Annotated in this window: 58 protein-coding genes (1 of these 58 running past the window's edge); 47 read left to right on the top strand and 11 right to left on the bottom strand. The window is 40.4% G+C overall.

What is annotated here, in order from left to right:
* From K6V43_RS03555 to K6V43_RS03470, 18 genes are all read left to right on the top strand, one after another.
* Positions 1-1,072, top strand: the 3' portion of a protein-coding gene (locus tag K6V43_RS03555) for an ABC transporter substrate-binding protein (protein ID WP_222381690.1). The gene continues 500 nt to the left of window position 1, outside the view; 1,072 of the gene's 1,572 nt are visible here — the last part of the coding sequence; the start codon falls outside the window, past its left edge; its stop codon occupies positions 1,070-1,072.
* A gap of 105 nt (positions 1,073-1,177) precedes the next feature.
* On the top strand, positions 1,178-2,140 hold the full coding sequence (locus K6V43_RS03550; protein ID WP_171989373.1) for an ABC transporter permease: 963 nt from the start codon (positions 1,178-1,180) through the stop codon (positions 2,138-2,140).
* Positions 2,137-2,967, top strand: a complete 831-nt coding sequence (locus K6V43_RS03545; protein WP_024403595.1) for an ABC transporter permease — start codon at positions 2,137-2,139, stop codon at positions 2,965-2,967. Before K6V43_RS03550 ends, K6V43_RS03545 begins: the two co-directional genes overlap by 4 nt.
* Positions 2,967-3,827, top strand: a complete 861-nt coding sequence (locus K6V43_RS03540) for an ABC transporter ATP-binding protein (RefSeq protein ID WP_222381687.1) — start codon at positions 2,967-2,969, stop codon at positions 3,825-3,827. Before K6V43_RS03545 ends, K6V43_RS03540 begins: the two co-directional genes overlap by 1 nt.
* Entirely contained in the window at positions 3,820-4,701 is an 882-nt protein-coding gene (locus tag K6V43_RS03535; protein ID WP_222381684.1) for an ATP-binding cassette domain-containing protein, read from the top strand. Before K6V43_RS03540 ends, K6V43_RS03535 begins: the two co-directional genes overlap by 8 nt.
* Positions 4,702-4,785: 84 nt before the next feature.
* Entirely contained in the window at positions 4,786-5,475 is a 690-nt protein-coding gene (locus tag K6V43_RS03530) for a gamma-glutamyl-gamma-aminobutyrate hydrolase family protein (RefSeq protein ID WP_024396562.1), read from the top strand.
* 160 nt (positions 5,476-5,635) lie between these two features.
* Positions 5,636-6,514 carry a MetQ/NlpA family ABC transporter substrate-binding protein gene (locus tag K6V43_RS03525; RefSeq protein ID WP_222381682.1) on the top strand — a complete coding sequence of 293 codons (879 nt, stop codon included), beginning with the start codon at positions 5,636-5,638 and terminating at the stop codon, positions 6,512-6,514.
* Between the two features lie 80 nt (positions 6,515-6,594).
* Positions 6,595-7,971: a M20/M25/M40 family metallo-hydrolase gene (locus K6V43_RS03520; protein WP_222381680.1), complete on the top strand. Its 1,377-nt coding sequence runs from the start codon at positions 6,595-6,597 to the stop codon at positions 7,969-7,971.
* On the top strand, positions 7,964-9,031 hold the full coding sequence (locus K6V43_RS03515) for a methionine ABC transporter ATP-binding protein (protein ID WP_222381678.1): 1,068 nt from the start codon (positions 7,964-7,966) through the stop codon (positions 9,029-9,031). Before K6V43_RS03520 ends, K6V43_RS03515 begins: the two co-directional genes overlap by 8 nt.
* Complete coding sequence (locus tag K6V43_RS03510) at positions 9,028-9,720, top strand: methionine ABC transporter permease (protein WP_222381676.1); 693 nt, start codon at positions 9,028-9,030, stop codon at positions 9,718-9,720. Before K6V43_RS03515 ends, K6V43_RS03510 begins: the two co-directional genes overlap by 4 nt.
* Positions 9,721-9,740: 20 nt before the next feature.
* Positions 9,741-10,829 carry an iron-containing alcohol dehydrogenase family protein gene (locus K6V43_RS03505; protein WP_222381674.1) on the top strand — a complete coding sequence of 363 codons (1,089 nt, stop codon included), beginning with the start codon at positions 9,741-9,743 and terminating at the stop codon, positions 10,827-10,829.
* Positions 10,822-11,763 (top strand): L-lactate dehydrogenase, encoded by a 942-nt coding sequence (locus K6V43_RS03500; protein WP_222381672.1) that lies wholly within the window; start codon positions 10,822-10,824, stop codon positions 11,761-11,763. The genes K6V43_RS03505 and K6V43_RS03500 overlap by 8 nt, the downstream gene beginning before the upstream one ends.
* A 367-nt stretch (positions 11,764-12,130) precedes the next feature.
* Entirely contained in the window at positions 12,131-12,526 is a 396-nt protein-coding gene (locus K6V43_RS03495; protein WP_222381671.1) for a DUF1398 domain-containing protein, read from the top strand.
* Between the two features lie 418 nt (positions 12,527-12,944).
* Positions 12,945-13,862 (top strand): glycine--tRNA ligase subunit alpha, encoded by a 918-nt coding sequence (gene glyQ, locus K6V43_RS03490; RefSeq protein WP_002939388.1) that lies wholly within the window; start codon positions 12,945-12,947, stop codon positions 13,860-13,862.
* On the top strand, positions 13,862-15,898 hold the full coding sequence (gene glyS, locus K6V43_RS03485; protein ID WP_222381669.1) for a glycine--tRNA ligase subunit beta: 2,037 nt from the start codon (positions 13,862-13,864) through the stop codon (positions 15,896-15,898). Before glyQ ends, glyS begins: the two co-directional genes overlap by 1 nt.
* 9 nt (positions 15,899-15,907) lie before the next feature.
* Positions 15,908-16,165, top strand: a complete 258-nt coding sequence (locus K6V43_RS03480) for a DUF896 family protein (RefSeq protein WP_024396477.1) — start codon at positions 15,908-15,910, stop codon at positions 16,163-16,165.
* A 79-nt stretch (positions 16,166-16,244) separates the two neighbouring features.
* Positions 16,245-17,321 carry a site-2 protease family protein gene (locus K6V43_RS03475; protein ID WP_222381667.1) on the top strand — a complete coding sequence of 359 codons (1,077 nt, stop codon included), beginning with the start codon at positions 16,245-16,247 and terminating at the stop codon, positions 17,319-17,321.
* A 76-nt stretch (positions 17,322-17,397) separates the two neighbouring features.
* On the top strand, positions 17,398-17,769 hold the full coding sequence (locus tag K6V43_RS03470; RefSeq protein ID WP_172129761.1) for a hypothetical protein: 372 nt from the start codon (positions 17,398-17,400) through the stop codon (positions 17,767-17,769).
* A 22-nt stretch (positions 17,770-17,791) separates the two neighbouring features.
* On the opposite strand, the gene K6V43_RS03465 is transcribed toward K6V43_RS03470, so the two are convergent.
* The 4 genes from K6V43_RS03465 to K6V43_RS03450 form a co-directional block, all read right to left on the bottom strand.
* On the bottom strand, positions 17,792-19,129 hold the full coding sequence (locus K6V43_RS03465) for an MATE family efflux transporter (RefSeq protein ID WP_222381665.1): 1,338 nt from the start codon (positions 19,127-19,129) through the stop codon (positions 17,792-17,794).
* A gap of 73 nt (positions 19,130-19,202) precedes the next feature.
* On the bottom strand, positions 19,203-19,868 hold the full coding sequence (locus tag K6V43_RS03460) for a potassium channel family protein (protein ID WP_222381663.1): 666 nt from the start codon (positions 19,866-19,868) through the stop codon (positions 19,203-19,205).
* A gap of 12 nt (positions 19,869-19,880) precedes the next feature.
* Positions 19,881-21,230, bottom strand: coding sequence for a potassium transporter TrkG (locus K6V43_RS03455; RefSeq protein ID WP_172006670.1), 1,350 nt, complete (start codon positions 21,228-21,230; stop codon positions 19,881-19,883).
* Between the two features lie 333 nt (positions 21,231-21,563).
* A complete protein-coding gene (locus K6V43_RS03450; protein WP_222381661.1) occupies positions 21,564-22,103 on the bottom strand; it encodes a Gx transporter family protein in 540 nt (179 codons plus the stop codon).
* A gap of 182 nt (positions 22,104-22,285) precedes the next feature.
* On the opposite strand from K6V43_RS03450, the gene K6V43_RS03445 reads away from it, so the two are divergent.
* From K6V43_RS03445 to menA, 5 genes are all read left to right on the top strand, one after another.
* Positions 22,286-24,178: an NAD(P)/FAD-dependent oxidoreductase gene (locus K6V43_RS03445; RefSeq protein WP_222381659.1), complete on the top strand. Its 1,893-nt coding sequence runs from the start codon at positions 22,286-22,288 to the stop codon at positions 24,176-24,178.
* Between the two features lie 19 nt (positions 24,179-24,197).
* Entirely contained in the window at positions 24,198-25,187 is a 990-nt protein-coding gene (locus K6V43_RS03440; RefSeq protein ID WP_222381657.1) for a polyprenyl synthetase family protein, read from the top strand.
* A 94-nt stretch (positions 25,188-25,281) separates the two neighbouring features.
* The gene (locus tag K6V43_RS03435) at positions 25,282-25,782 is read left to right on the top strand and encodes an FMN-binding protein (protein ID WP_171989390.1); all 501 of its coding nucleotides are present in this window, start codon (positions 25,282-25,284) and stop codon (positions 25,780-25,782) included.
* Between the two features lie 73 nt (positions 25,783-25,855).
* Positions 25,856-26,905 (top strand): FAD:protein FMN transferase, encoded by a 1,050-nt coding sequence (locus tag K6V43_RS03430; RefSeq protein ID WP_105126944.1) that lies wholly within the window; start codon positions 25,856-25,858, stop codon positions 26,903-26,905.
* Positions 26,898-27,860 (top strand): 1,4-dihydroxy-2-naphthoate polyprenyltransferase, encoded by a 963-nt coding sequence (menA, locus tag K6V43_RS03425; RefSeq protein ID WP_222381704.1) that lies wholly within the window; start codon positions 26,898-26,900, stop codon positions 27,858-27,860. The genes K6V43_RS03430 and menA overlap by 8 nt, the downstream gene beginning before the upstream one ends.
* Before the next feature lie 29 nt (positions 27,861-27,889).
* Here the strand turns inward: menA and K6V43_RS03420 are convergent, their stop codons facing one another.
* Genes K6V43_RS03420 through K6V43_RS03395 form a run of 6 tightly spaced genes read right to left on the bottom strand, consistent with a single transcriptional unit; the run spans position 27,890 to position 30,562 of the window.
* The gene (locus K6V43_RS03420) at positions 27,890-28,318 is read right to left on the bottom strand and encodes a NusG domain II-containing protein (protein ID WP_024391119.1); all 429 of its coding nucleotides are present in this window, start codon (positions 28,316-28,318) and stop codon (positions 27,890-27,892) included.
* Positions 28,319-28,370: 52 nt separating this feature from the next.
* A complete protein-coding gene (locus tag K6V43_RS03415) occupies positions 28,371-28,718 on the bottom strand; it encodes a hypothetical protein (protein ID WP_222381655.1) in 348 nt (115 codons plus the stop codon).
* The gene (locus K6V43_RS03410; protein WP_172017459.1) at positions 28,708-29,052 is read right to left on the bottom strand and encodes an MFS transporter; all 345 of its coding nucleotides are present in this window, start codon (positions 29,050-29,052) and stop codon (positions 28,708-28,710) included. Before K6V43_RS03410 ends, K6V43_RS03415 begins: the two co-directional genes overlap by 11 nt.
* Before the next feature lie 12 nt (positions 29,053-29,064).
* Entirely contained in the window at positions 29,065-30,147 is a 1,083-nt protein-coding gene (locus tag K6V43_RS03405) for a DUF3278 domain-containing protein (RefSeq protein WP_222381654.1), read from the bottom strand.
* Positions 30,148-30,157: 10 nt separating this feature from the next.
* On the bottom strand, positions 30,158-30,358 hold the full coding sequence (locus K6V43_RS03400) for a hypothetical protein (protein WP_002937997.1): 201 nt from the start codon (positions 30,356-30,358) through the stop codon (positions 30,158-30,160).
* A 15-nt stretch (positions 30,359-30,373) separates the two neighbouring features.
* On the bottom strand, positions 30,374-30,562 hold the full coding sequence (locus tag K6V43_RS03395) for a helix-turn-helix transcriptional regulator (protein ID WP_002942681.1): 189 nt from the start codon (positions 30,560-30,562) through the stop codon (positions 30,374-30,376).
* Positions 30,563-30,832: 270 nt separating this feature from the next.
* Here K6V43_RS03395 and rsmH point away from each other — a divergent pair, with 270 nt between their 5' ends.
* The 24 genes from rsmH (at position 30,833) to greA (ending at position 56,486) form a co-directional block, all read left to right on the top strand.
* Positions 30,833-31,783 carry a 16S rRNA (cytosine(1402)-N(4))-methyltransferase RsmH gene (gene rsmH / locus K6V43_RS03390; RefSeq protein WP_222381652.1) on the top strand — a complete coding sequence of 317 codons (951 nt, stop codon included), beginning with the start codon at positions 30,833-30,835 and terminating at the stop codon, positions 31,781-31,783.
* A 10-nt stretch (positions 31,784-31,793) separates the two neighbouring features.
* Positions 31,794-32,117, top strand: coding sequence for a cell division protein FtsL (gene ftsL, locus K6V43_RS03385; protein ID WP_024396432.1), 324 nt, complete (start codon positions 31,794-31,796; stop codon positions 32,115-32,117).
* On the top strand, positions 32,117-34,366 hold the full coding sequence (gene pbp2x / locus K6V43_RS03380; protein ID WP_024403568.1) for a penicillin-binding protein PBP2X: 2,250 nt from the start codon (positions 32,117-32,119) through the stop codon (positions 34,364-34,366). The genes ftsL and pbp2x overlap by 1 nt, the downstream gene beginning before the upstream one ends.
* Position 34,367: 1 nt before the next feature.
* A complete protein-coding gene (gene mraY / locus K6V43_RS03375) occupies positions 34,368-35,366 on the top strand; it encodes a phospho-N-acetylmuramoyl-pentapeptide-transferase (protein ID WP_024403567.1) in 999 nt (332 codons plus the stop codon).
* Positions 35,367-35,791: 425 nt separating this feature from the next.
* Positions 35,792-37,135 carry a DEAD/DEAH box helicase gene (locus K6V43_RS03370; RefSeq protein WP_024403566.1) on the top strand — a complete coding sequence of 448 codons (1,344 nt, stop codon included), beginning with the start codon at positions 35,792-35,794 and terminating at the stop codon, positions 37,133-37,135.
* Between the two features lie 18 nt (positions 37,136-37,153).
* Positions 37,154-37,378, top strand: coding sequence for a DUF4059 family protein (locus K6V43_RS03365; protein ID WP_024391129.1), 225 nt, complete (start codon positions 37,154-37,156; stop codon positions 37,376-37,378).
* A 12-nt stretch (positions 37,379-37,390) separates the two neighbouring features.
* Positions 37,391-38,308: a thioredoxin-disulfide reductase gene (trxB, locus tag K6V43_RS03360; protein ID WP_024403565.1), complete on the top strand. Its 918-nt coding sequence runs from the start codon at positions 37,391-37,393 to the stop codon at positions 38,306-38,308.
* A gap of 9 nt (positions 38,309-38,317) precedes the next feature.
* The gene (locus K6V43_RS03355; protein WP_024391131.1) at positions 38,318-38,857 is read left to right on the top strand and encodes a YceD family protein; all 540 of its coding nucleotides are present in this window, start codon (positions 38,318-38,320) and stop codon (positions 38,855-38,857) included.
* Positions 38,858-38,952: 95 nt separating this feature from the next.
* Positions 38,953-40,380 carry an NADP-dependent phosphogluconate dehydrogenase gene (gene gnd, locus K6V43_RS03350; RefSeq protein WP_024391132.1) on the top strand — a complete coding sequence of 476 codons (1,428 nt, stop codon included), beginning with the start codon at positions 38,953-38,955 and terminating at the stop codon, positions 40,378-40,380.
* 81 nt (positions 40,381-40,461) lie between these two features.
* Positions 40,462-41,151: a response regulator transcription factor gene (locus K6V43_RS03345; protein ID WP_024391133.1), complete on the top strand. Its 690-nt coding sequence runs from the start codon at positions 40,462-40,464 to the stop codon at positions 41,149-41,151.
* A gap of 80 nt (positions 41,152-41,231) precedes the next feature.
* Positions 41,232-42,359 carry an AI-2E family transporter gene (locus K6V43_RS03340; RefSeq protein ID WP_024403563.1) on the top strand — a complete coding sequence of 376 codons (1,128 nt, stop codon included), beginning with the start codon at positions 41,232-41,234 and terminating at the stop codon, positions 42,357-42,359.
* A 73-nt stretch (positions 42,360-42,432) separates the two neighbouring features.
* Positions 42,433-42,924 carry a transcriptional regulator NrdR gene (gene nrdR, locus K6V43_RS03335; RefSeq protein WP_024391135.1) on the top strand — a complete coding sequence of 164 codons (492 nt, stop codon included), beginning with the start codon at positions 42,433-42,435 and terminating at the stop codon, positions 42,922-42,924.
* The gene (locus tag K6V43_RS03330) at positions 42,911-44,062 is read left to right on the top strand and encodes a replication initiation and membrane attachment family protein (RefSeq protein ID WP_222381650.1); all 1,152 of its coding nucleotides are present in this window, start codon (positions 42,911-42,913) and stop codon (positions 44,060-44,062) included. The genes nrdR and K6V43_RS03330 overlap by 14 nt, the downstream gene beginning before the upstream one ends.
* Entirely contained in the window at positions 44,062-44,961 is a 900-nt protein-coding gene (gene dnaI, locus K6V43_RS03325) for a primosomal protein DnaI (protein WP_024404204.1), read from the top strand. The genes K6V43_RS03330 and dnaI overlap by 1 nt, the downstream gene beginning before the upstream one ends.
* Entirely contained in the window at positions 44,958-45,671 is a 714-nt protein-coding gene (locus tag K6V43_RS03320) for an NADPH-dependent oxidoreductase (RefSeq protein ID WP_172007312.1), read from the top strand. The genes dnaI and K6V43_RS03320 overlap by 4 nt, the downstream gene beginning before the upstream one ends.
* Positions 45,672-45,966: 295 nt before the next feature.
* Complete coding sequence (gene der, locus K6V43_RS03315) at positions 45,967-47,277, top strand: ribosome biogenesis GTPase Der (RefSeq protein ID WP_024391139.1); 1,311 nt, start codon at positions 45,967-45,969, stop codon at positions 47,275-47,277.
* 68 nt (positions 47,278-47,345) lie between these two features.
* Entirely contained in the window at positions 47,346-47,675 is a 330-nt protein-coding gene (locus K6V43_RS03310; RefSeq protein WP_029751045.1) for a hypothetical protein, read from the top strand.
* A gap of 9 nt (positions 47,676-47,684) precedes the next feature.
* On the top strand, positions 47,685-47,993 hold the full coding sequence (locus K6V43_RS03305) for a hypothetical protein (protein WP_024404202.1): 309 nt from the start codon (positions 47,685-47,687) through the stop codon (positions 47,991-47,993).
* A gap of 115 nt (positions 47,994-48,108) precedes the next feature.
* Positions 48,109-51,201 carry a pilus expression-regulating Snf2 family helicase gene (locus K6V43_RS03300; protein WP_222381648.1) on the top strand — a complete coding sequence of 1,031 codons (3,093 nt, stop codon included), beginning with the start codon at positions 48,109-48,111 and terminating at the stop codon, positions 51,199-51,201.
* A gap of 68 nt (positions 51,202-51,269) precedes the next feature.
* Entirely contained in the window at positions 51,270-51,950 is a 681-nt protein-coding gene (gene zapJ / locus K6V43_RS03295; protein ID WP_024404200.1) for a divisome accessory protein ZapJ, read from the top strand.
* Positions 51,943-53,274, top strand: a complete 1,332-nt coding sequence (gene murC, locus K6V43_RS03290; protein WP_222381646.1) for a UDP-N-acetylmuramate--L-alanine ligase — start codon at positions 51,943-51,945, stop codon at positions 53,272-53,274. Before zapJ ends, murC begins: the two co-directional genes overlap by 8 nt.
* A gap of 54 nt (positions 53,275-53,328) precedes the next feature.
* On the top strand, positions 53,329-53,814 hold the full coding sequence (locus K6V43_RS03285; RefSeq protein WP_222381643.1) for a GNAT family N-acetyltransferase: 486 nt from the start codon (positions 53,329-53,331) through the stop codon (positions 53,812-53,814).
* 205 nt (positions 53,815-54,019) lie between these two features.
* Positions 54,020-55,924, top strand: coding sequence for an endolytic transglycosylase MltG (gene mltG / locus K6V43_RS03280; protein ID WP_222381641.1), 1,905 nt, complete (start codon positions 54,020-54,022; stop codon positions 55,922-55,924).
* Positions 55,925-56,003: 79 nt separating this feature from the next.
* Complete coding sequence (greA, locus tag K6V43_RS03275; protein ID WP_222381638.1) at positions 56,004-56,486, top strand: transcription elongation factor GreA; 483 nt, start codon at positions 56,004-56,006, stop codon at positions 56,484-56,486.
* 81 nt (positions 56,487-56,567) lie between these two features.
* On the opposite strand, the gene yidC is transcribed toward greA, so the two are convergent.
* Positions 56,568-57,485 carry a membrane protein insertase YidC gene (gene yidC, locus K6V43_RS03270; protein WP_222381635.1) on the bottom strand — a complete coding sequence of 306 codons (918 nt, stop codon included), beginning with the start codon at positions 57,483-57,485 and terminating at the stop codon, positions 56,568-56,570.
* Positions 57,486-57,671 lie beyond the last annotated feature (186 nt).

Here is a 57,671-nt window from a genome sequence, read left to right as displayed (position 1 = left end):
TTTGGACAATATTGTGACGGAAACCTACATCATTCCTCAACATGTGTTCAAGGATGAAGCCGACTTTTCTGCTAGTCAGTTAACAGCGACACCTGTCGGAACCGGTCCATACAAGTTTGTGGAGTACAAACATGGTGAATACATCAAATTAGCAGCGAATGAGTACTATTACAAGGGTAAGGCTAAAATTGATAATCTCGTTCTTCGTATCATTGAAAGTGCAGACACCACTAAAGTAGCACTCCAAACTGGTGAAGTAGATGCGGCCTTTGTGCTTCCATCAGATATTAAAGATTTGAGCACCGATACCATTACAACATATGCTTATAGTGAAAACCGTGTTGGTTATCTTGGTCTCAATACATCAACTGAAGAATTGAAAGATGTGAGAGTTCGCCAAGCCTTACTTTATGCGTTGAATAAAGAGGAGTTTAACCAAGCGGCCTATCTTGATAAGAAATATTATGAAACGCCTTATTCATTCTTACCTGTTGCCAATCCATATGTGACAGAAGATGTTGAGAAATATGAACAAAATATTGAGAAAGCAAAACAACTCTTAGCAGAAGCAGGTGTTAGCAATCTGACTGTGAATCTTGGTTACTCATCATCTGATGCAGCCCAAACCTTGCAAGCTACTTTGATTCAACAACAATTAGCAGCAATTGGTGTTACTGTTGAATTGGCAGGTGGAGACTCTACAGCACTCTTTACAGAGTTGAAAAAAGAAGGTTCTACAGCATATGACCTCTTCTTGGGTGGCTACATCATGGGAAATGACCCTGATCAGTATGCTCGTTTGTTCAAAACTGGTGGTGCTTCAAATTACTTTAAATTGGCGTCAAGCGAGGTTGACAGTCTATTTGAACAAGGTGCTGTTGAATTGGATCAAACAAAACGTGAGCAAATTTATGATAATTTGCAAGCAACATTGGCTGATCAAGCTGCCATCTATCCTATCGTAGATAACAAAAAAGTTTTGGCGGTTAACAATCGTGTAAAAAATGTTGAAGAAGCTGGATTGATTCCAATTTATACATTTGAAGATCCGTCTAAATTAACAATTGAATAAGTATAATATGGGATGGGAGAGGGATTATCCTTTGCTCCCCAAGAGGAGAAGGAGTGGCAAATTGCCGAAAACTTCTCCCCTCTTTTTCTCGTTTTTGGAGGATGTATGTTTCGTTATATTTTAAAAAGAATCTTACAGGCAATTCCCCTCTTGCTGTTGATTTCTTTCATTGTGTTTTCATTGATTCAGTTAGCTCCCTTTGATGTCATTGATTCAATGACAACACCAAATATGAGTCAAGAACAAATTGATTTGTTGAAGGTAAAATATGGTTTGGATCAGCCATTTTTAGTTCAATATTTTGTATGGTTGAAGGGAATTTTATCGGGAAATTTGGGTTTTTCCCTCATGACTCAACACTCGATTGGGGCAGATTTGGCCGAAAAAATTCCCAACACGATTTCCTTGGTTTTACCGGCGTATTTGACGGCTCTTGTCTTAGCCATTACACTTGGGCTTGTTTCTGCTTCCCAACGTGGCAAATGGGCTGATAAAGTCATTGATGCCTTTGCATCTGTGGGCATTGCGGTACCAACTTTCTGGTTTGCTATGATTTTAATCTATTTCTTTGGTTATAAGTGGCGGGTGTTTCCGTTTATCGGAATGTACACTTTGGGAAAGGAAGGAGATGTTCTTGATTTTCTAGCTCATTTTGCCTTACCTTATCTTACATTGACCATGGCATTTTTACCTGAGTTGATTCGGTTTATTCGAGCGTCAGCGATTGTAGAGGTTGAAAAAGATTATGTAACTGTTCAAGAAGCTTTCAAAGCCAAACGGTTTGAAATTTTTGGGAAACATGTGGCCCGCAATGTTTTAATCCCTGTCGTGACTCAAGTTGGGATGGCCTTACCAATGTTGGTAACTGGTGCTATTATCACAGAGACTATTTTTGCTTGGCCTGGTGTAGGTCCTTATTTGACTGCGGCTACTAAGAGTTTGGACTATCCAGTGATTATGGCTGTCATGCTTTTGTCTGCGACCTTAGTTATTCTAGGGAATCTCTTATCAGATATTCTCTATGCTGTCGTCGATCCACGTATTTGGAAAGGAGGAGAGGGACAATGATTCTTAAACAATTCAAGGAGACTTTGAAGAGTTCGCCACTCTATCTTTTCTCTCTTCTTTTTATTCTTTTCTTGATTATTTTATCTCTTATTGCGCCCTTGATTCCTATTGATCCAAATGTAACGGATGTCAGTCAAATGAACCAAGGGCCTAGTGGTGAGCATTGGTTTGGAACCGATCAAGTAGGGCGTGATTATTTTATTCGTGTTATTTATGGGGGACGGATTTCTCTTTTAGTTGGCTTGTTGGCAATGGCTGCATCAGTGACCATTGGAAGCTTGGTTGGCATCACAGCAGGCTATCTGGGAGGAAAATGGGATAATGCCATTATGCGGGTAGTAGATGTGCTGTCATCCATTCCTTGGCTTGTCTTAGTGATTGTTCTCAGTGTCTTTTTAAAGCCTGGTTTATCCACAATCATTATTGTGATTGGTGGTTTTTCATGGATGAGTATTGCTAGGATGTTACGGGCTGAAACCTTAAAAGCAAAGGTGGCAGATTATGTTGGCTACGCATCCTTTATAGGTTTAAAGAAACCATTGATTATTTGGCGACACATCCTGCCAGCCATCTTACCGACCTTGATTGTAACGGCATCAACCAGTATTTCGTCAGCCATTATGACAGAATCAGCTCTTAGTTTCTTAGGAATGGGGATTCAACAGCCCTTAGCATCCTGGGGTAGTCTTTTACAAAATGCCCAGTCTACCTTACAGAGTGCTCCGCATATGGCAATCTTACCGGGACTTTTTATCCTATTGACCATCTATTCATTTAATAATATCGGTGATCTCATACGTGATTGCCTTGAAAGAGAGGTGTACTAATGTCAAAACACTTGGTAGAAATCAGTAACCTCACCATTATCAATCAAAAAAGTAAAGAACAAACCATTCTCGTCAAAGGGATTAATCTCTCCATTCCCAAAGGAAAAATTGTTGGAATTGTTGGAGAATCTGGTTCGGGTAAGAGTTTGACAATGAAATCCTTGATGGGGATTTTACCAAAAGGTTTGGAAGCAAGCTATGATCGATTTGAAATGGATGGAAAGCAAGTACGTAATCCAAAGGTTTTGCCTTTGTCTATGATTTTTCAAGATCCAATGACCTCTTTGAATCCATTACGGACCGTTGGTTTTCATTTACGGGAAGTTCTTCGTCGTTTTCAGTCGAAATTGACCAAGGAAGAGCGGGAAGTGGCCATTTTAGAGATGTTGGATAAGGTGGGAATTTCTAATCCAGAACTTCGTCTCAAACAATTTCCTTTTGAGTTTTCAGGTGGGATGCGTCAAAGGATCATGATTGCTATGGCTTTATTGACCAAGCCAGACATGTTAATTGCTGATGAACCAACAACGGCATTAGATGTGACAATTCAAGCTCAAATCTTGGCTTTGCTGAAAGAATTGCAAGAGCAATTAGGATTGACAGTTGTCATTGTGAGTCACGATTTTAGTGTCATTGCTGGTATTTGTGATCAGGTCTATGTGATGAGAAATGGCCTGGTGGTGGAACATGCACCTGTTGATACGATTTTTGCCCAGTCTTTGCATCCCTATACGCAATCTTTGCTGAAAGCGGCCCGCTTAGAAGCAAGTCATGGTCCCGTACCGGCTGATAGTGATGATAGTCAGTTGGTTCAAGTTGGTCCAGAACATTGGGTGAGAAAGGAGGAGAAAAATGGCTAAAGAAGTATTGGTACAAGTTTCAGATGTGAGAAAGACCTATTCCAAGAAGAATTGGTTGGGTCAAGAACAACGCGTCGATGCTCTAAATGGTGTTGATTTGTCCATCTATAAAGGTGAGACACTCGGTCTTGTTGGTGAATCTGGCAGTGGTAAATCGACACTGTCTAAAATTGTTTTGGGACTGGAAAAAGCAAGTCAGGGACAGGTAGACTTTCCTGGTTTGACAGCTGAGGAACTAAACAATCAAGCGCTTCAGGTGATCTATCAGGATCCTTACTCCTCCCTCAATCCCTATCTATCAGCTTTAGAACTTGTCAAAGAACCGCTTTATTTGTTACCAAAGAAGGAGGCAGAAGAGAGGGCTTTAGCAATGTTGGAAAGGGTAGGGATACAGGGGGATGCTGTACATAAACGCCCAAAATCTTTTAGTGGAGGCCAACGTCAGCGTATTGGAATCGCTCGGGCAGTTGTATCCAATCCGCAATTTATCGTGTGTGATGAACCGACTTCTGCTCTGGATGTTTCGATTCAGGCAACCATTTTGGATTTGCTTAACCAGCTTCAAGAGGATTTAGGTTTAACCTATCTTTTCATTTCTCATGACCTAAATTTGGTGCGGCATTTTGCTGATAGGATTGCGGTCATGTACAAGGGTAGTTTGGTTGAAATTGGACCTGCGCAGGATATTTTTCAAGATCCCCAACATCCCTACACCCGCTATCTTTTGCAATCCAATTTAAGTTTAGACCCTCATCAGGCACGAGCTCAATTGCAGAAGTTGTCACAGGCAGGTCTCCTAAAGGATTTCATTACGGAAGGCGAATGGAAAGAAATCAGTGGTGACCATTTCGTATTACAGGCTGCTGATAAATAATTTTTATCAGTCTATAAATCTTCTATATTAGACATGGCGAGTGAGCCGTGCTACAATGAACGAAATAAATGAAAGGAGCTTTTTATGGGAAAAGTGATTATTGGAATTTCAGGAAATGAACAAGAATTTCCAACAAAATCTGGTCGAGTTTACGTGACAGTTGCGCGTGAATTGGCAGACGGTGTTCGTCAGGCTGGTGGTGTACCAATGGTTATTCCTATGGGAACTCCTGATTTAGCCAAGGATTACATTGACATGATTGATAAGTTGATCCTTTCAGGAGGTCAGCATGTTGACCCAAGTCTATATGGGCAGGAACGTTTGATTGACAGTGATGATTATCTATTGGAGCGTGACGAATTTGAGTTGGCTTTGATTGCTGAAGCTTTACGTCAGGGAAAACCGATTTTTGCAGTCTGCCGTGGGATGCAGTTACTGAATGTCGCACTTGGTGGTAGCTTGGAGCAAGAAGTTGCTAATCACTGGCAAACTGATCTGGTGGGCACCTCCCATCGTTTGCAAGTCAAACCTCAAAGTCGTGTCGGCAAGTTATTTGCTCAAGGAAGTCAAATCAATTCCTTTCATCATCAGCGGATCAAAGACTTGGCACCCGGATTAGTCGCGACTGGTCTGGATCCAAGAGATGGTACGATTGAGGCATATGAAAGTAAAGGCAAACAGGCTCTGTTTGGTCTACAGTGGCATCCAGAATTTTTGTACAATGACTGTAAACAGCACAGAGAGCTATTTCACTATTTGGTAGATGTGTTTTAAAGAGGGAAGTGGTTCCCTCTTTTATTATTATCAATTGTTATAATTGCATTTGTATTTGCTATAGTAAAAACCTATAGCCATCTATAAAAAAAGTCAATTGGTCAGAACTGAATTTCTGTGTTAAGATAGATACAGTTCTAATTTTAAGGAGATATGTTTTATGAAATTAAAAAAATTATTTAGTTTGGCAACAGCTGCTTTATCAGTAGGTGTACTTGCTGCATGTGGTAGTTCATCTTCAACTTCATCATCAGATTCAGCAGAAACAACATTGAATGTAGGTATCATGACTCGTGATGATTATACTACTGAATTGTGGGACAAAATCACTGAATTGGCTGCAGATAAGGGTGTAACACTTAACTTGACTGAGTTTACTGACTATTCTCAACCAAACAAAGCTTTGGCTGAAGGTGATATTGATGTCAATGCATTCCAACACATTTATTTCTTGAATAACTGGAACCAAGAAAATGGTCAAGATTTGCAAGTTGCTGGTTATACAATTTATAGTCCAATCCGTTTCTATTCTGGTGTTGAAGGTGGTAAAGACAAATATACTTCAACAGATCAGATTCCAGAAGGTGCGGAAATTGCAGTTCCAAATGATGCAACAAATGAAAGTCGTGCACTTTTCTTACTTGAGTCAATTGGGTTGATTGATTTGGATGTTGCGGATGGTGAGTTGGCAACACTTGCAGATGTTAAAAGTAATCCTAAAAACATCACTATTACAGAATTGGATGCTAGCCAAACAGCTCGTTCACTTGAATCTGTAGATGGTGCAGTTATCAACAATAACTATGCAAAAGAAGCTGGTTTAGACACAGATAAAGCTCTTTATATCGAGCAAAAAGGTGCTAATACAGAAGTATGGTATAATGTTATTGCAGCTCAAAAAGGCTGGGAAGATTCAGACAAGGCTGATGCAATTAAAGTGTTAATTGAAGCATACAACACAGATGAAGTAGCAGAAATTATCACACGAGCTTCAGGCGAAACTGATTTCCCAATCTGGGACGAAGTTGCAGCGCAATAATTGATGACTTTTTGATAAGGAATAGAGGAAGCTGATACGAATGTTTCAGCTTCTATTCCTATTTTTAGGGAGGGACGTTCATGAGCTATTTAACAGAACAAGAACAGATTGCAAAATTTTGGCAAGATGAGATTGTACAAGAAAATATCAACCTTTTGCAGACTTTAATTGGTAAAAAATCAATTTTCGCTCAACAAATTGGATTGGAAGAGGTAGCTGACTATCTTCAGGTACTGTTTGAAGAGGCAGGAGCTTCTGTTCTAGTGGATAAATCTTACGCTGCTCCATTTGTCTTTGCCAAATTCTCAGCAAATCATCCAGAAGCCCGAACTATCATCTTCTATAATCACTATGATACTGTTCCAGCAGATAGTGATCAGATTTGGTTGAATGGCAAGCCGTTTGAGTTAACAATCACAGATGATACAATGTATGGTCGTGGGGTTGATGATGATAAAGGTCATATTATTGCACGCCTGACAGCTGTTAAGAAGTATTTAGCCAAGCATGGAGAATTGCCTGTAAATATTCTTTTTATCATGGAAGGTGCTGAGGAATCAGCATCTGTTGATTTGGATAAATACCTTGTCAAATACAAGGAACAATTGAGTCAAGCAGAGCTACTCGTTTGGGAACAAGGAATTCGCAACAAGAAAAACCAATTAGAAATTTCCGGCGGTAATAAGGGTATTGTGACATTTGATGTGAGCGTTACAAGTGCAGCACTGGATATTCATTCCTCATTTGGTGGGGTTGTTGATTCAGCGGCATGGTACCTGCTACAAGCATTAAATAGTTTACGGGAACCAGATGGAACCATAAAGGTTCCTGGTATTTATGAGAAAGTTCAGGAGCCGAATGAGCGTGAATTGGCTTTAGTTGAGGAATATGCATTGGTTCATGCGGAAGGGTTACATGAAATTTATGGCCTGAACTTGCCACTCTTGATTGAGGAGAGAAAAGCACTCCTGAAACGACTGTATTTTGAACCGTCAATTACGATTGAAGGGATTCATGCGGGCTATCATGGTCAGGGTGTTAAAACAATAATTCCCGCCCAAGCTAGTGCAAAAATGGAAGTACGACTGGTTCCAGGCTTAAGTCCAGAAGGTGTTTTGGAGAGCATTCGGGCATATCTAGCGGACCAAGGGTTTGATAAGATTGAGGTAAACTTTACCCTAGGTGAAGAGTCTTATCGCTCTGATATGTCTGCCCCAGCTATTTTGAAAGTCATTGATTTAGCTAAGTCATTCTATCCTAATGGTGTTTCAATTTTACCAACCTCCCCTGGAACTGGTCCTATGCACACCGTTTTTCATGCACTAGAAGTTCCGATTGCTGGTTTTGGTTTGGGACATGAAGGGAGTAGAGATCACGCAGGTGATGAAAATGTTAAGATTGCTGACTATATTGCACATGTAGAATTTATTGAGGAGTTGATAGAAACCTATGAGTAAGGAAATCATTAAACTAGATAAGATTGATGTTACCTTCCGTCAGAAAAAGCGGGAGATTACAGCAGTAAAAGAAGTGAGTATTCATATTAACCAAGGGGATATTTATGGTATCGTTGGATACTCAGGAGCAGGAAAGTCTACACTTGTTCGTGTGATTAATCTCTTGCAAGTGCCGACTGGTGGAACTATTACCGTTGATAAGGATATCCTATTTGAAAATGGTAAGGTAACATTGACTCCAGCTCAGTTACGCGAGAAACGCCGTGATATCGGTATGATTTTTCAGCACTTTAACCTAATGGCCCAATCAACTGCAGCAGAAAATGTGGCCTTTGCCCTTAAACACTCAGGGTTGTCCAAAGAGGAAAAGGCTGAAAAAGTAAAGAAATTACTTGATCTTGTTGGTTTGGCTGACCGTGCTGAAAACTATCCAGCTCAACTATCTGGTGGGCAAAAACAACGGGTAGCGATTGCACGTGCCTTGGCCAATGATCCTAAAATTCTGATTTCTGATGAGTCCACATCTGCACTGGATCCCAAAACGACTAAGCAAATTTTGGCACTTTTGCAGGAACTCAATGAAAAATTAGGTTTAACAATCGTCCTCATCACACATGAAATGCAGATTGTCAAAGATATTGCTAACCGAGTAGCTGTGATGCAGGATGGGCGTTTGATTGAAGAAGGTTCTGTGTTGGAAATTTTCTCTCATCCAAAACAAGAATTGACTAAAGACTTCATCAAAACAGCAACAGGAATTGATGAAGCTTTGGTGAAGATTCATCAACAAGGCATCGTGAAACAATTGCCAGACAATAGTGTGTTGGTGCAATTGAAATACTCAGGTGCAAGTACTGACACAGCGATTGTCAATGATCTATATAAATTCTACCAAGTTTCATCAAATATTCTTTATGGAAATATTGAAATTTTGGATCATATTCCAGTAGGTGAATTGGTGGTTATTCTATCTGGTGAACAGGCAAATATTCAACGCGCGTTGACAGCCGTACGGGAAGCCAATGTTGAAGTAAACATTTTGAAAGGAGACCTTGCATGAACGCGTGGATTGAATCAACATTTGCAAATGTTATAAAAATGGGGTGGGATACCCCATATGGTTGGAAAATTGCTATCGAATCTACCATTTACATGACCTTCTGGTCCTTTGTATTTGGAGGACTCTTAGGCTTGCTGGCTGGTTTATTACTGGTATTAACAGGTCCAAGAGGTGTATTAGAAAACAAATATGTTTTCTGGATTTTGGACAAGGTAGCCTCTCTCTTTCGTGCCATTCCATTTATCATTTTATTAGCGGTTATTTCACCTGTTACTAAAATTATTGTTGGGAAATCAATTGGTATGACAGCTGCTCTGGTTCCTCTCTCTTTATCAGTATTTCCATTCTATGCCCGTCAGGTACAGGTTGTTTTATCTGAGATGGATCGTGGGGTTATTGAGGCGGCACAAGCTTCAGGAGCAACGATTTGGGACATTATTCGAGTTTATTTGCGTGAAGGTCTTCCAGATTTAATTCGTGTGACAACCTTAACGTTGATTTCCTTGATTGGTTATACAGCAATGGCGGGAGCAATTGGTTCGGGTGGTCTTGGGAATGTTGCTATTTCTTATGGATACAATCGTTCTGACCATGACGTGACATTTGTTGCGACCTTATTAATTCTGATAATGATTTTCTTTGTTCAGTTTGTTGGAGACTTCCTCACTAAGAAAATCAATCATCGATAGTGAGTAGAAAGGGATTGGCTATGGAATTTGCAAAACTTGTTCGAGGTGAACCGGGTCAGTATGTAGCATCACAAGGAGCACTTAAAGAGTTACCTGATCGCCTCTCTCTATTTAAACACCCTGTCGTAATAACTGGTCAAAAATCTTATGCAGCCTTTGTCAAACATTATGGGAAAGAGTCGGACTGGCCAGTGCTATTCTATGATCAAACAGCTAGTCATGAGGATATGGAACGGTTAGCAGCTCAAGCTCGTCATCTGGAAGCAGATGTGATCATTGGCATTGGTGGTGGTAAGGTCATGGATACGACAAAAGGAGTTGCTGATCGATTAAATGTAGAAGTTGTATTGATTCCTACACTAGTCGCGACATGTGCATGCTCAACACCGCTTCTTGTTGCCTACCACCCTGATCATACCTTTAAATCGATTGACTATTGCCAAAGGTCTGGATTTATGACAGTCGTTGATTATGATTTACTGGTAGATGCTCCCAAAGAGTTCTTGATTAGTGGACTTTCAGATACATTAGCAAAATGGTACGAATTAGAAGCCATCCATCGTGGAAAATTGCGACAGGATTTACCAGCGACAGTCCAATTAGCCCTGGCAACTGCACAGGTTAGTCAAGATATTCTCTTGCAAGATACTGAGTCTGTTCTTGAAGCAGTGGATAAGAAACAGGTTACACCTGCTTTCAAGCGAATGGTTGATACAGTCTATGTTGTTGCAGCAAATGTTGGTTGCCAAACTAGTGATTATGTTTCTGGTGCCCATGCTTTGCACAATGGGTTGACGGTTTTGCATGAAACACATCGGATTGCGCATGGGCTAAAAGTCGCATATGGAATTTTGGTTCAATTATGTTTGATGGGTGATGAGGACGAAGTTCGTAAGCTCCTTCCTTTCTATAAGAAAAATGGTTATATTTACCGTTGGGACCAATTTGGAGTTGAAGAGAATCGCTTATCAGCTATGAAAAAGGTTGCTGATTTAGCAACGGTACCGACTGAAAGTTATGTAAACATTCGTCAGTATATTACCGCTGATGAAGTAGTTGCCGCTATGCAACGGCTGGAAGAAATAGTGGAGGAAGCAGCTCATGACTAGAAAGATTGGAATTATTGGTCTTGGACATGTGGGGGCTACCTTGCTTCATGATTTAATTGCAGGGCAAGTCTTTGATAGTTACGTGGTCATTGATAAGGACGAAAAAAAAGTAGCATCAGATGTGCTAGATATGAAAGATCGGGTTGCCAATACAGGTTACTTTGCAGATTTTGTCATCAATGACTATTCAGCCTTAAGCGATGCAGATATTGTTGTATCTAGTTTAGGCAATATTTTATTGCAAGCAAATGCTGCCAATAGTCGTTTTGCAGAGCTTCCTTTTACTAGTCAGGAAGTGAAGGATGTTTCTAAGAAATTAGTAGCATCTGGTTTTTCAGGAATCTTAATCGTTATCACAAATCCAGTTGATGTGATTACCCAACTATATCAAACTTACACAGGTTTCCCGAAAGAAAAGGTCATCGGTACAGGAACTCTACTAGATACAGCTCGAATGAAGCGTGCGGTAGGGGAAAAATTTGGTGTTTCACCCGTCAGTGTTTCAGGCTATAATCTTGGTGAACATGGAAATTCTCAGTTTACGGCTTGGAGTCAAGTTCGGGTGAATCAAACGCCAATTCAGCAACTGGTTTCAACTGATGAATTAAGCCAGCTGGCAGATGAGGCGCGTGTTGGCGGACATACGGTATTCTTTGGTAAAGGCTATACCAATTTTGCAATTGCAGCAGCTGCTAAGACTTTGATTGAGGCAGTTTTGTCAAATAGCAGAGTGAATTTGCCGGTATCCCATTATTTGGAAAATTTTGATACTTATATAGGCTATCCAGCCTTAGTTGGACGTAATGGAATTGAAGACTCAGTCGCTCTCGATTTACCAAAGGGTGAATGGGAGTTACTTGAGCGTTCCGCACAAATTATTCGTGAACGAGTAGACATTGCTAAAACAGGTGATTGGGAACAATTGAGTTTATGATTTATCGAACATGTTGTTCGGTTTTCACAAGTAGGAATGCAATGACATATCTCGCTATTGTAGACAAACACTGATTTTTCTGCTACAATACTAAGCATGAAAGAAGGTTGTTTCAAAAGCCTGTCTAGCGAGCTTGGGAGAGTGAAAGCCAAGCCAGTCTTGAAATAATTGGCGCTTTCCCAGTCGTGACCATGTCCGACTCAATCAGAATCATACAAATGAAGTAATAAATTAGGGTGGAACCGCGTTCTCAACGCCCCTATGTCAGTTGACAGGGGAAGAGAATGTGGTTCTTTTTGTCTGCGACCGAGTATTTCTTGTTTTTCATCTCAAGTTGGAAGACAGCTACTATAAAGAAAGGAGACCAATGTTCACCTTAGAAAATATCAATCGCGGTCATGAACAGTTTACTGGGCCTGATTTTCCCAAACTGATTGCCTATTTTAAGGACTTGGGTATGGTGGAAAATACTGTGAATATCCAGTCTGGACAAGTTACCTATCGCTCACAGGCAGGTCAAGCTCTGGAAAAGACGGGCTATCAAGTGACGATACCTGTTTCGGACCGAGTCAATCTGGACCAGTTTGTGACCATATTACGCAATCACCAGGCTGGGCAAACAGATTTCCCTACCTTCTGCCAAGAAACAGCAGAAGCAGGCATTTACAAGTGGGTCATTGACCTCGAAGCCATGACCTGTTCCTACATGGACAAAGCAGAGCAGGCTGTTTTTGTGGAAGCTGTACCGAGTGTGGAGAACTAGCAATTTTGAAATATAATAGAAAGAAGGAAATATATGTCTAAAAAATTAACATTCCACAGCGTCAGTGGCATAGTCTCCTTTCAGTCGAATTGCCATACGATCATCGCTAGGGCGACTGAGCTAGACGCTGTACTAGTTCGCCTTTCCTAGCGGTATTGGATAGGAAGGCTCACGTCGCAAGAACATCGTCATTTAGTTTATCTTTTATTACTTCGACGTAAGTGGAAACTCCGTTTCTTTATTTCCAACTTCAAACACTCCACTGGATTGTTTGAACTCGCCTTGCCTGATTGAAACAGTCTGGGGGACTGTTTCAGTCAATGCCTAGAAACAAGAAAGCATTGAGTTATGCCTACGGCTCGTTGCCTAGTATTAAAAGTAAACTAAAAGACTAATAATTAAAGAAAGAAGGAAATATATGTCAAAGAAACTTACATTTCAAGAGATTATCTTGACCTTACAACAATTTTGGAATGAGCAGGGGTGCTTGCTCATGCAGGCTTATGATACGGAAAAGGGTGCGGGTACCATGAGCCCCTACACTTTCTTGCGTGCGATCGGTCCTGAGCCTTGGAATGCGGCTTATGTTGAGCCAAGTCGTCGTCCTGCGGATGGTCGTTACGGGGAAAACCCAAACCGTCTCTATCAGCACCACCAATTCCAAGTGGTCATGAAACCATCGCCATCTAATATCCAAGAACTCTACTTGGAGTCTTTGGAGCGTTTGGGCATCAATCCTTTGGAGCACGATATCCGTTTCGTTGAGGACAACTGGGAAAACCCGTCAACAGGTTCAGCTGGTTTGGGCTGGGAAGTCTGGTTGGACGGTATGGAAATCACGCAGTTCACCTACTTCCAACAGGTTGGTGGTTTGGCGACAGGTCCAGTCACAGCCGAAGTAACCTATGGATTGGAGCGTTTGGCTTCCTATATCCAAGAAGTTGATTCCGTTTACGACATCGAGTGGGCAGACGGCGTTAAATACGGTGAAATTTTCATCCAGCCAGAGTATGAGCATTCAAAATACTCCTTTGAAGTATCAGACCAGGATATGCTCCTTGAAAACTTCACTAAGTTTGAAAAAGAAGCAGAGCGGGCTTTGGAAGAGGGCTTGGTTCACCCAGCCTTTGACTATGTGCTCAAGTGTTCTCATACCTTTAACCTGCTCGACGCCCGTGGAGCTGTGTCTGTAACCGAGCGTGCAGGCTACATTGCCCGTATCCGTAACCTTGCCCGTGTCGTTGCCAAAACTTTTGTGGCAGAGCGGAAGAAACTAGGCTTCCCACTTTTAGATGAAGCAACACGAGCAGAATTGTTGAAGGAGGACGCAGAATAATGACAAAGAATTTACTTGTTGAACTTGGCTTGGAAGAAATTCCTGCCTACATCGTAACCCCAGCCATGCACCAGTTGCGTGACCGCATAGCGACTTTTTTGACAGACAACCGTTTGGCTTTTGATAGCATCGATGTCTTTTCAACACCACGCCGTTTGGCTGTTCGTGTGCGTGGTTTGGCAGACCAGCAGACTGACTTGACGGAAGATTTCAAGGGACCTGCTAAGAAGATTGCCTTGGACGCAGACGGAAACTTCACCAAGGCTGCAGAAGGTTTTGTCCGTGGCAAAGGCCTGACGACAGCGGACATCGAATTCCGCGAGATCAAGGGTGAAGAGTATGTCTACGTGACCAAACACGAAGCTGGCCAGCCAGCTGAGGCAGTTTTGGCGGGTATTCCAGAGGTCTTGAAGGCTATGACCTTCCCTGTCAGCATGAACTGGGCTTCCAACAAATTCGCCTACATCCGCCCTGTCCACACCTTGACCGTTCTCTTGGATGACGAGGCATTGGATATGGACTTCTTGGACATTTCGTCAGCTCGCATCAGCCGTGGTCATCGTTTCCTTGGAAATGAAACCGAGATTGCAAGTGCAGATTCTTACGAGGCGGACTTGCGTGCACAGTTTGTCATTACAGACCCCGCAGAGCGTCAAAATATGATTGTTGAGCAAATCAAGGCTATCGAGGACAAACACAATGTGACAGTTGAGATAGATGAGGATCTGCTCAATGAAGTTCTCAACTTGGTCGAGTACCCAACTGCCTTCATGGGTTCTTTTGACACTAAATATTTGGAAGTACCAGAAGAAGTTTTGGTCACTTCTATGAAAAATCACCAACGTTACTTCGTGGTGCGTGATAAGGCTGGCAAACTCTTGCCAAACTTCATCTCCGTCCGCAACGGTAACGACCAGTATATTGACAATGTCATCAAAGGGAATGAAAAAGTCTTGGTAGCCCGTTTGGAAGACGGCGAGTTCTTCTGGCGTGAAGACCAAAAACTCAAGATTGCTGACTTGGTGGAACGTCTCAAAGTCGTGACTTTCCATGAAAAAATCGGCTCACTTTACGAGCACATGGCACGTACCAAGGTTATCGCAGAAAAATTGGCTGACTTGGCTGGCTTGTCTGCGGATGAAAAAGCAGATGTGGCGCGTGCGGCGGACATCTACAAGTTTGACCTCTTGACAGGCATGGTCGGTGAGTTTGATGAACTGCAAGGAATCATGGGTGAGAAGTATGCCCTTCTTGCAGGGGAAAAACCTGCGGTGGCAGCAGCAATCCGTGAGCACTACTTGCCAAACTCAGCAGAAGGCGAATTGCCTGAAAGCAAGGTCGGTGCGGTCTTGGCACTGGCTGATAAATTTGATACCCTCCTATCCTTCTTCTCTGTTGGCTTGATTCCGTCTGGCTCAAACGACCCATACGCTCTTCGTCGTGCAACACAGGGTATCGTACGGATCTTGGAAGCATTTGGTTGGGAAATTCCATTGGATGAGTTGATTGCGGAGCTCTACAGCTTGAACTTTGCCAGCTTGACCTATGACAACCAGCCAGCTGTGATGGACTTTATCCGTGCCCGTGTAGAAAAGATGATGGATAAGGCGATTCCGAAAGACATCCGTGAGGCTGTACTTGCCAGCTCAACCTTTGTGGTCAGACTGCAACTGGCAGCCAGCTCTGCTATTTTCCAAAAATCAAAAGAGGCTGACTACAAGGAAGCCGTGGAAAACTTGTCACGGGTCTTCAACTTGGCTGAAAAGGCGGAGTCAACTGCGATTGACGAGGCACTCTTTGAAAATGAGCAGGAGAAAGCCCTTGCTGCTGCAGTGGCAGGCTTGGAGTTGACAGAAGATATGGCGGGCAACTTGGACAAGCTCTTTGCTCTCAGCCCAGTCATCGCGGCCTTCTTCGACAATACCATGGTTATGGCAGATGACGCAGCAGTCAAAGCCAACCGCTTGGCTCTTTTGAAAGCCTTGGCGGATAAAGCACGTGCTGTGGCGGTCTTCAATCTCTTAAATAGTAAGTAGGAGGCATACATGGAACAAGCAAAAATCGATCGGATCAATGAATTAGCTAAAAAGAAAAAAGCTGGTACCTTGACACCAGAGGAAAAAGTTGAACAGGCTCAGCTTAGGGAAGAATACATCGAGGGGTATCGACGAGCAATCCGTCATCATATTGAGGGGATTAAACTGGTTGATGAAGAAGGCAACGATGTGACGCCAGAGAAACTTCGTCAAGTCCAACGTGAAAAAGGCTTGCATGGCCGTAGTTTAGATGACCCAAATTCCTAAACTTGCATTGCTAAAAAAACAAGTGAAAGACTAGGTTTCCTAGTCTTTTTTTGTTATACTATTAAAAAGGAGGTTTGCTATGAAGAAAGTATGGAATTGGTTTGTGATTGGACTTTCAGTTCTTTGTGGTTTTGCGAGTGCCATGTACTCAACCTATGGGATGGCTCAACTTTTACCAGAAAATGATTCCTTCCATGGACTGTGGGTGTTTGGTCTAGGTTATGTCTGGTTCCTAAGTACATTTTACCTGACCCTCATTCTCCATGAATTGGGGCATGCCTTCTTTGGTTGGCTGACGGGTTTTGACTTGGTGGCGCTCGGCTTGGGCAATCGCTTGTTGGTCAAGACTGACCGAGGCTGGAAATGGAAGAAAACGGTGATTGTACAAGGGGCAGCTGCTCAGTATATCGGAGTCAAAAAAGATGAGGATGACCCACGAGCGATTCTGATGTTTGCAGGTGGCTTGATTGTCCATCTCAGTCTCATACTTATTTCTGTTTTGATTGGGTTCTTGACAGGGTATTGGAGTCTGCCTCTATCGCAAATTCTCCTCAATCTATCCTTGTTTACTCTCAATGCCAATCCTTCTGGTATGGCGGATGGTGCTAAGATTCAGGAGTTGCATGCTCATCCTGAGTATAGCCGATTGGTCTATCAAGCACTTATACACACCTCTCAAGTCATGGTGAACCCAACTGTTGCGAATTTAAGTGATTTTGTCACGGACCTGCCAATCTTGCCTGGGCATATACCACAAACCTACTATCTAAACTGGACGGAAGTGCTGATTTTCAAAGGGGAGTTTCAAGAAGCACGAGAGCGATTGGAGAAGTTGATAGCAAAATCGGATAATGATCACATCAGCAAGGCAAGCAAACTCGTTTTGCTAGAAGTCTATCTCTTGCAAGGTTTAGATGAGGATGCGAGGGAATTGGGTCAGGACAAGCAGGTCAAGGCTTTGCTCAAGTACCCTATGGGAAGTTACCAAGTCATTGCTGCTCTATACCACCAGCGAATTACGAAAGATAGCAAAGCCTTGAAAAAATCTCTGGCTCAGGCTAAAAAAATGCTGCCTAACAGCCCGCTCTTGGCTGATGAACAGGATTATTATGGCAAGCTCTTAGCAGAGATTGAGTTGGAAAGTCAATTGCCATAGTAGATTATTTTGACTTGTATTTACAACAAAATATATGTTAAAATGTGTATAGAAACAATTGATAGGGAGATTTGTCATGAAAAAACTGATGTACACCTTGTTGGTACTTACCTATGTTATAGTCGCTTATTTGTCGGTCTACCTCCTTCCTCACTATTATTTTGGTGCAATTATAGGGGCGGCAGGAGCCAGTCTTGGAGCTAGTTTCAAACGGTTCAAGGAAGTGCAAGCTTGTCCTGACAAAGCCTTGTCGGCTTATTTTAAGTGGGATAAGAAAAAGACAAGTAGTTTGTTATTGTTCCTTCTTGGAATCATCCTTTTTGTCAGCCTTGTGATGGAATTTAATTGGCAATATGGCATAGCTTTTGTAGTGGCTATCAGCTACGCTATGCTTTGGAATGTCCTTCATATCCAATTTCTACGAAAATACTATTTTAAAAACGCATGACATAAATCATGCGCTTTTTAGATTAAACAGTCTCTCCTTTTTTTAGTTTGCGGGAGAGGATAATTGTGCTTGGGATGAGAACTAAAATACTTCCTATCCAAGCTGCCGGGTTGGCGGCGGCAACTCCATAGAATCCGAATAATTGGAGCCCGATAATTGCTACACCGGCTCGCATAATTAGTTCACCAAATCCGGCTAAGGTTGGAATGAAGCCCTTACCTAAACCTTGAACGAAGCTACGAATAATGAAGAGAATGGCCAAAATCCAATAACAACTGCCATTGATTATGAAGTAGCTCAATGCGAGAGAGCGAACTTCTGAACTTGCCTCTGGCAAAAACAAACTGGAGAAGAAACCATGGAAGATGATTAGTAAAATAGCATAGATAATCGACCAAGCGATATCAATCCAAAGAGCTTGTTTGAGTCCTTCCAGAATTCTTTTGTATTCTTTAGCACCATAGTTTTGGGCTGTGAAAGTGGAGATGGCCAGACCTAAATTAATCATAGGTAACATAGCTAATTGGTCCGTCTTACTTGCAATGGCTTGTGCAGCGATGGCCTGGGTTCCAAGCTGATTGAGCATTGCTTGAAGGGTAAGAGCTCCAATTGCAATGATACTTGCCTGAAATCCCATGGGGAAACCAACCTGTGCATGTTTTTTCAAATTATCTTTATCTAACTTCCAATCAGATTTCGTAAGATGAAACTGAGGAATTTTTCGTTTAATATGAAAGAGAAGGTAGAGGACAGAAACTGCTTGAGCGGTTACGGTAGCAAAACCAGCGCCAAATACACCCCACCCAACATTCAAGATAAAGAAAAAGTCGAGTATAATATTGATGATACAAGCCAGTATGAGAGCTAAAAGTGGAGTGGTTGAATCACCTAAACTTCGAATGGCAGCGGATAAATAGTTATATAAAATAGTAAAGACCATCCCACCAAATATGGCTACCATGAATGCATAAGAATGCTCAATTAAATTTACCGGAGTTTGAAGCAATTCTAAAATAGGACGTAGAAAGATGAGTGATAGGACAGTTAAAATAAGACTGACAAGAACGGAATAGAAAAGTCCGTGAACAAAACTATGGCGGAGGCCAACAGTATCCTTAGCCCCAAATCGCTGTGCGGTAACAATGGCAAGCCCACTGGTCAATCCTTGAGCAAAACCTACAATTAGAAAGATAAGGCTACCGGCCGTCCCTACACTGGCAAAAGCTTCCTCACCCAGGGTGTGGCCGACAATCATGGAATCGGCAAAATTATAAGCTAGTTGAAAAAAAGAACCGATTAAGAGAGGAAGAGTGAAGCGCAAAATAACAATGATTGGTCTTCCTTTGGTTAAATCATTCATAAAATCTCCTGAAAAGGTGCAGAGTATAAGCCCACTAATGTCTGCAATAGCAGTTTCAGTGGGCTTTTTTATATTAATTGGTTAAATCTTCAAAATGGTCAATTGTGTTATGATCGGTTACTGCAGTAATCAATTCATCTTCATTGAAAACATAATCTGGTGTTAATTGGATATTCAGTTCCTGATTCTCACCACAACGGTAGCCGATGATGTTCATTTTGTAATTCTGACGTAATTGCAGCTCTGCCAATGTTTTACCAAACCATTTTTTTGGTGGTTTGAATTCAACAATTGAAGCATTCCCTCCCAATTCAAAGACACTGGTAGTGCTTCGATGAATTAAGTGTTTAGCCAGTGAAATTCCTGTCTCTCTTTCAGGCGAGATAACCTTATCCGCCCCGATGCGCAATAATACTTCTTTTGTAGTGGTACCTTTTACTTTGGCAATGACTTTAGGCACGCCTAACATTTTACTGTGCATAACCGCGAGGACACTTGACTCGAGATTGTTACCAGTCGCAACAACGACAGCATCACAGTTTTCGATACCTGCGGCCCTTAAAAGAGAGCGGTCTGTAATATCTCCAACAACCCCCCTTGTTAAAATGGATTCAAGCTGATTGATTTGATGCTCATGGTTATCAACAGCAATGATATTGCAATCGTATTTATGAAGAGTTTTGGCAATGGTAGTCCCGAAAACGCCGAGACCTAAAATTCCGATAGTGTAAGTTGACATAATTTTCCCCTATTAAACTAACAATGATGATTTTGCATACTGCAAGCTTTCTGTTTTTGAAATGCGGCGAACAGAGAGACTTGCTAAAATGGATAATGGTCCGATACGTCCGAAAAACATGAGAGCCATGATAATGGCCTGACCAGCCATACTAAGATTTGGCGTTAAGTTAGCGGTAACTCCTACAGTTGCTAGAGCTGACATGACTTCAAACATAAGATAGATCAGAGGTTGAGTCGCATCTGTTACCGTAATTGCAAAAAGCCCGGCTAAAAAGATCATTAGAAAGACAGAAAATGTTGCGAATGCTTTTCGTATTGTTAAATTGTCGATAGTATGAGACATAAAATTTGTATGAGGCAGACCTAAAATTTCACTACGTGCATAGAGAATGATGGTAAGAAATGCAGTAATCTTTATCCCGCCAGCAGTTCCGCCAGGTGCGCCACCAAGCATCATTTGAAAAATATAAATGAGAAGTGTGACTGGTTCAGCCTTTGTATAATCAATACTTGCAAAACCAGCGGTTCGCATGGTAACAGTTTGGAAGAAACTAACTAGTAATTTTTCCCAAAATGGGAGATTTCCAATAGTATCTGGGTTGTTCCATTCCGTAATAAGAGTAAGAAGTGTCCCAATTGATAGAATAGTAATGGTTAAAGCAAGAACTACCTTCGTGTGAAAACGTAATTTTTTAAAGTGTCCTTTAGTTACAATCTGTGTTTGAAAGTCAAACCAAACTGAAAATCCCAGCCCCCCCATGATAATTAAGGCGGCTAAAGTCAGATTGACTAGTGGATTGTCAACATAGCGGACAATACTAGTAGCACCAAAGTTATCAAAGCCTGCGTTACAGAAAGCTGAAACTGCTAAAAATGCAGAGCTGAAAAGGCCGCGTTGCCAACCAAAATCTGGAACAAATTGGAATGATAGAATCAAAGCGCCAAGAGATTCTATTGCTAATGTAAAACCAAAGGCAGATTTGATGAAACTCCGAAAATGCTTGGTATCAGAACGAGCTAATGCTTCCTGTAATGTGGCCATATTCATGAAATTCATTTTCCGACCACCACGGAGAGCAAACAAACCAATGAAACCGATAAGACTAAGTCCACCGATTTGAATCAACAACATACAGATAATCTGTCCAAAGGTAGAATATGATTCGGAGACAGCTTGAGTGAACAGGCCTGTCACACAGACCATAGAAACAGCTGTAAAAAGATGATCCCAATAGGTGGCGACGGAGCTATCAGCTTGTGAAATCGGTAAGCTGAGTAAGATAGAACCGATCAGAATTACCAGCAAAAAACTGAATATAATTCGTTGACTCGGTGTCAACTTGATAGGTAAAAAAGACATGATATTCCCTTTTGATAATTAAATATGAAGCTATTGTAGCACAAATAGTTGAAAAAGGTAAGAAATAATGAATCAAAATAGTGATGAAATAATCAATTGTATCAAGGTGTTTCATCATGTTAATAAAAGCGATTAAGAAAAGGGTTACATACAGAATTTTCAGACGAATCTGTGTGTAACATCATTAAGATCGACTCAAAATGTATACAAATAGTTGAGCGATGCACAAAAAAGGCAGTTCCTTCCCTAGGCTGCCTTTGTAGAATGGGTTGAAAAATTTAAGTTGCTTTTCTATCAGAATATACAAATTGAATTCGGTTAGAAAAGAGGAGTCTATTTCCACTCAGCCAATATTTTTTGGTGATAGTAACGAAGAGGACCCACTTTTTCAAGCAAGTAAGTGGCGGACAATCCTACCAAAAATCCAGAAAGTATTCCGCTAAAGGAGAGTATCGGAAGGTAGTTCAATACATAGAAAGAGCGAGCGATGGTAGCGAAAACAATCAATTGACCGACGTTGTGCATCATGCCACCCAGTATTGAAATGCCAATTGGGCTGACCCGACGAGGACCGAGTTGTTTTGCAGATAACATTACAATATAGCTTAGAGTCACTCCTGCAAAACTATAGAGAAAAGTGGAGAAAGTACCACCTAGAAAAGTTGAAATAAGTAAGCGTAGCGAAACCACTTTTACACTATCTTTCGCAGGGAGTGTAAATATTGCAATCAAGCTGATGAGGTTGCCAAGGCCTAGTTTAGCGCCAGGGGCAAAAGAGAAAGGTGTGGGGGTTAATCGTTCAACTACCGAAATAACAACAGCCTGGGCTGCTAACATCGTGATAAAGTTTAATGTTTTACGGTTTGTATTCATTTTCTGCTACGAAAGGTTTCTTTCTAAGACGTATTTCTTATTTGTTATCTTACATTTTTTTTTGTAAGCGTGCAAGTCTGCGCATTTACCACTAATTATTGAAAAGAGCTTGAAATACGGGACGGAATAAGATATAATTAACCTATCATCTTTTGTTTCTATTTTCACAAGGAGGATTAATTGTGACGAAAAATATTGTGATTGTCGGTGCAGGTTACGCAGGGATTGCCGCTGCTCGACTGTTAGGGAAAACGTTTAAGAAAAACGCAGATGTAAACGTTACCTTGATTGATAAAAACTCTTTCCACACTTATATGACTGAGTTACACGAAGTGGCTGCAGGACGTGTGGAAGCAAATGCGATTAAGTATGACTTACAACGAATCTTTAAAAAATATCCAAAGGTTCAGTTGGTAACAGATAAAGTTGTAGAAATTGACTACGATAAGAAACAAGTCGTTGCTGAACACCAAACCTTGGCATTTGATTATTTGCTTCTTTCTATGGGTGGTGAGGCGAATGACTTTGGTGTCAAAGGTGTCAAAGAACATGGTTTCACTTTATGGTCAATTGAGGCAGCTGAACGTTTGCATGATCACATGATTGATGCTTGCTACCGTGCCATGCGTGAACATGATGAAGCAAAACGACGTGCCCTTCTGACCTTTACCGTTATCGGTGCTGGCTTCACAGGTATTGAGATGATCGGTGAGCTAATTGATTGGGTACCAATTTTGGCGCGTGAGTTCAAGTTGGATCCGAAAGAATTCTCACTCAAGGTTGTTGAAGCAACGCCAAATATTTTGGCTATGGTTACTGAAAAAGAGCAAGTCAAGGCTCGTAAATATCTTGAGAAAAAAGGCGTTGAATTAGTACTTGGTGATGGTGTTGCGAGTGTTCAAGAAGATAGCTTAACATTGGCATCTGGCCGTCAAATTCCAACCTACACCTCTATTTGGACTGCAGGTGTTCAAGCAAATTCTGATGCTAGTGAATTCGGTATTGAAAAAGCGCGTGCAGGTCGCCTAATTGCCAATGAATTCATGGAAGCCAAAGGCAAAGAAAATGTCTATGTGGCTGGTGACTTGGTTTACTTTGAAGAATCAGAAGGAAAACCGACCCCTCAAATCGTTCAAGCAGCTGAACAAACTGGTCATACTGCAGCAAGCAATATCATTGCAGCGATTAACGGCGGAGAAAAGCACAGTTATAAAGGCAAATATGATGGTTTTATGGTATCTATCGGATCACGCTATGGTGTTGCTTTCTTGATGGATAAATACCATATGTCTGGTTTCTTTGCTATGGCAGTGAAGCATATGGTTAACTTGCTATACTTCTTTACTATCCGAAGTTTCTTCTACATGGGATCTTATGTGCGTCATGAGTTCTTTGATATTAAAAATAAACGGAACATCTTTGGTGGACATACTTCTGGTAAGGGCAATCTTTTATGGTCAGTACCGATGCGTTTATTTTATGGATCAGTTTGGCTCTATGAAGGTGTGAAAAAAGGGTTTGGACTATTTGGAACAACATCATGGTTTGGTGATCAAGTTGTCTTCCCATTCCCATGGTTAGCTGATCCAGTTTCTGGAGCTTCTGCAGCGGAGACAGTTTCAAGCGCTTCACAAGCTGCTACTACCGCAGCGGAAGTAGCAGAACCAATTTTTGGATTGAGCTACGCCTATGGTGAAACACCGATGACCGTTTTAGAAAAAATGCCTGACTGGTTTGCGTCAATTATGGAATTCATGATGCCGAACCAAGAAGTTGCGCTCTTTATGCAAAAATTCATGACTATTGCAGAAATTGGTATTGGTTTAGCCTTGATTGCAGGTGCGTTTGTATGGATTGTCTCTGCTGCAACAGTCGCTTTGGTTGTGATGTTTAGTTTATCAGGAATGTTCTACTGGGTAAATATTTGGTTTATCCCAGCAGCAATCTCATTAATGAATGGTTCTGGTAGAGCATTTGGATTAGATTATTGGATTATGCCATGGTTAGGTCGCTTCCTAGATAAGACCATTTATGGGAAGCCCAAGCATATTTACAAAATCAAGGATAATAAATAAAGGAAATTTTAACAGTTAAGTGGTACATCAAATTTGGGATGCCCACCCAGACATTAAAAGGGGGCTTGAAGAGGTTAAAACCATCATCTTATCAGAGATGATGGTTCTGCATCCAGCAGTAAAAACAAAGATTGTTGAGTATGTAGAGGCACCGGGTAAATACTTGCGTGCTGGCCTTTGTCTGCTCTTTGCACAGATGAAAGAAGGGCAAATTCATCAATCTAAGTTGTATTTTGCTGCTTATCTTGAAGTTTTACATCTAGCAACCCTAATACATGATGACGTGATTGATGGAGCAGATAAAAGACGGGGAGTTATTACGGTCCATCAGCAATTTTCAAATCGGATTGCAATCTATACTGGTGATTATCTTTTGGCCTATTCAGGCCGTTTGTTGGCCAAGGGATTACGGTTACAAGATCTATCTCAGGAAGATATGAATTTAGGCAATGATAAACTGATGGAAACTATTTTAAGAGGTGAGTTATCTCAATTAATGAATCAGTTTGATACAGAAATGACTATGAAAGCCTATCTCAAACAAATACAAGGGAAGACAGCATTTCTCTTTGGTTTGTCTTGCCAATTGGGTGCTTTTGTTCCAGGGCAGTCAAAGAAAGAAAGTGGATTAGCTTTTCGTTCTGGCCAAGCTCTTGGTATGGCATTCCAGATCCGAGATGATTTAATTGACTATCAGTTGGATGTCCAAGAGTCAGGAAAACCTCGACTTCAGGACATTCAGAATGGAATATACACTGCACCACTTTTGTTGGCTATGAGCGAACATAAAGCAATTCGTCAATATTTGACTGCTTACATAGATAATCCTGACAGTATCACTCTGAATCAGTTAGCCCAGTCTATCAGTAATACAAATGCTATCGAACAGACGGAAAAATTAATTGCTTCCTATCTTTCTAAGTGTAAAAATTTTGCAAATAGAATGCAAATTTCTGAAAAAGAATCTTTTTTTCAAGTTATAGAAAACGTATTCAAAAAATACTTCTAATTTGTGATTTTTTTGTCAATTTAAACTAGACAGATAGAAGAAAAAGTTATATCATTATAGTATAGTTATTAACATAAAACAAAGGAGTTTTATCATGAAAAAGACAAAATGGATGTTGAAAAGTTTGTTAGTTCTCGGTGCTGCTGTAACTTTGGTAGCATGTGGTGCTAAAGAAGAATCAACATCATCATCAACAGCAGAAACAACTACTTCTGAATCTTCATCAGCATCAGCTTGGAAAGATGGTACTTACAAAGCTGAGTCAGGATTTGATGAACGCGGTTGGAAATTTGTTCACGAAATCACTATCGAAGGTGGTAAAATTACCGCTTCAACTGCTGATTACGAGGACAAAGATGGTAATTTGAAATCAGAAAATGCTGAATACAATGCAACAATGAAAGAAAAATCAGGTGTATCTTCTGCAGAAGCTACAGATAAACTTGATGAAGAACTTCTTGCAGCACAAAGTGCAGATGTAGAAGTAGTTTCAGGTGCAACTACTACTTCTGAAAACTTCAAAAAATCAACTGAAGCACTTTTGAAAGCTGCTGAAGAAGGAAATACAGATACTATCACACTTACATTTGAGTAACGTCTGTCAGTAAATTATAGGCACAGTAGCCCTAGGCTGGCTACTGTGTTTTTCTATTAGAAAGGATGAGTTAATGAAAAAGGGAATCCGTTTATTTGTAATTTATATTGCTGCATTTTTCCTAGTAGCATGCGGAGCTAAGAAAACGGAAACGTTACCTGTTGTAAAAACTCCATTGACTCGTAGCGAAAGTCTACTACATACAGTAGTGCAATTGAGTATCTATCACGATGATCAAGAGGAAGTGATGGATGAGGCAATCGCCTATATCAAGGAAATGGAAAGTTTGCTGTCAACGAAACTGGAGGGTTCAGATGTTTATCGGATCAATCAGGCGGCTGGAAAAGAAGCTGTCAAAGTAGATAATCGGACTTTTGAAGTAATTGAGAAAGCTATCGAGACCAGTGAAGAGAGTGATGGTTTATTTGATATTTCAATTGGTGCTGTGACTAATCTCTGGAAAATTGGGGATGAAGATGGACGTAAACCCAGCGATGAAGAAATTCAGGCTGCTTTGCCATATATAAACTACAAGGATATCACTCTGGATAAGGAAAGCCAAACAGTCTATATCAAGAAAGGAATGATTTTAGAACTTGGGGCTATTTCAAAAGGATATATTGCGGATAAAGTGAGAGAGTTGTTTGAAAGTAAAGGGATTACTACTGCCATAATCAACCTTGGTGGGAATGTTGTAGTCATGGGTGACTCACCGAAAACACAAAAAGGATGGAACGTTGGCGTTCAAGATCCTGATCAAGTTCGAGGGACAACTGTCGGCTCAGTGCCAGAGACACATGATTCAGTCGTTACATCTGGTATTTATGAACGGTATATTGAGGTAGATGGTGTAAAATATCACCATATTTTAGATCCTAAAACAGGCTATCCTGTAGAGAATGACATTTCAGGAGTCACAGTTTTTTCAAAAACCTCGGTTCAAGGAGATGCCTTGTCTACAACTCTTTTCTTGCTCGGTGTTGAAAAAGGACTTGCATTCATCAACCAAATGGATGGAGTAGAAGCGGTATTTATTGATAAGGAGCACGGTGTTCATCTGAGCGATGGACTTAAAGATAGCTTTGAATTAACGAATGAGGAGTATCATCTTGTCAGTGAATAAATCAAAGAACGGGCTTAGTTTACCCGTATTTCTAGAATTTGTCGAAATCAAAACAAAGGTCGCCAGTGTCTTTCCTATGACACTGGGGCTTCTATGGGCAGCTTATCGCTATCAGACTTTTAATTGGTTGAATACGCTGTTGTTTGTCCTGGCAGTACTGAGTTTTGATATGTGCACGACTGCAATAAACAATAGTATGGATTATCATAAGGCAAAAGATGAAGCCTATCGTCAAGAAAGTAATGTGATTGGGAAGTTTTCGCTTGATTTTCAGCAAATGATTGGTATTATTTTTACCTTACTTATTTTTTCCATCCTGATTTCTTTATTGCTTGTCTGGCGTACAAGCTGGCTACTCTTGCCAATGGGGGCGCTATGCTTTCTCATTGGAATCTTTTATACATTTGGTCCTATTCCATTGTCGAGAATGCCACTGGGGGAAGTCTTTTCTGGAATAACTATGGGATTTGGAATTTTCTTTTTCGCGGTATTTATTCAGCAACCAGATTTGCTATTGACGAGCCAGGTGAGCGGTCAGTGGATGACTCTACAATTCTCTTGGACAAGGATATTGGAAATCATTTTAATGTCCATTCCGTTAGTTACTTTGATTGCTAATATCATGTTGGCTAACAACACCTGTGATTTGGAAGAAGATATTCGCAACCATCGCTACACCTTGGTCTACTACATCGGTAAGAAAAATGCTTTGAAACTATACTTTGTTTTGGCAAGTTTACCATGGTTGCTGTGGCTGTTGTACTGTTTGACAGGTTTCTTGCCATTCTGGGCATTGATTGGTTTGCTTGGTCTAGTGCCTGCTTATCATAGTTTGGAACGATTCTTGAAAAAGCAAGTGAAACGCGAAACTTTTATTGAAGCAGTAAAAAGTTTTGTTCTCTTTTCAGGAGTATATGTGCTTACGCTGCTAGTAGCCCTTATATTTAATAAATAAGACACAGCCTATTGACTGTGTCTTATTTATTATAATGGTAAAATGAGTTCTTCTTCGTCAGAGTTGTCCCCACCGACAGCTTTAATTTCAATCAGGAGATTGTGAGGCAGACAAACGGAAAGTTCACCTGGTTGGCTAATCCAGCCAGTCATCACAGCAATCTGGTCAGGACTATTGTCCTCTTTGTCACGAATCCGTTCGCCATCGACTTCAATAATATTGTATTGTCCTTCGTTTGGATAATAGGTAATTTCTTGATGAGGAGTATCTTTTGATAATTCAAATTGATCGACGACCTCACCGTTTATCCTAACATATGCAATGATTTTAGTTTCATTTGACTGTGACGTTAAATGCATGTATGTAAAAATCGCTGGGACAAAGGATAATAGAAGGGTCAGTCCAATTAATAGATAGTCAAATAATTTGAATTGTTTGAGAATGGATTTGAATGTCATATACAATCTATTGTATAGAAAAAAACTTACTTTGTAAAATGTTGGACACAGATTACTTTTTCAATTGATTATAGAAGAGTAGGATGGCTATCATTCCCCAAAATCCAGCTAGGAGCGGTTTGATTTGTCCAGTGAAAAATCCAATGGAGAAAGTTAGGGCAAAACCTGCAAAGAGAAACCAGATCAGTGGTTTACGATAAAGATAGATAGCTTTTTGGACAACATTTGCTTCTGGACTGGTATTTTTCCGATCACTATTCAAAATTGGAAGTATAGTGAACAGTAAGATAAAGATTGGTGGGTTGTCTCCAGTCAGGTAGCTATGTATATATAAGCTAAAAATCGCTGTATAGAAGAGAACAATCAAAGTAAGAATGAGTTTCGGTTTGTCAACGTTCATCTGGCGTCTCCTTTTTGAAATAAATCCGATAAAGAATAGATAGAGCAAATCCAGCAGGAAGGATGAGGACAAGTGGTTTGACATGTCCTAGCCAAATGCCCACGGAATAGGTCAAGGTCATGGTAAACAGAGCAAAGATGGCTTGGATGATAAAGTAGCGTTTTTCTTCGGCGGTATTATAGGATTTGATAATCTGAACGGGCGGTAGCATGAGCAAGAATGAACCGCTAATCGGCTCATTGACCATGTAAGAGTAGATGAAGAGGGAAGAAAATAAACCATAAAATAGAACAAAAAATCGACAGGTTTGTTTGGGTGTAAAAGGTTTATTCATTGGGGCTGCTCCTTATTTTTTCTTGGAAGTGTCTGCTTCCAGTTTTTGCAGATAGGCAAGGGCAGATAGGGCTAGACTGGCAAAGAGGCCCATCATGCCACCGAAGAGGAGGGATTTTACGTGGAAGATGGAATCCAGTAGGGGAAGCTGGAGGCTAAAGAGGTCTGCCAGCCCAGCAAAGAGGCTAGATAGCAGGGCAACTCCCAGTCCCCAAACCAGTGGATTGAGGGTCTGTCCTTGTCTTTCCTCAGGGCTCAGTTCGTCCACGTCATATTGAGGCAGGTCAGCATGGAGGGTGCGCATATTAACGATACCAATTAGGATAATACTGAAGAAGGCAATGATCATTGGATAGTAGCTCGCCACCTCGACAGGATAGCGGTAGGCTAGGAAGTAGGCGATGGCATTTCCAAGAGCTAGGAAGTAGAAGTGGTAGATAAAGGCTATCCCCCCAATCTCATCTGCCTTAGTCCGTCGGTACTCGTCTAAAGGCCCGCGAATACCATAAACGTGCCGTATCATGTTTTGGATCCACTTAGGTTCTTTTTTGGAAATAGCAGAGCTGACACTTAGTTGTTCCGCTTTTTTCATGCGCTTGCGTAACATGATTTCGATAGCAATGCCTGTGAAAACTCCACCTAGACAGGCTGCTAGGAATTTTCGGAGGTCAAATAAATGGTCTAGTGGATTGAGTCCTTCCATCCAGGCATCAAATCCCGTGTTCCAGATATACATACCACAGGTGAAATAGAGGGCGAATTTGATACTTGCTCCCTTGAATTTCTTTTGTTCCTTGGTAGTCAGTTCTTCTACATCTAAACTGTCCAGTTGACTGTGCCGGAGTTTAAACATGATGTAGGTACTAGCAGATAGGTAGGCTAGGAGCAGAGTAACGGTGTAGCCATAGGCAACGACTTCTGGGTAGCGTTTGGATAGAGCGAGTGCCAGTAGGGTAAGAGCCATGGTGCCCCAAAAGAGCAGGATAAAGCAGGTATTGCCTAGTCGGAAGGCTTCTTTTTGGCGAAATTCATCCAAGGGCCCTGCGATACCGTAAAATCGTTTGATTAATTTATCTTGAAAGGTTTCTTTTTTCATAAGCAGCTCCTTATTTTTGATCGAACAATGGTAAGATGTAAACAAAGCCTAAGAAGTAGATGGTCCCAGCAATCAGCAATTGTAGCCAAAATTTTGCTTGGCTGATGGTGTGCAAGATTTCTGCTCCGCTATTGCCCCAAAGCTGAAAGAGGACAAAGAGCGGGATAAAAATAAGGGTAGAGATAAGAGCTTGACGTATATTCTTTTTCATGGTTTTTCTTCCTTTCTATTCATTCCAAAAGAGACTATTGAGATCGGTCTGTAAAGCTTTGGCTAGGTTGATACAAAGGTCTAGCGAGGGATTGTATTTGTTGTTTTCAATCATGTTAATGGTTTGCCTGGATACGCCGATGGCCTTGGCCAGATCCAGCTGAGAAATACCTAGCAGTAGGCGATAATCTTTGACACGGTTCATGTGCCCTCCTTTCTATGTCAATTATATCTGACACAATTGTCTAAAAATGAGAGGATAGGTTGACTATCCTTTTAAATTGTTGTCAATTATATCCGACATACAAGTGTAAAAAAATGTGGGAGACCTCCCTTTTGATGTCAACTATATGTGACATGTTTCTTTACTGTTAGTATATACCTGTTCATATAAGTTGTCAACTATATTTGACAGTTTTTTTGTAAAAAGTTTGCAACAACTTTTTATTTTAATTTGTGGTACAATAGAAAAGATATGACCAAGGAATTTAATCACACAACTGTTCTCTTGCATGAGACAGTAGATATGTTAGACATCAAACCAAATGGAATTTATGTAGATGCAACGCTGGGTGGAGCAGGGCATAGTGAGTATCTGCTCAGTCAGTTGACGGATGGGGGGCATCTCTATGCCTTTGATCAGGATCAGACTGCTATTGATCATGCCCATATTCGCCTGGCATCCTACATTGAAAAGGGACAAGTGACCTTTATCAGGGATAATTTCCGCAATCTCAAGACTCGCTTGGCGGAGCTAGGTGTAACAGAGATTGATGGGATTTGTTATGATTTAGGAGTATCTAGTCCACAGTTGGATGAGCGGGAGCGTGGCTTTTCTTACAAACAAGATGCTCCGCTTGATATGCGGATGAATCGTGAGGGACAGTTGACGGCTTATGATGTGGTCAATAACTATGACTATCACGACTTGGTACGGATTTTCTTTAAATACGGTGAGGATAAATTTTCCAAGCAGATTGCTCGTAAGATTGAACAGGCGCGTGCGGTCAAGCCGATTGAAACAACGACTGAGTTGGCTGAATTAATCAAATCAGCTAAGCCTGTGAAAGAGCTAAAGAAAAAGGGTCACCCTGCCAAGCAGATTTTCCAAGCTATTCGGATTGAGGTCAACGATGAATTGGGAGCGGCAGATGAATCGATTCAACAGGCCATTGACTTATTGGCTCTGGATGGACGGATTTCTGTTATTACCTTCCATTCTTTAGAAGATCGTTTGACCAAACAACTCTTCAAAGAAGCGAGTACAATTGATGTTCCAAAAGGCTTACCATTTATTCCAGATGACTTGAAGGCGCCACTTGAATTGGTCAATCGTAAGCCTATCTTACCGAGTCAAGAAGAATTAGATGCAAATAATAGAGCGCATTCAGCCAAACTGCGTGTAGCTAAGAAAGTACATAAATAGGAGAGAGTCTATGTTGCAAGAAACACGTAGAGAAGCTACCATGAGGGTCATTGGTGATAAAATAAAAACATTTGATCGCGTTGAAAAAGTATTTTATACCAGCATTATCCTATCGGGAATTATTTTAGCAATTGGGATTGTCTTTTTGCAAACAAGGCTCTTACAAGTTCAATCAGAAATGGCTAAGGTCAACCAAGAAATTAGTCAAAAGCAAGTTGAAATTGATGATGCAAAACAAGCTGCCAACGAATTACTGCGTTCGGCAAGATTGATGGAGATTGCTGAGAAGGCAGGACTATCTTTTAATAATGATAATATTGGAGTAGCAGAGTAATGCCCAGAAGAAACAATAAACTCTTGCGATATGTCTTGAAAAATCGCTATATTCCTTCCAAAAATCGGCGGAGAGTAGGACAAAGTTTACTGATAGTGTCGATTTTTGTATTTTTTAGTTTCCTGATTAATTTTGCGATTATTATAGGAACAGATTCGAAATTTGGTGTTGATCTTTCTGAAGGAGCGCAAGCAGTTCATCAGAAAGAGGTTACTGTACAGGCGAAACGTGGAACCATTTATGATCGCACAGGGGTTCCAATTGCAGAAGATTCAACCACCTATACCATTTATGCGATTATTGATAAAGAATATGTGTCTGAATTTCAGGAAATACTATATGTTGAATCTTCTCAGTTTCACAAGGTTGCCGATATTTTAAACAAGTACCTAGGGATGGAGACGGATTACGTTAACAAGCAATTGAATCAACCTGATTTAAAACAGGTCTATTTTGGTACGCTTGGTAAAAATATTTCCTATAGTACAATGACGTCAATTCAAGAAGAGATGAAAACTGCTGGTATCAAGGGGATTGCCTTTAATGCCAGTCCTGGTAGAATGTATCCTAATGGAAATTTTGCCTCAATTTTTGTCGGCTTGGCTAACTTAATTGAAAATAACGATGGCAGTCATAGTCTTCAAGGTATGAGTGGGATGGAATATTATTTGAATGACATCCTTGCAGGTCAAGATGGTAAGGTTATCTATGAAAAAGATAGTCAAGGTAGGATACTGCCTGGTACGGAATCGGTCGAACAAGAAACGGTTAATGGCCAAGATGTATATACAACAATTTCGGCAGATTTACAACGCTCCTTAGAAACCAATATGAATACATTCTTTGATACGGCAAAAGGTAAGTATGCAAACGCAACACTTGTTTCTGCCAAGACAGGAGAAATTTTAGCGACCACACAACGTCCAAGTTATGATTCGGATACCAAAGAAGGTCTTGGTGAGGAAGGTTTGCTAGAGCGTTCGTTACTTTACCAAGAAGCCTTTGAGCCGGGATCAACCATGAAGGTTTTGACAGTAGCTTCTGCAATTGATAATGGTACATTTGATCCAAATGCATATTACACAAATAATGAATACGTAATTGCAGACGCAAAAATCAATGACTGGACTTTAAACGCTGGCCAATCAGCTGTTACGTTAAATTTTGCTCAGGGTTTTTCACTCTCAAGTAACGTCGGAATGACTTTGTTACAACAAGAAATGGGGGATGAAAAATGGCTAAATTATCTTGCTAAATTTCGCTATGGTTACCCAACACGATTTGGTATGGGGGATGAGGCACCAGGTCTTGTTCCTGAGGATAATATTGTAACGATTGCCATGTCTACATTTGGTCAGGGTATTTCAGCTAACCAAGTGCAAATGCTTCGAAGTTTCTCTGCGATTGCAAATAATGGAATAATGTTGGAACCAAAATTTATTTCAGCACTATACAATCCGAATACTGATACTGCAAGGCTTTCATCTAAAGAAGAAGTCGGGAATCCAGTTTCTGAACAGGCGGCAGATGAGACATTAGGTTACATGATAAATGTTGGTACGGACCCTATTTTTGGAACACTTTACTCACATGATTTACAAGGACCGGCAATACAAGTGGACGGGTATGATATAGCCATGAAATCAGGAAGTGCTGAGATTGCCAGCGAAGACGGTCAAGGTTATATCAAGGGGGCGTATACCAACTCAGTAGTAGCCATGATTCCTGCCGAGGATCCTGAATTTATTATGTATGTGACTATTCGTCAACCGGAATCACTTAATGTTATGTCGTGGCGTGATATTGTCAATCCGACTTTAAAAGAGGCAATGTTACTAAAAGATAGCTTGAATCTCGATTCTGCAGCTCCTGCTTTGTCACAAGTAACGACAGAAACGGAATACAAATTACCGGATCTGATCGGTAAATCTCCAGGGGAATCTGCTGAAGAACTTCGTCGGGAGTTAGTTCAACCTGTTATTCTAGGAAACGGTTCTGAAATCAAGAATGTTTCTGTGGAGAAAGGAAGCGTGGTCGCGGCTAATCAACAGATTCTCTTATTAACCAATAAATTTGAAACAATGCCAGACCTATATGCCTTAACCAAAGAGAATATGGACCTTTTTGCAGAATGGACGGGTATTGAGGTGACCTATACAGGCACTGGTTCAAAAGTGGTTGATCAAAGTGTTGAAGTTGGAACTGCTTTGAAGAATACAAAGAAAATTACAATTACTTTAGGAGACTAACATGCAATTTGCACTTATGTCGGGATTAGTTGCCTTTTTGGCAACAGTAGTCTTAATCCCTCGATTTATTACTTTTTATCAAGCTAAACGCATTGAAGGACAACAGATGCATGAAGATGTCAAGCAGCATCAATTCAAGGCAGGAACACCGACCATGGGGGGGACTGTTTTTTTAGTAGTTGCGATTCTGGTTAGTTTTATCTTCGCAGCAATGACTCACATGTTGACTGGTGGCGTTATTGCTATTCTATTCATCTTAGCCCTCTATGGTTTAGTGGGATTCTTGGATGATTTTCTGAAAATTTTCCGTAAAATTAATGAAGGCTTGAACCCTAAACAAAAGCTTGCCTTGCAAATTCTAGGTGGCGTTGTTTTCTACTTTGTGCATGTTCGAGGAGCTGGTGGGGGTGAACTAAACGCATTTGGCTATATGCTAAATCTAGGAGTTCTCTATTTTCCTTTTGTACTATTTTGGTTGGTTGGCTTTTCAAATGCTGTCAACTTGACCGATGGTATTGATGGGCTTGCCTCTATCTCAGTTGTCATTAGTTTATTAGCATATTCTGTTATTGCTTATAAAGAGCAGAAGTTTGATATTCTTTTAGTCTGCTTGACCATGATTGGTGGTTTGCTTGGATTCTTTGTTTACAACCACAAACCTGCTAAAATTTTCATGGGGGACGTAGGAAGTTTAGCGCTCGGAGGTATGTTGGCGACCATTTCGATTGCTCTTCGTCAAGAATGGACCCTCCTCCTTATTGGTTTGGTTTATGTGCTTGAGACTTCATCAGTGATGTTGCAGGTTTCATACTTCAAATATACGAAGAAACGGTTTGGGGAAGGTCGCCGTATTTTCCGTATGACTCCTTTCCATCACCATTTGGAGCTTGGAGGATTGACCGGAAAAGCTGAAAAATGGAGCGAATGGAAGGTAGATGCCTTTCTTTGGTCGGTAGGACTGGTTATGAGTTTGATTACCTTGGCTATACTTTATTTATAGATTTACAATGAGTAGCAGAAACAGCAGAAATGCTGTTTTTGTGCTATAATAGAGGGTAATCTAAAAACGAACTTCATTCGCAAGGTTATTACTGTCTCAATGAGACTTGGTAGATTTTTACATATTGCAAAGCATAGAGAAAACAGAAATACATACTTTTATACTCTTTGAAAATCAAAAGCAAACGTAGTTGACTTGATTTGATGAGTGAAAGGCTCCAGTGGAGCCTTTCAGCCTGTTACCTTAAAACAAAATAGTAACAGGGTTCTATCTGCATCATATCGACACGAACTATGTTCGCTCAATTTACAACCTCCAAAGGTTCCCCGAATTTTTGGGGAGAGTCTAATTTTGATTTTCATTGAGCATGAGTATGATTCTGAAGACGGTTTTGAATATTTCTTGCGACTGAATTAGAGGAAACTATGAAATTTACAGATATGAAGCTCAAGCCTTATCTTCAAGAGGCATTGAAAGAAATAAACTTTGTCCAGCCGACAGAGGTTCAAGAAAAATTGATACCGGTTGTTTTGTCAGGGCGTGACTTGATTGGAGAATCAAAGACAGGATCAGGGAAAACCCACACCTTTTTGATTCCAATATTTCAAAAATTAGATGAAGAAGTAGACCAAGTTCAAGCAGTTATTACGGCACCATCGCGCGAATTGTCAACCCAAATCTATCAGGCAGCTCGTCAGCTGGCTAGTCATTCTGAGACCGAAATTCGAGTCAGCAATTATGTAGGTGGTACAGACAAGAATCGCCAGATTGACAAGCTCCAAGCTGGGCAACCTCACATAGTCGTTGGAACACCGGGGCGGATTTATGATTTGGTGCAATCAGGAGATCTTGCTATTCACAAGGCGAAAATCTTTGTAGTAGATGAGGCTGATATGACACTGGATATGGGCTTCTTAGAAACAGTGGATAAAATTGCTGGAAGTTTGCCTAAAGATCTGCAATTTATGGTCTTCTCAGCGACTATTCCGCAAAAACTGCAGCCATTTTTGAAAAAATACTTGTCTAACCCAGTTATGGAACAAATCAAGACCCACACTGTGATTTCTGACACGATTGAAAATTGGTTGATTTCGACAAAGGGTCGTGACCGGAATGCTCAGGTTTTAGAGGCAACCAAGCTCATGCAACCTTATTTGGCAATGATTTTTGTGAATACTAAGACGCGTGCGGATGAATTGCATAGCTATCTGACAGAAAACGGTCTTCGTGTTGCAAAGATTCATGGGGACATTCCACCACGTGAGCGGAAACGAATCATGAATCAGGTGAAAAACTTAGACTATCAATACATTGTGGCGACCGACCTGGCTGCTCGTGGTATAGATATTGAGGGTGTCAGTCATGTCATTAATGATGCCATTCCTCAGGACCTTTCTTTCTTTGTACACCGTGTCGGTCGTACAGGACGTAACGGTTTACCAGGTATTGCCATTACCCTTTATCAACCAAGTGATGATGAAGATATTCGAGAATTAGAAAAACTAAATATCAAATTCTTGCCGAAAGAAATGAAAAATGGTGAGTTTGTTGATACCTATGACCGTGATCGTCGTGTTAACCGTGAAAAGTCTCGTGAAAAGCTAGATTTGGAAATGATTGGTTTGGTCAAGAAGAAAAGGAAAAAAGTCAAACCAGGCTACAAAAAGAAAATTCAGTGGGCTGTTGATGAGAAGCGTCGGAAGAACAAACGGGTTGAAGCGCGTGCTAAAGGCCGTGCGGAACGGAAGGCAAAACGTCAAACCTTTTAAGAGTACTGAGGGAATACAATGTTACAAAATATCTTAAGCTTTTATTTACAAGGGCTCTTGATTGCAGCGATTTTTGTTATTGTGATTAGTTTTATTTGGTTTGTAATCCGCGCTAGCAAGGGCGTAGATAAGACCTTACAAGAACGACACGACTTTTTATTTGATTTACTGATGATTAATGTTATGACGATTCCGATTGTGGCTTTTGGAGTCGTCAGTATCATTTTGATGATAAAAGTATAGAGGGAAAGAATCATGTACGATACAATTGTAATTGGTGCAGGCCCAGCCGGGATGACAGCAGCGCTTTATGCGGGGCGAAGCAATCTAAAAGTGGCTTTATTAGAACGTGGTATTTATGGCGGACAGATGAACAATACCGCTGAAATCGAAAACTATCCGGGTTATGACCATATCTCAGGGCCTGCCTTGGCGGAAAAGATGTTTGAGCCTCTGGAAAAATTTGGAGTGGATCATATTTTTGGAACCTTGATTCGAATTGAAGAGGATGGTCCTATTAAAAAAGTTATCACTGAAGATGGCGTTTTGAAAACCAAGTCTATCATTCTGGCTATGGGTGCAAAACATCGCTTGCTTGGTGTGCCTGGAGAAGATACTTACAATAGCCGTGGTGTTTCATACTGTGCAGTTTGTGACGGTGCTTTCTTTAAGGGTCAAAAACTCTTGGTTGTCGGAGGTGGCGATTCTGCGGTAGAAGAAGCTTTATTCTTGACTCAATTTGCCGAGTCAGTAACCATTGTTCACAGAAGAGACCAACTTCGAGCTCAAAAGGTCATTCAAGACCGTGCATTTGCCAACGAAAAAATAAATTTCATCTGGGATAGCGTCGTTGAAGAAATCAAGGGTGATGACCTTCGTGTGCAAAGTGTTGTTATTAAAAATGTAAAAACAGAAGAAGTCAGTGAACTTGATTTTGGTGGCGTCTTTATCTATGTTGGTTTGGATCCGATGACAGAATCGGTTGCAGATTTAGGAATTACGGATGAAGCTGGCTGGGTCGTTACAAATGAAAAAATGGAAACGAGCAAGGCTGGTATTTATGCCATCGGTGATATTCGCCAAAATCAACTTCGTCAAATTGCAACTGCAGTTGGAAATGGAGCAGTTGCTGGACAAGAAGTTTACAACTACATCACAGAACTAGCTGAATAGGGGAATACAATGTTTCATATTTACGATATTCAGAAAAATCCAGATGGAATTTCCTTTGAAAAAACCCTGGATTTACATGAAGAATTGCAGGCACGAAATAGTGAAGTTCTAGGATTGTCACCTGTACAAGTGTCTGGTAATGTTCGATTTGAGTCAGGCTTCTTTTTCTTAGATTATCAAATGACCTATGATATCACCCTGGCATCTAGTCGTTCACTAAAACCAGTGGTTTTACATGAGTCTCAAGAGGTCAATGAGCTGTTTGTAGCTAATGAAGCCGTTCTCAAAGAACAAGATTTGATCGATGAAGATATGGTTTTAGTGGTGGAAAATGATCAGATTGTCCTCGATGAAAGCGTGGCGGATAATATTTTGCTAGCTATTCCAATCAAGGTATTGTCACCTGATGAAGAAGCTGAAAAGGATTTGCCGTCAGGTCAATCATGGACATTGATGACAGAAGAAACCTTCCAGCAGCAAGCACAAGAAAAGAAAGAGGCCAATAGCCCCTTTGCTCAATTGCAAGGACTATTTGAAGAGGATGAATAGTCCTTGCCTTCGGATGGTTAAATTATCAGAAAATTCTTGTCAATTTTGGGTTTTCGGTGTATAATGAAAAAGATACTAACAAGAGGAGTAAACTAATGACAAAAGCAAATTTTGGTGTTGTAGGGATGGCTGTTATGGGCCGCAACCTTGCGCTTAACGTTGAATCACGTGGCTATACAGTAGCCATTTATAACCGTTCTGCTGATAAGACTGAGGATGTTGTGGCAAGCAACCCTGGAAAAAACTTGGTACCTAGTTATGATGTAGAAAGCTTTGTTGCTTCTATTGAAAAACCTCGCCGTATCATGTTGATGGTTCAAGCTGGACCTGGTACAGATGCAACAATCCAAGCATTGTTACCACACTTGGATGAAGGCGATATCTTGATTGATGGCGGTAACACTTTCTATGAAGACACAATCCGTCGTTCTAAAGAATTAGCAAACTCAGGAATTAACTTTATCGGAACAGGTGTATCTGGTGGTGAAAAAGGTGCCCTTGAGGGTCCTTCTATCATGCCTGGTGGTCAAAAAGAAGCCTATGAGTTGGTAGCAGACGTCTTAGAAGAAATTTCAGCAAAAGCCCCAGAAGATGGTGCGCCATGTGTTACATACATTGGTCCGGATGGTGCTGGTCATTATGTTAAAATGGTTCACAACGGTATCGAGTATGGAGATATGCAATTGATTGCTGAATCATATGATTTGATGCAACATTTGCTCGGCTTGTCTGTTGATGAAATGGCTGATATTTTCACTGAGTGGAATAAGGGTGAATTAGATAGCTACCTGATTGAAATCACTGCGGATATCTTGAAACGCAAAGATGATGAAGGCCAAGATGGACCAATCGTTGATTATATTTTAGATGCTGCTGGTAACAAGGGTACTGGTAAATGGACTAGCCAATCATCACTTGATTTGGGTGTGCCATTATCATTGATCACAGAGTCTGTATTTGCTCGTTATATTTCTACATACAAAGAAGAACGTGTGGCTGCAAGTAAAGTACTTCCAAAACCAGCTCCATTTGCCTATGAAGGGGATAAGGCTGAATTGGTCGAAAAAATCCGTCAAGCCCTCTACTTCTCAAAAATTATGTCTTATGCACAAGGCTTTGCACAATTGCGTGTAGCATCTAAAGAAAACAACTGGAACCTACCATTTGGTGAAATCGCAAAAATCTGGCGTGCAGGTTGTATCATTCGTGCTCGCTTCTTGCAAAAAATTACAGATGCATACGGCCGTGATGAAGATTTGGCAAACTTGCTTTTGGATGAATACTTCCTTGATGTAACAGCGAAATACCAACAGGCTGTTCGTGATGTTGTTGCTTTGGCAGTTCAAGCAGGAGTTCCTGTACCAACTTTCTCTGCAGCGATTACATACTTTGATAGCTATCGTGCTGAAAACTTACCAGCCAACTTGATTCAAGCACAACGTGACTATTTTGGTGCTCACACATATAACCGTAAAGACAAAGAAGGTGTCTTCCATTACGACTGGTATAGCGAATCAAAATAAGAATAGATGGGCGTGAGAGCGCCCTTCTTTCTAGTCATGATTCGATTCCTAAACCATGCAACTATAGAAAAAGGATGAACAATGGCTAAGAAAATTTTGATTGCTGGGAAAGAGCGTAATCTTTCACATTTTGTTTCCATGGAGCTTCAGAAGAAGGAGTATATCGTTGATTATGCTTCAACAGGGAAAGAAGCTTTATCACTAGCTCATGAGACAGACTTTGATTTGGTTTTGATGAGTTTCCAATTATCCGATATGTCCAGCAAGGAGTTGGCTAAGGAGCTTCTTGCAATCAAACCTGCTACGGTGATGATTGTAGTTGTCGAACCAACAGAAGTGGCTGAGCATGGGGAAGATGTTTTGACGTATGCGGTATTTTACGTTGTGAAGCCATTTGTTATTAGTGACTTGGTGGAACAAATTTCCGATATTTTCCGTGGTAGAGATTTTATTGAAACAAATTGTAAACAGGTTCATTTGCATGCGGCCTATCGAGATTTAAAAGTTGATTTTCAAAACCGAACGGTTACTCGTGGTGATGAGTTAATCAACTTAACACGTCGAGAATATGATTTGCTGGCGACATTGATGAATAGTCCGGAACCAGTTAGCCGAGAACAGCTTCTTGAACGGGTCTGGAAGTATGAAGCGGCCTCTGAAACCAATGTTGTGGATGTCTACATCCGTTATCTTCGTGGAAAATTAGATGTTCCAGGACAGGCTTCTTATATTCGGACGGTACGTGGTGTTGGCTATACCATGAGAGATTAGAGATAAGAGAGAGTGTAAAGCTCTTTCTTTTTGTTTCTACCTATGTTAGAATGATATAGATTATAAGGAGAAACATATCTATGAATTCGAAATTGAAAGAGCAGTTGATTTTGCTCATTTTTTCTGGGCTGGTCTTATTAACAGTTTTAAATTGGTCAACAGTTTATAGCGGAATCTTAACGGTACTTGGGAGCATGAACTCACTTCTTATTGGTGGACTTCTTGCCTTTATATTAAATGTGCCAATGAAAAAAATAGAGGACTTGATTGAAAAAGTTTCTTTTTTAAAAAAATCCAAGCGAGCTCTTGCCATCTTGGGTGTCCTCATTGCGTTCATCTTAATCGTCACAGGACTGGTTCTTATTGTTCTACCAACGCTTGTAACAACCGTATCGGAATTGGTTTCTGTAAGCAGTACAGCCGTTCCAAAATCGATCAATGCTTTAACATCTTTTTTACAGTCTAATGGCCTGCTATCTGGTCAGATTGGCGAACAAGTTACGAGTCTATTGGATCAATTGAAGAATTTGACCTTTGTATCCAGTCTCGTGACGCCGATACTTTCTGGACTCGTCTCAAATGTGACAGGGATTTTCTCAAATACAATGACCTTAGTCATGGCTTTCTTCTTTACCTTAGCCATTTTGGGTAGCAAGGAACACTTACTATCTATGACACAAAAATTATTACAAGCTATCCTGCCGGCAAAAGCTGTCAAAGTAGTCAATTATATTGGAGAAGTGATTATTGATACCTACGATCGATTCTTGATGAGTCAGATTGTAGAAGCGTGTATCATCGGGATTTTGGTATTTGTAAGTTACTCTGTTTCAGGAATCCCTTATGCAAGCATGGCTGGAATTTTAGCAGGTGTATTGTCCTTTGTGCCATATATTGGTCCATTTTCAGCATGTCTAATCAGTGCTCTCTTTGTTGCTGTTCAAAATCCATTGCTGGCTCTGTGGTCTATTGTACTTTTCCAAATCATACAATTAATTGAAGGGAATGTAATCTACCCCCGTGTTGTGGGGCAGTCTGTAGGACTTCCTACTGTGTTCACTTTGGCAGCAGCATTGATAGGTGGTAATTTATTTGGTCTGTTAGGCATGGTCTTCTTCACACCGATCTTTGCAGTTGTTTATCGATTGGTAAAAGAATGGGTATATAGTCGATTGAAGATGAAAAATCAGATTGTTGAAGGAAAGTGATTTGTTCGCTTTCTTTTGTTTTTGTTCAAATTATGCTATACTGAGATGATAAAGTTTTTGTAGGAGAGTGAGTATGCGTTGTCCAAAATGTCATAGTTTAAAATCAAGTGTAATAGACAGCCGTCAAGCAGAAGATGGCAACACAATTCGTCGTCGTCGCTCGTGTGACCAATGTGGTCAACGTTTTACCACATATGAACGGATTGAGGAAAAAACCTTAGTTGTTGTTAAAAAAGATGGTACCAGAGAGCAATTTTCTCGTGAAAAAATCTTTAATGGAATCATTCGTTCTGCCCAAAAGCGCCCTGTATCAACCAGTGATATCGATGAAGTGGTTAACCGCGTAGAACAAAAGGTCCGCTCAATTAGTGATGCTGAAATTGAAAGTGACGTAATTGGTAATTTTGTGATGGAAGAATTGGTTGAATTAGATGAAATTACCTATGTACGTTTTGCTTCAGTCTATCGTTCGTTCAAGGATGTTGGTGAATTAGAAAATCTGCTCAAACAGATGATTTCGAAGGGGAGCAAGGTAAAAACGGGAATAAAAGATGAAGCCAAATGATTTATTTACCTATATAAAAACAAATGCCTTCATTCCAGATGTTGTCAGTTTGAGTCAATGTTACCAACCCATCATTGGGTTTGATGCTTTAGCGCTTTATTATTACTTTTATAGTTTTTCCGACCAGGGGCAAGGACGTTATAAATGGGCTTCGATTCTCAACCATATGGATTTTGGTATGAATCGATTGGAAAAGGCCTTAGATGTCTTGACTGCCATGGAGCTTTTGGAACTCTATCGTGCGGATGAGTTGACTGGAATAGCTGTACAGGCTCCTTTAACTGTAAAAAACTTTTTAGCCAAGCCCTTGTATAAGAATTTGTTGGCTAAAAAGATTGGGGAAGCTAGTGTGGATAGCTTACTTGTCCATATTCCAAAACAGGAACAAAATATTTCCAAGAATTTTTCACAAGTGTTTACAATGGATGGACAGGTTCCTCTTTCATTTGAATCCAATCGTGATTTTGATTGGTCAGCATTTAAAGCTCTGATGGCTAAAGATAAACTGCATTTTCAAGATGAAACTGAGGATATTATCGCACTTAGTTACATAGCAGAGCAGGCAGGTTGGACCTGGTTGGAAACCTATCGTCAGGCTAAAATAACAGCTATTGGACAGACGATTTCAACCAAACGATTGCAAAAGTCACGTCAGTCATTCCCAAAAGAAAGTAACGACCTCACTGGCCAGGAAAAAGCTATTGTTCGGGAGGCGAAATCGAAATCCAGTCTTGTATTTCTGTCTATCTTAAAGGATCAGCGCAAAGCAACTATAACCATGGCTGAGCGGAAATGCTTAACGGATTTGGCAAACATAGGGTTGCTTGATGAGGTGATTAATATCTTGGTTCTCTATACTTTCAATAAGGTTGACTCTGCCAATCTCAATGAAAAGTATGCAATGAAGCTTGGAAATGATTTTTCTTACAAGGGAATTGGCAGTGCAGAGGCAGCGGTTGTCTATCTCAGGGATTTGAAGTCCAGCCAATCACAAAGCAAACCAAAACATGAAACAAAAACCAATGTACCTGAGTGGAGTAAGGAAGAGGTTCAACAAGAACAAACACAAGAAGGTCAAGCCAAGTTGGCGGCTCTTTATCGTGAGTTAGAAGAAATGGAAAATAAAGGAGGTAGCTGATGAAATCAGTTCAAGATAAGTTGTCGCAGGCAACAAACCCAAGCCCAAAATCTTATCAGCAACTCTATCAAGAGATAGTGAGTGATGCTGAAGTCGCTGCTTTTATCAAAAAAGAAGGATTGACCCAGCAGGAAATCACCTTGTCCATTTCTAAGTTTTTGGAATATATCAGCCAGCGTGATTTGTTTGTAAAACAAGATGAGGCCTATATCGCCAAAGGTTACCAACCTGTTTTGGTGATGAATGAAGGCTATGCGGATGTTTCCTATCTCGAAACAGAAGAATTGGTCGAATACCGTCGTTTGGAAGCTATCAAGAACCGAATTCAGCTTATCAATATGCCGGCAAGTTTGAAAAATGTCACTGTGGCAGATATTGATAAGAATGATGAAAATCGTGTGGAAGTCATGTTAGCCATAACGGATTTTGTCAAACGCTTTGAAGAAAAACCAAAAGGTCTCTATATCTATGGTAACTTCGGTATTGGCAAAAGCTATTTGATGGCCTATTTAGCCAATCTGTTATCCAAAACCCATCTTCAATCAACCACTATGCTCCATTATCCGACCTTTGTTGTCGATATAAAAAATGCCATCAAAGATGGTTCTGTCAAGGAGCGAATTGACGAAATCAAGATGGCTCAAGTCTTGGTATTAGACGATATCGGAGCGGAGCAACATAGCCCGTGGGTGCGTGATGATGTTTTACAGGTCATTCTTCAGTACCGTATGCAGGAAAATCTGCCGACCTTCTTTACTTCCAATTTCTCCTTTGATGATTTGGAACGTCATTTTGCATCTGGCAAGTCTGGTGATGAGACCTGGCAGGCCAAACGGGTTATGGAGCGGATTCGTTATTTAGCACGTGATTTACATTTGAAAGGAAATAACCGCCGATGAATGAAACGATTGATTTAATGTTGAACCATAGCTCTGTTCGTCGTTTTACGGAGGAGCCTCTTGTAGCAGAAGATCTTGAAGCAATCATCGCAGCTGGGCGAGCGGCCTCTAGCTGGAAAAATTTTCAGTCCTATTCCATTGTTGTCGTCCAAACAGAAGCGAAAAAACAAGCACTATATGACTTGGTACCACAGCCTGCCATTCTTCAAGCTCAGGCAATTCTTGTTTTTGTGGGGGACCACTATCGTGCCAGCAAGGCGGCGGAGCTTCATGGTTCAGACTTTGATGCCAAAGGACCAGAGAATCTCCTGATTTCATCAGTTGATGCTTCCTTGGCCGGTCAAAATACCTTATTAGCGGCAGAAAGCTTGGGCTACGGCGGAGTGTTTATTGGACTGATTCGCCATAAGGCTTTGGCAATAGCAGAGCTGTTCAATTTGCCGGATTATACCTATCCCATTTTCTGTATTGCTCTAGGGCGGCCTGCTCAGCATCATCCAGTTAAACCACGTTTGGCAAAAGAAGCTATTGTTTTCCATGAAGAATATGTAGAACAAGGCGTGGAAGCAATTGAAACATATGACTTAGTACAGACTGAATATGCAGGAGCTCGCCAAACAGAAACCTGGTCTGAGCGCCTAATTGCTCAATTTGGTCAGCCAGAGCAGCCTGAAACGAGGGCTATATTAGAAAAAAATAAACTATTGTAAATTATATTCTTTTTGTTTGCTTTTATACTCGCTCAAACTATCTGGGAGACAGTTTGAGGTTGGTGATAAAGTGAACCAAGTTCACGTCAAAAGCTGCAGACAGCTTGTACAGTCTAGCGAACTGTACAAGGCTGGAAATGAGACTTGCGATAGCAAGCCTCTTACGCAAAGTACGGCAAAGCGAGTTCAAATAATGATGACATTATTTGAAGTTGGAGATAGGGAAACGAAGTTTCCTCATGCGTCGACGTAATAAAAGATAAACGAAAACGACTATATTAGAAGAGGAGGAGCTATGGCTCTACCAACTATTGCCATCGTTGGACGTCCCAACGTTGGTAAATCAACCTTATTTAACCGTATTGCGGGGGAACGCATTTCTATCGTAGAAGACGTGGAAGGTGTGACCCGTGACCGTATTTATGCTACTGGTGAGTGGCTGAATCGTAAGTTTTCCTTGATCGATACAGGCGGTATTGATGATGTGGATGCACCTTTCATGGAACAAATCAAACATCAGGCTGAGATTGCCATGGATGAAGCAGATGTCATCGTCTTTGTTGTATCAGGCAAGGAAGGTGTGACAGATGCAGATGAGTATGTATCGCGTATCCTTTATAAGACAAACAAACCAGTTATTTTGGTTGTCAATAAAGTCGATAACCCTGAAATGCGGAATGACATCTACGATTTCTATTCACTCGGTCTTGGAGATCCTTATCCAGTATCTTCTGTGCATGGTATCGGAACAGGGGATGTCTTAGATGCCATCATTGAAAACCTACCAGCTCAGGAAGCAGAAGAAAATCCAGATATTATCAAGTTCAGCTTGATTGGTCGTCCCAATGTTGGTAAATCCAGCTTGATTAATGCTATTTTGGGTGAAGAGCGCGTGATTGCTTCTCCAGTAGCTGGAACGACTCGTGATGCCATTGATACACACTTTACAGACCCAGAAGGTCAAGAATTTACCATGATTGATACCGCAGGGATGCGCAAGTCTGGTAAGGTCTATGAAAATACGGAGAAATACTCTGTTATGCGTGCCATGCGTGCCATTGAACGCTCGGATGTCATATTGATGGTTATCAATGCAGAAGAAGGCATTCGTGAGTATGACAAACGCATCGCAGGTTTTGCCCATGAAGCTGGCAAGGGAATGATTATCGTGGTCAACAAGTGGGATACGCTTGAAAAAGACAACCATACCATGAAGCAGTGGGAAGACGACATTCGTGACCAATTCCAATACTTGTCCTATGCACCGATTATCTTTGTATCGGCTTTAACTAAACAACGTTTGAATAAGTTGCCTGAGATGATTAAAGCCATTAGTGAAAGCCAGAATACCCGTATTCCATCGGCTGTTCTCAACGATGTCATCATGGATGCTATTGCTATCAATCCAACACCGACTGATAAGGGTAAACGCCTCAAGATTTTCTACGCGACACAAGTTGCGACCAAGCCACCGACATTTGTGGTCTTTGTCAATGAAGAAGAACTCATGCATTTTTCTTACATGCGTTTCTTGGAAAATCAAATCCGTAAGGCCTTTGTATTTGAAGGAACACCGATTCATTTGATTGCACGGAAACGGAAATAAAGAGGGCAACCTCTTTTTTCTTTGCAAGCATTTACAAATATGCTAGAATGAAAGTAGGAGGAAATTGTATGATATCAATTCCAATATGGCGATTATTCTTTCTATTGCTTTCGATCTTGGCCTACTATTTCATTTTCTATGAAGATAGTCAGTATAAACCATTCGGTTTTCGTTATTGGCTGGGTTTGGTCGCCTGTCTTTGGGTTGCTTTTGCGACCTTGATTTCCTATTTTATTGCTTTTACATGTGGTTCAACCATGGTCTATAATCGATTTGAACAGCCTACGGTTTTGCTTTTCATCTTCTTTTTGTTATGTGCAATTGGCCTTAGCTTCCTATCCCTACATGCGATTAAAACCCTCGTCCGACGAACCAAATATTATCGACAGGCTAGATAGGAAGGCTAGATGGGATTTTTTGGTGAGTTGCTAGTTGAGTTTTTGACTGGGCTAGCAGACTTCGATGAAAGGAAACACCCTCTCCTTGGAATTCGCTATTGGCTAGGTTGGTTAGGAGTTCTGATTCATGTCTTACTTTTTGCCTTGCTTACTTGTGTGACCTTCTTCTTTTTCATATTTTTCTTGGAAGGAAAAGGCTTGATTCACGGTGTAGTCGCAATTGTTTTCTTGTTGTTTGCTCTATTTTGGCTTTGGAAAAGCGGAAAAACAATCTTGAAAATGTGGCAAGCAACGATTTATTATTTAGCTATTCATTAGAAACATCAGATTTACAGCTGGTGTTTTTTTGATGCCTAGTCGGAGAAGATTCCCTAAAAATCTGCTATAATGGAATGATAAAGATTTGTTTTATGAAATGAGTAAAGGAGCTTGAATGGGTCGTATGATGCCGGGGCGGATTCGCCAAGAAGGAATTGATTTATACGAGGCTGGACAATTGACAGTTCTTCAAAGTAAGAATGGCAAAATGGAGCTTGATATTGCCGGAGAACACTTTGTGTATGGAGATGAGGATAGCGATTTACAATGTAGCTGTCAATTATTCCAGAGCAAGGGTTATTGCCAACATTTAGCTGCCACGGAGTATTTCTTGAAAAATGATACGTCGGGCAAGGATATAAGTCAATCCATGAAAGAAGAGGGGGATGAACATAAAGAAACCGTTCGTCGAACCTATTTTGGTGGTCTGTTTTTAGATGAGATTCTTCGTCCAAAGCCAGAAATGGGGATTAAGTATCAGTTATCTGTGGAAGGAAGTTTGTTGCCTTTTGATCGTCAGATTGATTGGACTTTGAAAATTTCCCGTCTGCCAGATAGTCGTTCTTATATTGTAAGAGATATTGGTGCATTTTTGCGTCTGGTAAAGGTTAATGGTTATTACCAAATTGGGAAAAATTATTATGAGCTGGTTGCGTATGAAAATTTTGATGAGCCTAGTCAGGCTTTGTTAGATTTTCTATGGAATTTGGTACCAGAGAAAGTTGGATTGGACTCAGATATTCTCATACATTTTGGAAGACATTTTCGCTTACCTCAGGCCTATTTTGAAGAAGGGCTGGAATTGCTGGGTCAACTGGAACAATTCACTTTTTCCTATCAGAGCCAGACCTATCATTCCTTGCTTGTTTTTCCTTTGTCGGAAGAGGCAGGATTGTTTCATTTTGAGGTCACTGTACATACACATATGATTGAGATGATAGTTCATGAAAAAAACTATCGTACCCTTTTCTATGGACGGTATCTTTTAGTAGATGGAATCATTTACAGTGTCGATCGCTGGCAGGAACAATTGATACGCCAAATTTCAGAACAGGTTCCTACAGAGTCTGGTCTAAAGAAAGTCCAAGTTGATTTTAGCGATCAAGACCGCTTGGCACTGAGTTTATTAGACTTGCAAACGATTGGTAGTGTGTCAGCTCCAAAACGGTTTAGGATCCATGATTTTAAGCCAGAGTTTTACATTAAGATGGAAGCAGATGGTCGACTATGCTTGCAATTGCTGCTAAACTTTGGTGGTAGAATGGTAAGCAGTGAAGAGGAATTAGCTCTATTGCCATTTGCGAGCCATTTCCAACACTTGGAGGCTGTTTTTCAAACAATTCACCAGGCTGGTTTTCATGGAACGTATAAGGCTTATAGGGCTTCGCTAAGTCAAACAGAGTTATATCCTTTTTTCCGTCAGCAAGTACCTGCTTTGCAAAAAATGGGGAAAGTGGTCTTATCAGATGATATTCAAGATTTACTCATTGAAGCTAAGCCACAAATAGAGGTGACTCGTAATGGTTCACTTTTGGATATTTCTTTTGATTTGTCCGGAGTTGATCCGATTGAAATTGATCAGGCTATTCAGGCATTATTAAATCAAGAAGACTACTACACTAGTTCCAGTGGAAAAGTTTTGGTTTTTGATGAGGAAACCAAGAAAATTAGTCAAACCCTTATCAATCTACGTGCTCAACATGGACAAGGTGGACAGATTCACCTTAATGCCTTTGCTGGATATCAATTGGCACAATCTTTTTCAGAATTTGAGCAGGTCAGATTTTCTAAAGAATTTCAGGAAATGGCTACTTATTTAGCGCAACCGGATCGTTTTCCGATGCCTCATTTGCAGGTAAACACTTCTCTTAGGGATTATCAACAGACAGGCGTTAAATGGCTATCTATGTTGGATACCTATGGGTTTGGTGGGATTTTGGCAGATGACATGGGGTTAGGAAAAACTTTGCAGACGATTGCATTCTTGACCAGTCGACTGGACAAGGATTCAAAAGTTCTTATTTTGGCTCCGTCTAGCTTGATTTATAACTGGTTGGAGGAGTGCAATCGCTTTGCACCAAGCCTCGATGTAGCTGTTGTACATGGAACGAAAGAACAAAGAGAACAGTTGATTGCAGCGGAACATCAGATTGTTGTGACATCTTATCCGTCCTTTAGGCAGGATGTAGAGTTATACAAGCAGGAACGATTTGATTACCTCATTTTGGATGAGGCTCAGGTCATGAAAAACGCACAGTCAAAAATTGCTCAATTACTTCGTGAATTTGAAGTAGGGAACTGTTTTGCCTTATCTGGAACACCGATTGAAAATCACTTAACAGAGTTATGGTCTATTTTCCAAATCGTTCTTCCAGGATTGTTACCCAATAAGCAAGCCTTTAGTAAGATGACAGCTAAAGAATTAGCTCGAACGATACAACCATTTGTGTTGAGGCGTCATAAGGAAGATGTTCTCAGAGAGTTACCAGATTTAATTGAAGTCAATGTTCTGAATGAATTAACTGATGAACAAAAGGCTCTCTATCTAGCTCAACTTCAACAAATGCAGTCAAAAATAGTTGGTGTGGACGATGTACAGATTAATCGAAGTAAAATTGAAATACTGTCGGGAATCACTCGATTAAGGCAAATTTGCGATACTCCAAGCTTATTTTTGGATTCCTACAAGGGGGAAAGTGGCAAGTTAAACAGTTTAAAGGAACTATTCATTCAATTAAAAGAAGGGAATCGCCGAGTACTCATCTTCTCCCAGTTTAGAAATATGTTAGAGCAAATTGAATCTCAACTGGAAGAAATTGGGTTGACATCCTATACTTTAACTGGGTCAACTCCTGCAAATCAACGACAGGAAATGACTCAAGCATTTAATGCAGGAAGTCGGGATGCCTTTCTTATTTCATTGAAAGCAGGAGGTGTCGGTTTAAATTTGACAGGAGCGGATACGGTCGTTTTAGTAGACTTATGGTGGAATCCAGCGGTTGAAGCACAAGCTATTAGTCGTGCCCATAGAATGGGGCAGACAGAAGCAGTTGAATGTTATCGGATGATTACTCGCGGAACAATCGAAGAAAAAATTCAAGAATTACAGGAAAACAAGAAAAATCTTGTGAAAACTGTTTTAGATGGAAATGAAAGCCGTGCTCAATTGACTGCGGAAGATATTCGTGATATTTTAGGGATTCAATAGGGAGACATATTCTGGATAAGGAAAACTGACAAAATTGTGGTATAATATAACTTTGAAAGGAACGGCTTATGATTCGACAAGATAGAAGATTTCCATTAGTTGCAGATAATGAGTTGTTAGTTGGCGAAATTCCAATGATGAGTTTGTATGATGAAAGTGATTTAATTAGTAATATTAGAGGTCCATACCAAGATAAGGATTTCACCTCAGCTGGAACTCCAGTTATTACTGTACAATCAAGTCGAACTAGTCATACAGAAGAGGAATTGTTACCACCACTTTTTGAAGCTAAGCCGAGTCATTATTCGCGCAAAAATCGACAACAGCAGATGTTAAAGGCTAAATCCTCAGTTGCCAAAACACAAGGACAAATTGCCCGTGAACAGGCTAGAGAAGACTTGAAGAAAAAACGATCGGCTAGCTATTTGATGGATGAAAAAGTAACGATTCATCCATCGCAAACACGTCCGATTATTGCGACTCCTGATATAGGTAACGGGAAAACTGTTGATAAGTTGACTCGCCTTGCAAACAATTTACGACAGACGGATTATATCTTGGCAGATATGCCAATGGTTTATTCGCTCAAGAAAGAAGATCGTGAGCAAGAACAAGCTGTCAAAAAGAATTCCTATGATTTTTTAAGGAAAAGCCAAGTATACAACTATCCGGAGCGAGCTGTTCAGCGTGAACGCCAGCTTGCACAGGAATTGAATTTAACACATATAGAAGAGGAACGAAATGTCTAAAGTCTATCATTTTATTGGAATAAAAGGGTCTGGTATGAGTGCACTCGCTTTGATGTTGCATCAAATGGGGCACAAAGTACAGGGGAGTGACGTAGAAAAATATTACTTTACCCAAAGAGGACTGGAACAAGCAGGTATTCCAATTTTGCCATTCGATGAGAACAATATTACTGCTGATGTTGAGTTAATTGCTGGGAATGCTTTCCGTCCGGATAACAATGTCGAGATTGCTTACGCTGATGCGCAGGGATACACTTATAAACGCTACCATGAATTCTTGGGCGAATTTATGAAAGACTTTACAAGTCTTGGTGTTGCAGGTGCCCATGGTAAGACCTCAACAACAGGGCTCTTAGCGCATGTTATGCGTAATATTACGGATACCTCGTTCCTGATTGGTGATGGTACTGGCCGTGGTTCAGCAAATGCTCAGTATTTTGTATTTGAGTCAGATGAATATGAACGTCATTTTGCGCCTTACAATCCGGAGTATAGCATTATCACAAATATTGACTTTGACCACCCAGATTACTTTACAAGTCTTGAAGATGTATTTAACGCTTTCAATGATTATGCAAAACAGGTTAAAAAAGGTCTCTTTGTATATGGTGAGGATGAACAGCTTCGTCGAATTACAGCAAATGCTCCTATCTATTACTACGGTTTAGAGGAAAATAATGACTTTATTGCCTATGATCTCAAACCTTCTACTACAGGATCACAATTTAAGGTTCGTCACGGCGAAGAAGAGTTGGGTGAATTCCAAATTCCGACATTTGGTAAGCATAATGTGATGAATGCGACAGCTGTTATTGCTACCCTGTATGTCGCTGGTTTCGATTTGAAGTTGGTTGCAGAGCATTTGAAGACTTTTGGTGGAGTCAAACGTCGCTTCACTGAAAAAGTGGTTAATGAAACAGTCATTATTGATGATTTTGCCCATCATCCAACTGAAATCATTGCAACGATTGATGCTGCTCGTCAGAAATATCCTAGCAAGGAATTGGTTGCCATTTTCCAACCACATACCTTTACTCGCACCATTGCTCTATTGGATGAATTTGCAGATGCTTTGAATGGAGCTGATGCAGTTTACCTTGCTCAAATTTATGGTTCGGCGCGTGAAACAGATAATGGTCAAGTCAAGGTCGAAGATTTGGCAGCTAAAATCAATAAAAAAGGTGGTTTAGTTACTGTTGAAAATACATCACCGCTGTTGGATCATGACAACGCTGTCTATGTATTTATGGGAGCAGGAGATATTCAGTCATATGAGTACTCATTTGAAAGACTCTTATCTAACCTTACAAATAACGTTCAATAAAGTGGAAGACGGAGGCTTTTAGCCCCTGTTTTTCCGCTATTTAAGGGGAAATTTATGGAAATTCGTTTTGCCCAAATATCGGACTTAGAACAGATTGTTCAGTTGGAACAAGCAAATTTTTCAACTGAGGAGCAGATTTCAGCTACTGTTTTAGGCCGGTACCTTCAATACCTTCCGAGTACCTGTCTAGTCATGGAGCAGGCTAGTGAAATTGCTGGATTTTTATTGGCTTGTCCAACATCATCTTCAGTGGTTTCAGATGATATTTTTTATCTAGAGGAGGACAAGGTGCCTGTGGGAAATCATTTGTCTATTGCTAGTCTGGTTGTCTCTGATCAGTTTAAGGGGCAGGGAGTTGGAACACTTTTATTGGCTGCTTTAAAAGAAGTGGCCGTTTCAGGAGGATTTGAAGGAATTGCTCTTACTTGTAAGGAGTATCTGATAAAATACTACGAGGGAAATCAATTTTGCGATTTAGGACCATCTCAATCTCAGTTTGGAGGCACAAACTGGTACGATATGTACTGGAAGGTTCAGTGATACAGTGTACCTGTTTAATGAAAACATCGATTTCAGAAAGCGGAAATCATTGCTTCTAATCAACAAAACAAATATATCCAAGTATAAGTAGACGATATGGATTGTTTTTCTTCTTACTTAGAGCGTGGTGTAATAGCAAGAATTTCTTGCATTTATAAATGCTTTAAGTTATAATGTATGGTAACTGTGTGAAAGGAGTGGAATTGTGACAAAAGAAAATGAGAACAATTCACAGCCTTCAAGTTTTCGTGATCAAATTTTACGCGAACTCGAAGAATTGAAAGCTAAACGCCTACAAGGACAACCGGTAGATACACTATCAGATGTCAAAGAAAAGGTTGTTGAAGAAATCGGGACTATCGCTTCTGATACGAAACAAGATGATGAAAAAGAGACATTAATTGAAAAAAACAATCTGGTATTTCCAACTTCTCTTGAGACAAGTGAAGTCGAGGAAGTGGCAGAACCCCCAGTTTCAGAGAGTGATGCAGTTGCTATTCAAGGTAATGCAGATGAAACTCCTGCTGTAGATAACGTTACAGAGAATGAAGACACATCTGGACAGAATAATGTCCAGAGCGATTGGGAACAACCAGACGAAAAGTTTCAAAATACTGTGGAACGCAATATGGAAGAACTTCGGAACTTCATCTCAGCTAATCCAGAACTTTTAGGCGACCAGTTGTTTAAAAAGGAAGAGAAGGAAGAAGTTGAACCGGTATCAAATCAGATTGAGACGACACCTGAAGTTGAGCTAGTTGTTTCACCTTCTTTAGATGAAACCTTTATTGATTTTCCAAAAGAAGATGTTTCAAACTTAACTGGAGATACAGAAATTGTTCCATTAGAGTCAACATTGATAGAGTCAACATTGATAGCTCCAGCAGCTGTTAATAGTCAAATTTCGAATTCGGAAAGTTCAGAAGAAGTGCAACCAAGTCGTCGCACGACGCATAGCCCTAAGAAACAAAAACGTAAGAAACAGGATAAGGCTGCTAAACGAATTGTTTCTGTTATCATGTCATTGGTTGTTGTATTTTTCTTAGCAACATGTGCATTTGGTTTCTTTTGGGTGAAATCAAGTTTGGAACCTGTAAATTCACAGGCAACTGAATCCATTCAAGTAGAAATACCGGAAGGATCTTCAACTAAGGAAATTGCAAACATTCTCTTTGAGAATGATCTAATAAAAAATGCTACTGTTTTTAATTATTATTCAAAAATAAAGAGCTATAATAATTATCAAAGTGGTTTCTATAATTTAAAACAAAGTATGTCTGTTGATGACATTGCGAAAGCATTGCAAGAAACCGGTTCTGCAACGGCTCAAAAAGAAGCCTCTGGTAGTGTCTTAATTGTAGAGGGCTATACTTTAACACAAATAGCTAATGCAGTTACTCTAAATGCTAAAACAGACGACAAATCAGATAAGACTCCATTCACTAGTGAAGAGTTTATGGCAACGGTAACCAATCAAGAATTTATTGATCGTATGGTTGCTACTTATCCGAAGTTGTTTGCAAGTTTACCTGCAGCAGATAGTGGTGTTATCTATAGATTAGAAGGCTATCTTTTCCCAGCTGTTTATGACTATTATGACGATACAACAATTGAAGATTTGGTTGAACATATGATTTCAACTACTGATGCTCGCCTTCAACCTTATTATGAAGCGATTGCTGCTAAAAACTTAACTGTAAACGAAGTCTTGACCTTGGCCTCACTTGTTGAAAAAGAGGGTTCAACTGACGAAGATCGTCGTAACATTGCAAGTGTATTCTTTAATCGCTTAAATGCTGGAATGCCTTTACAATCAAATATTGCGATTCTTTATGCACAAGGAAAACTTGGTGAAGAGACAACTCTAGCTGAGGATACAACGATTGATACATCTATTGATTCGCCATACAATATCTATTGGAATACAGGCTTGATGCCTGGTCCAGTTGATAGTCCAAGTTTGGCAGCAATTGAAGCTGTTATTAATGCGAATACAACTGACTACCTTTACTTTGTAGCTGATGTAACAACAGGAACAGTTTACTTTGCAAAGACGATTGAAGAGCATGATCAAAATGTTGCTAATTACGTCAATGCACACTTAGAATAACTTAGCTTTTACTAAAACAAAATTATGTGGATTTACCACATAATTTTGTTTTCTTGAAAAAAAGAAAAAGGAAAATAAAATGGCAGAAAAAACATATCCAATGACCTTGGAAGAAAAAGAAAAATTAGAAAAAGAGTTAGAAGAATTAAAACTCGTTCGACGTCCAGAAATCGTGGAACGCATTAAAATTGCTCGTTCTTATGGTGACCTTTCAGAGAACTCTGAATACGAGGCAGCAAAAGATGAACAAGCTTTTGTTGAAGGTCAAATTTCAACAATTGAAACAAAGATTCGCTATGCTGAAATTGTAAATAGTGATGCTGTTGCTGCAGACGAAGTAGCAATTGGTAAAACTGTTACTGTTCAAGAAGTTGGGGAGTCAGAAGAAGAAGTTTACCATATTGTCGGTGCAGCTGGAGCTGATGCTTTTGCTAATAAAATTTCTAACGAAAGTCCAATTGGCAGAGCCTTGATTGGTAAGAAGACAGGGGATGTAGCTACAATTGAAACACCAGCAGGTAGCTATGATGTGAAAATTCTTGCAGTTGAAAAAACTAAATAATAGTGTGGAGAGAGTCGTAAGATTCTCTCTTTTTATTCACGAAGGTACTAAAAAAGATTGGGAATCCCAATCTTTTAGTGTTTATTTTCTAGACCGTTGCTTTCCTGCATTACGATTTTTCTTCTTATTGTTTGTTTTTCCTTCAATGACTGCTGAAGCAGTTGGAGTAACATCCTTTGTTTTACGAGGAGTTGCTGACACTGTGATATTTTTGAATTCCTCTTCTACTTGTTTACGAATACGAGGTTTCAAAATAAAGTTTGTAATAGCTTGTTGAAGAATACCGAAGAGACCACCGACAACCCAGTAGAGAGTCACTCCAGCAGGAGACCCAAATGAGAACATCATGATCATAATTGGGTTCATCAGAGCCATGGTTTTCATTTGTTTTTTCTGTTCTTCATCCATGCCGACTTGCATTAAGAGCGATTGGGCATAGTATAAAATACCAGCAACAACTGTCAAAATCAGGCTAGTTGAACCTAAATTAATACCAAGGAAAGTAGCTTCAGAAATTCCTGGTGTGTGGCGAGCCGCAAAGTAGATTGCAGAGAAGAATGGCATTTGAATCAGCATCGGCAAACAACCGATTCCGCCGAGCATGCTCACACCGTATTGTTTTTGAGTTGCAAAATACTCTTGTTGCGCAGCAAGTTGCTCTTCTTGAGAGCTTGCATTTTTCATGCGCTCCTGTATTGGGCCTAGAATCGGTTTGAGATAATTCATCTTCTCAGATTGGATAGCAGCTTTCCAAGATTGGTAAATGCCCAATGGGAGGATGATGAATCGAACCAATAAGGTGACGATGATAATAGAAAGACCAAATCCTAGCGCTTGATCTTCTGCAAAGAAGCGAATCAAGTTGGACATTGGTTGTCCCAACCAATCCCAAATGAGACCTGTAGGATTTCCGCTTTTATCAGTTTGAACACAACCAGATAAGAAAAGAAGTGTTGATAAGGCCATGCCTGACAACATGAGTAGACGTTTATTTTTCAATTTTTTTCGTTCCTTTGTTTTTTTCAGTATACTCTCTATTTTACTTTTTTTGACGGAAATATACAAGTTTTATCTATAGCGAATCATTCCCTTTGTTGTATTTTTCAAAACCCGTTCCTTTTTCTAATAATAATATTTGGTTTAACTCTCTTAAACTCAAGAATTTTCCTCCACTGATGGATTGAG

Source organism: Streptococcus suis, from assembly GCF_019794615.1.
GTDB lineage: Bacteria > Bacillota > Bacilli > Lactobacillales > Streptococcaceae > Streptococcus > Streptococcus suis_AI.
This window is presented reverse-complemented; position numbering and strand designations above follow the sequence as displayed.

Bases quoted from the DNA above. Each gene is read 5' to 3' on its own strand.
- K6V43_RS03550 (WP_171989373.1), top strand. From the start codon at position 1,178: ATGTTTCGTTATATTTTAAAAAGAATCTTACAGGCAATTCCCCTCTTG.
- K6V43_RS03545 (WP_024403595.1), top strand. From the start codon at position 2,137: ATGATTCTTAAACAATTCAAGGAGACTTTGAAGAGTTCGCCACTCTAT.
- K6V43_RS03540 (WP_222381687.1), top strand. From the start codon at position 2,967: ATGTCAAAACACTTGGTAGAAATCAGTAACCTCACCATTATCAATCAA.
- K6V43_RS03535 (WP_222381684.1), top strand. From the start codon at position 3,820: ATGGCTAAAGAAGTATTGGTACAAGTTTCAGATGTGAGAAAGACCTAT.
- K6V43_RS03530 (WP_024396562.1), top strand. From the start codon at position 4,786: ATGGGAAAAGTGATTATTGGAATTTCAGGAAATGAACAAGAATTTCCA.
- K6V43_RS03525 (WP_222381682.1), top strand. From the start codon at position 5,636: ATGAAATTAAAAAAATTATTTAGTTTGGCAACAGCTGCTTTATCAGTA.
- K6V43_RS03520 (WP_222381680.1), top strand. From the start codon at position 6,595: ATGAGCTATTTAACAGAACAAGAACAGATTGCAAAATTTTGGCAAGAT.
- K6V43_RS03515 (WP_222381678.1), top strand. From the start codon at position 7,964: ATGAGTAAGGAAATCATTAAACTAGATAAGATTGATGTTACCTTCCGT.
- K6V43_RS03510 (WP_222381676.1), top strand. From the start codon at position 9,028: ATGAACGCGTGGATTGAATCAACATTTGCAAATGTTATAAAAATGGGG.
- K6V43_RS03505 (WP_222381674.1), top strand. From the start codon at position 9,741: ATGGAATTTGCAAAACTTGTTCGAGGTGAACCGGGTCAGTATGTAGCA.
- K6V43_RS03500 (WP_222381672.1), top strand. From the start codon at position 10,822: ATGACTAGAAAGATTGGAATTATTGGTCTTGGACATGTGGGGGCTACC.
- K6V43_RS03495 (WP_222381671.1), top strand. From the start codon at position 12,131: ATGTTCACCTTAGAAAATATCAATCGCGGTCATGAACAGTTTACTGGG.
- glyQ (WP_002939388.1), top strand. From the start codon at position 12,945: ATGTCAAAGAAACTTACATTTCAAGAGATTATCTTGACCTTACAACAA.
- glyS (WP_222381669.1), top strand. From the start codon at position 13,862: ATGACAAAGAATTTACTTGTTGAACTTGGCTTGGAAGAAATTCCTGCC.
- K6V43_RS03480 (WP_024396477.1), top strand. From the start codon at position 15,908: ATGGAACAAGCAAAAATCGATCGGATCAATGAATTAGCTAAAAAGAAA.
- K6V43_RS03475 (WP_222381667.1), top strand. From the start codon at position 16,245: ATGAAGAAAGTATGGAATTGGTTTGTGATTGGACTTTCAGTTCTTTGT.
- K6V43_RS03470 (WP_172129761.1), top strand. From the start codon at position 17,398: ATGAAAAAACTGATGTACACCTTGTTGGTACTTACCTATGTTATAGTC.
- K6V43_RS03465 (WP_222381665.1), bottom strand. From the start codon at position 19,129: ATGAATGATTTAACCAAAGGAAGACCAATCATTGTTATTTTGCGCTTC.
- K6V43_RS03460 (WP_222381663.1), bottom strand. From the start codon at position 19,868: ATGTCAACTTACACTATCGGAATTTTAGGTCTCGGCGTTTTCGGGACT.
- K6V43_RS03455 (WP_172006670.1), bottom strand. From the start codon at position 21,230: ATGTCTTTTTTACCTATCAAGTTGACACCGAGTCAACGAATTATATTC.
- K6V43_RS03450 (WP_222381661.1), bottom strand. From the start codon at position 22,103: ATGAATACAAACCGTAAAACATTAAACTTTATCACGATGTTAGCAGCC.
- K6V43_RS03435 (WP_171989390.1), top strand. From the start codon at position 25,282: ATGAAAAAGACAAAATGGATGTTGAAAAGTTTGTTAGTTCTCGGTGCT.
- K6V43_RS03430 (WP_105126944.1), top strand. From the start codon at position 25,856: ATGAAAAAGGGAATCCGTTTATTTGTAATTTATATTGCTGCATTTTTC.
- K6V43_RS03420 (WP_024391119.1), bottom strand. From the start codon at position 28,318: ATGACATTCAAATCCATTCTCAAACAATTCAAATTATTTGACTATCTA.
- K6V43_RS03415 (WP_222381655.1), bottom strand. From the start codon at position 28,718: ATGAACGTTGACAAACCGAAACTCATTCTTACTTTGATTGTTCTCTTC.
- K6V43_RS03410 (WP_172017459.1), bottom strand. From the start codon at position 29,052: ATGAATAAACCTTTTACACCCAAACAAACCTGTCGATTTTTTGTTCTA.
- K6V43_RS03405 (WP_222381654.1), bottom strand. From the start codon at position 30,147: ATGAAAAAAGAAACCTTTCAAGATAAATTAATCAAACGATTTTACGGT.
- K6V43_RS03400 (WP_002937997.1), bottom strand. From the start codon at position 30,358: ATGAAAAAGAATATACGTCAAGCTCTTATCTCTACCCTTATTTTTATC.
- K6V43_RS03395 (WP_002942681.1), bottom strand. From the start codon at position 30,562: ATGAACCGTGTCAAAGATTATCGCCTACTGCTAGGTATTTCTCAGCTG.
- rsmH (WP_222381652.1), top strand. From the start codon at position 30,833: ATGACCAAGGAATTTAATCACACAACTGTTCTCTTGCATGAGACAGTA.
- ftsL (WP_024396432.1), top strand. From the start codon at position 31,794: ATGTTGCAAGAAACACGTAGAGAAGCTACCATGAGGGTCATTGGTGAT.
- pbp2x (WP_024403568.1), top strand. From the start codon at position 32,117: ATGCCCAGAAGAAACAATAAACTCTTGCGATATGTCTTGAAAAATCGC.
- mraY (WP_024403567.1), top strand. From the start codon at position 34,368: ATGCAATTTGCACTTATGTCGGGATTAGTTGCCTTTTTGGCAACAGTA.
- K6V43_RS03370 (WP_024403566.1), top strand. From the start codon at position 35,792: ATGAAATTTACAGATATGAAGCTCAAGCCTTATCTTCAAGAGGCATTG.
- K6V43_RS03365 (WP_024391129.1), top strand. From the start codon at position 37,154: ATGTTACAAAATATCTTAAGCTTTTATTTACAAGGGCTCTTGATTGCA.
- trxB (WP_024403565.1), top strand. From the start codon at position 37,391: ATGTACGATACAATTGTAATTGGTGCAGGCCCAGCCGGGATGACAGCA.
- K6V43_RS03355 (WP_024391131.1), top strand. From the start codon at position 38,318: ATGTTTCATATTTACGATATTCAGAAAAATCCAGATGGAATTTCCTTT.
- gnd (WP_024391132.1), top strand. From the start codon at position 38,953: ATGACAAAAGCAAATTTTGGTGTTGTAGGGATGGCTGTTATGGGCCGC.
- K6V43_RS03345 (WP_024391133.1), top strand. From the start codon at position 40,462: ATGGCTAAGAAAATTTTGATTGCTGGGAAAGAGCGTAATCTTTCACAT.
- K6V43_RS03340 (WP_024403563.1), top strand. From the start codon at position 41,232: ATGAATTCGAAATTGAAAGAGCAGTTGATTTTGCTCATTTTTTCTGGG.
- nrdR (WP_024391135.1), top strand. From the start codon at position 42,433: ATGCGTTGTCCAAAATGTCATAGTTTAAAATCAAGTGTAATAGACAGC.
- K6V43_RS03330 (WP_222381650.1), top strand. From the start codon at position 42,911: ATGAAGCCAAATGATTTATTTACCTATATAAAAACAAATGCCTTCATT.
- dnaI (WP_024404204.1), top strand. From the start codon at position 44,062: ATGAAATCAGTTCAAGATAAGTTGTCGCAGGCAACAAACCCAAGCCCA.
- K6V43_RS03320 (WP_172007312.1), top strand. From the start codon at position 44,958: ATGAATGAAACGATTGATTTAATGTTGAACCATAGCTCTGTTCGTCGT.
- der (WP_024391139.1), top strand. From the start codon at position 45,967: ATGGCTCTACCAACTATTGCCATCGTTGGACGTCCCAACGTTGGTAAA.
- K6V43_RS03310 (WP_029751045.1), top strand. From the start codon at position 47,346: ATGATATCAATTCCAATATGGCGATTATTCTTTCTATTGCTTTCGATC.
- K6V43_RS03305 (WP_024404202.1), top strand. From the start codon at position 47,685: ATGGGATTTTTTGGTGAGTTGCTAGTTGAGTTTTTGACTGGGCTAGCA.
- K6V43_RS03300 (WP_222381648.1), top strand. From the start codon at position 48,109: ATGGGTCGTATGATGCCGGGGCGGATTCGCCAAGAAGGAATTGATTTA.
- zapJ (WP_024404200.1), top strand. From the start codon at position 51,270: ATGATTCGACAAGATAGAAGATTTCCATTAGTTGCAGATAATGAGTTG.
- murC (WP_222381646.1), top strand. From the start codon at position 51,943: ATGTCTAAAGTCTATCATTTTATTGGAATAAAAGGGTCTGGTATGAGT.
- K6V43_RS03285 (WP_222381643.1), top strand. From the start codon at position 53,329: ATGGAAATTCGTTTTGCCCAAATATCGGACTTAGAACAGATTGTTCAG.
- greA (WP_222381638.1), top strand. From the start codon at position 56,004: ATGGCAGAAAAAACATATCCAATGACCTTGGAAGAAAAAGAAAAATTA.